Origin of the sequence: Dietzia sp. Die43, from assembly GCF_024519835.1 — a bacterium.
Lineage (GTDB): Bacteria > Actinomycetota > Actinomycetes > Mycobacteriales > Mycobacteriaceae > Dietzia > Dietzia kunjamensis.
In genome coordinates this window covers 1-57222 of the sequence record NZ_JALJRF010000001.1, presented here as the reverse complement: position 1 = coordinate 57222, position 57222 = coordinate 1, and the positions used below count along the sequence as shown (strand labels likewise).

Here is a 57222-nt window from a genome sequence, read left to right as displayed (position 1 = left end):
AGAGCCGCGAGCAGTCGCGAGCGGTCCTCCCGGCGCAGCGCGCCGAGCACGTCGCGAACCGCCAGACCCGGGGCCGCGCTCTCGCACTCCCCGGGTCGGCGGTCACCGGGCGCCCCGCGCTCGGTGCCCACGGCGTCTCCTGGTCCCTCGGTCACCGGTGCCGGGCGTCCGTCAGTACTCTGCGATGGCCCGGACCTCGACCCGGCCACCATGCACTCCCGGGCATCGCCGCGCCCACGCGAGCGCCGCGTCGATGTCGGGCACGTCGATCATGATCGTGCCCCCGACGAACTCGCGGCTCTCCGCGAACGGACCCGAAGTGATGACGGGGTCGCCGCCACCGGCGGGGGCCGCGAGACTGACCGCGGTCTCCGGGTCGTGCAGGACGAAACCGCCGGCGAGGACCCCCGCGGCCTCGAGTTCGGCATCGAACGCCATGAACGCCTCCGGTCCGGGCCCCTCGACGGCCCCCTCCGGCCCGGCCTCCCCGCACCGGACGTCGTCGATGTTGCCGAAGAGTAGAAGCACGTACTTCATGTCGATCTCCTGACTCTGACTGGTGGATGCCGGCCACGGTGAAGTGCGCCGACACCTTCATGACGAACGGGCGCCCGAAGATCGACAGCTCCGCGGAAGGAATCTCCGCGCTCGCGGATTCCGCTCCCGGGGCATCCGCGCAGGAGATGTCGCCCGCGGCTGTCTCAGAGGCCGCGCGACTACACTCTCGCGGGCACACGAGGCTCACAGCCGTCAGGGTCGGATGCACACGCCGGCATGCTCACCCACACGCGACAGCTCGTCTGTGAACGACGCGGACGCGAATGGAGTCAGACAGGAGGCGACGGGGGAGACGACAGATGCCGGCTCCGAGCCCGCCGACGCTCCGGTTCAGTACCGTTCGTCCGGCACCCGACGGCTCCGCGAGCGCATCGCGAACAGCAGACCGATCACGAAGAGCACCACACCGGCCACCATCAGGATCACCGCGAGGGTGTTCGAGTCGATACCCGGAATGCTGATCTCGACCGCGTACATGAGTACCGCGCCGAGCACCACGAGGACCACTCCGCCGCCGATGTAACCCATAGCTGTTCTCCTTCGTCGTGAGCGTGCGCGTGTCCGCGCTTGTGCGCTCACCCTACGAGAACACGGCGTCGAATTCAGGCGTGCGGGGAGAGCAGCTTTCGTGCCGGTTCCTCGATGAACCGGTGGCTCGCTGCGCCCGCGGCCAGCGAGCCGGCCACGGTGACGGGCCAGATGACCCCCATTCGCTGGTCCCATAGCCGCGTGCGGGTGAGGGGGAACGCGGCGTGCAGGACGAGCTGATGCCACAGGAAGATTCCGTACGACCACGTGCCGACCTTCTGCAACGGCGCGGACTCCAGGACCGGGAACCGCGTGCCCTCCGGGGCGAGGACCACCGGGGCCAGGACGAGGAACGCCATCGTGCCCGCCAGACCGGTCCGGGCCGCGAACTCGACGGGGCCCGGGTGGACGAATCCCTCGGAGAACCATCCGGGAACGGTGGTGGCGACCAGGGCAGCGCCGCCGGCGAGCCACCACCCCCACCTCGCGAGTCGATCGCGACACATCCGGGCGAGCGTGCCGGGGGGCGCGGTGACGACCTCGGCCAGCAGCATCCCCGCGGCGAACCAGGCGGCGAACGACGGCGGGAGGATCTGGACGTTGACGTCGGCCGGCAGGATGCCGAGGGCGTGCCACGGGAGCATCGGGAACACGAGACCCGAGGCACCGAACGCGGCGATCGCCGGGATACGCCACCGGGCGGAGTCGCCGCGCAGGTCCTTCATCGCGGTCCACAGCAGCGGGAAGGCGAGGTAGTACGCCATCTCCACGGCCAGCGACCACGCGTGCGTCAGCCCGGCGACGAGGAAGTTCGACGTGTAGATCTGCGTGAGGGTCAGGTTGGCGATCCAGGAATCCGGGCCGTTGACGTGGTTCTGCTCGAGCAGCAGCATCGCGGCGGCGACCAGCACCGCGTACGACGGCAGGATCCGCACGAGACGCGAGCGGAGGTACTCGCGGGTCGGCCGGGCGGTTCCCGGCTCGTCCCTGCGCGCGTGGGCGGCGTGGGCTCGCCACAGCAGGAACCCGGATTTGGCGAAGAAGACGGCGACCGCCAGGTCGAGTCGCCCGAACAGCCGTTTGACGGGTGACCCGGTGGACGCGCGGGTGACGAAGGCGACGTGGGTGGTCAGCACCCCGACGGCCGCGAGGCCACGGATCCCCTCGAGGGCGGGGACGAATCCCCGGGCCCCGGCGAGTCGGCGTGGCGCCGAGCCGGCCGAGGTCGAGTCCCTGCCCGCCGGGTATCCCGAACGGGTGGCCGTCGCGTGGCCCGCACCCTCGGAGGACGCCGCACCGGGGCCTGCCGCCGGTACGGTCACCTCGGCGCGTTGCCGGATCCGCCTACGCACGGTCTCCCGCGCGGTGGCCACGGCGTTCCGGACGGTGGCCACCGCAGGCTCGGCCTCGCCGGAGGCCACCGCTGCGCGACGTGCGGAGACCCCGGCGACGACCGCCCCGCCCGCGACGACGATCAGGGCGGTGGCGACAGACCTCATGGACTCTCCCGGGGCGGTGAGGTGGGATGACGGCGGTGTCCGGGAGGGCCCAGAGGCCGCCCGGAACATCCGGAGGAGCCTAACACCGGTTCTAGTTCCGTCCCTCGACCGCCCGCGCCTCCGGGTCCGATCACTCCGGGGGCGGGCCGGTGGTCGGTCGGCACCGGTTTTCGTAGGGTGGCATCACCCGTTTCCCGATCGGAGAGCCATGACCGACGCCCCCACCGACCCCGGGTCCGACGCCGTGGACGACCACCCGCCGGAGGCCGTGGACGTCCTGGTGATCGGCGGGGGCCCGGCGGGCCTGTCGGCCGCCACCTGGGTCGGCCGGTATCAGCGCTCCACCCTGCTCGTCGACGCCGGGTGCCAGCGCAATCTCGCGGCGCAGCGGATCCACGGCATGCTCGGCACCGGCCCCACCACACCCGCCGAGTTCTACGCCGACGTCGACGAGGGTCTTCGCGAGTACCCGACCGTTCGACGACTCGGTGGAGTCGTCACCGACCTGGTCAGGGAATCCGACGACCGGTTCGTCGCCCGAATCGCACCCGGCGCCACAACGGATGGTGGTGACGAGAACCCCGTCACGGTCACCGCCAGGCGGATCATCCTCGCCACCGGCGTGCGCGACCGGCTACCCGACCTCGCGGGGATCGACGACCACTACGGGGTCGACGTGCACCACTGTCCCGCCTGCGACGGCCTCACTGCCGCCGGCCGGCGGATCATCGTGCTCGGCGTGGGCGCGCATGTGCCCGCCTACGCGTCCGAATTGCTGGACTGGGCGTCGGAGGTGGTCATCGTCACCGAGAGCGACTCCGACCCGGCTTTCGACGACGACCAGCGGGCCGCCTGCGCCGAGCACGACATCGGGGTGGTCGACGGGGTCGCCCGGGAGCTCGTCGGCGACCCCGGTCAGCTGGAGGGGGTGCGGCTCGCGGACGGGAGGGTGATCGCGGGGTCGAAGGTGTTCTTCTCCTACGCGCACCACCCGACAAACGAGCTCGCGACGTCCCTGGGCTGCGAGCTGGACGACGACGGCGGTCTCACCGTCAACGCGATGCAGCTGACCAGCGTCGACGGGGTGTACGCCGCCGGCGACATCGTGACCGGCCTGCAGCTCGTGCCGATCGCCGTGGGCACCGGCGCCGCGGCCGGCGTGGCGTGCGCGACCTCGCTGCGCGGGCACGCCACCGCCGAGTGCGTTCCCGACCCGGCACCGCCGACCCGGAACTTCACGCGGCCGGACAACTAGTCGGGCAGGCCCGCCAGCGAGACGATCGCCGCGCAGATCTCGTCCAGGACCGCGTCCGGCCCACCCGGCACCAGCACGTCGGTCGCGATGCGGGCGTTGTCCACCCGGCGCCGGTGCCCGCGGACGTCCGCCACCGTCATGCCGCGAGTGTGCTCGCCCGAGCACTCGACCCGTACGTTCGCCGGCGCGGCCACCACCGCCTCCGGGTGCAGGGCCATCCACGCGACGAACGGGTCGTGGACCTGCGCCAGGTATCCCTCCCCGACGGAGTCGTGGAACTCGAAGTAGAACCGCAGGGCCTCGGTCAGCCGCCGCGCCAGCGGGGAATCCGTGGCCTCGAGCAGCCACTCCGACCGCTCTGGGGTCCATACCGCGCGTTCGGTGAGGTTCAACCCGCACCACAGCGGGGTCGGCACCGCGGGATCGGCGGTGCGCGCGTCCTCCCACGCCCGGCACACGCGGTCGGCGGCCTCGGGGTCCACGTCGACGTTCCATTCGCTGACCGGCGTGGTGTTGCCCGGATGCCCACGGAACGTCCCGCCCATCACCACCAGCCCGCCCAGCAACCGGGGGAGTGCGGGATCGAGTGCCAGGGCATGGGCCAGCGTGGACGAGGGACCGGTCACGATCCCCACCAGCTCACCGGGGTGGGCGCGCGCCGCGTCCACCCAGAGTCGCGCACCGTCGCGGGAATCGACCGGCCTCGTCGTCGCCCTCGTCGTCGTCAATTCCGCGTACCCGGCCCCGCGGGGGCCGTGCGTCTCGGGGGTGAGCACGTGGGGCACGGCGATCGGGCCGGGCGCGCCGGCGGCCACCGGGAGCCCCGGCGCGCCCGCGAGGTCGAGCCACGCACACGCGTTGGCGACCGTGTCCTCCAACCCGACGTTGCCGGCCGTGCACACCACGCCGGTCAGGTCGGTCCGCCCGGCGCGGTGCTCGGCCACCAGGTAGGCGATCGCCAGGGCGTCGTCGATGCCCGGGTCGCAGTCGAGCAGCACCGGGGTGCGGCTCACCGCGAGCGGCCCCGGGAGAGCAGGACGTCGCGGGTCACCTGCAGCTGGCCGGTGTGGGCGGCGACCTCGTGCAGGATGTGGCCCACAACCCACTCCGGGGTGAAGGTCCCCGCCCGGCGCGCGGCGTCGACATCGACCGTGGTCCCGGCGGGAGTGGCCAGATCGCCCCGTCCGACCGCCGCGGTGACCCACCCGGGAAGTCGGTCGATCAGGGCGCCAAGCCGGTCGAGCTCCGGCCCCACCGGTCCGGTGAAGGCGAACTCGGCGTCACGATCCCGGACGATGTCCTCACCACCCAGGCTGGCCGCACCCCAGGAGGCGAGCACCCCGCACAGGTGGTGGACGAGCGCGGCGGCGGAGTTGGTAGGCCACTCGGACCCCTCGTCGGTGGGCCGAAAGTGCACCAGCGTGTCGGGCCCGTCGCCGCCGAGATCGGCCACCGCGGCGCGGATCGTGGGCAGCAGCTCGTCGGCGAGGATCCGGCGGGCGGCGTCGACGTTCACGGCGGGGTCGACGTTCACGGCGGGGTCGACGTTCACCACGGGCTGGGCTCGAAGTCCTTGAGGAAGCAGCCGTAGAGGTCCTCGCCGGCCTCGCCGCGGACGATCGGGTCCACCACGCGGGCGGCGCCGTCGACGAGGTCGAGGGGCGCGTGGAAGCCCTCCTCGTGCAGCCGGACCTTGGTGGTGTGCGGGCGCTCGTCGGTGATCCAGCCGGTGTCCACGGCGGTCATGAGGATGCCGTGTTCGGTGAACATCTCCTCGGCGGAGGTGCGGGTGAGCATGTTGAGGCCCGCCTTGGCCATGTTGGTGTGCGGGTGGCCGGCGCCCTTGTAGCGGCGCGAGAACTGCCCCTCCATGGCGGAGACGTTGACGACGTACTTGCGCCGCGCCTTCGAGGCCGCCATGGCGGGGCGCAGGCGGGAGACGAGGATGAACGGCGCGACCGAGTTGGCGAGCTGCACCTCGAGCATTTCCATCGGCTCGACCTGCTCGACCGTGGCCACCCAGCTGTTGTGGTCCACCACGTCCGGCAGCAGCCCGCCGGCGTCGATGGCGGTCCCGGCGGCCATCCGCTCCAGCGAGGACGAGCCGGCCTGCAGCGCCAGGGTCGCGATGTGGTCGGCCTCGCGCTCGGCCTCCTCGGACCCGATCAGCGCGGATTCGCCGCCCATGAGCGCGGCCGGGTGCAGCTCGGAGGTGCGACCCATGGTGACCACGGGAATGTCGGCGGCGCGGCCGGTGAGGGCGGCGGACTCGCCCTCGACGAGCCCGGAGTACGACCCGGGGGAGCGGCGCACCGTCTGGGCGGCGTTGTTGATGAGGATATCCAGCGGGCCGCCGGCGGCGACCTCGTCGGCCAGCGCCACCACCTGGGCGGGGTCGCGCAGGTCCACGCCGATCACGTGCACGCGGTCGGCCCACTCGGAGTGGTCGTCCATCGAGGCGAACCGGCGGGCGGCATCGCGGGGGAAGCGGGTGGTGATGGTGACGTCGGCGCCGGCCCGCAGCAGCATCAGGGCGATGTACATGCCGATCTTCGCGCGGCCGCCGGTGAGCAGGGCCCGCCGGCCGGTCAGGTCCATCTCGGGATCCCGCCGGGCCCGGTTGAGCGCGGCGCACCTCGGGCACAGCTGGTGGTAGAAGGCGTCGACCTGGGTGAAGCGCTGCTTGCAGACGTAGCACGCCATCGCGCGCTGGAGGTGGCCGGCGACGGCGCCCGGGGTGGTGGAGACCAGTCGGATGCCGGCGGTCTCGTCGTCGATCCGGGTGGGTGAGCCGGTCGCGGTGGCCTCGATGACGGCCTTGTCCGCCTCCTGGCGGGCGCGACGCACCTCGGCGCGGCGCGTCTTCTTGAGGAGCTTGAACATGTGGCCGACCGACCGCTGCACCCGGATGGAGTCGGGGTGGTCCTCGCCGAGCGCGGCGGCCTGGTCGAGGACGCGCAGGCAGATCTCGAGGTCGCCCGGGTCGATACCGCTCGGGTCACTACCGCCTGGATCGAAACTGTCTGGGTCGATGCCGGTCACCCCGATACGGTACGACGACGAGGTGGTCAGCCCCTAAACCGTCCGCCCCCGCAGGGTGGACACGTCGCCGGCACGCAACCCGGTGAGCACGTGCTCCACCGCCCGCAGGTGATGGTCCCGCCCGGAGAGGACGGCGGTGGGGGCGAAGCCGTGGCCCGCGGCGTACGCCTCGGACACCAGCTGGGCGTGGGCCTCCACGGGCAGCACGCCCGGGCCCTGGCCGGCGGGGGCGTCGTGGACGACGCGGGCGAATGCCGCCCGCCAGTCGTAGGCGCGCCGGCCCAGGCGGATCTGCTCGCTCAACGCCCGCACCACGTAGCGCGGGCCGAGGTACCGGCCCTGCCAGATGTGGGTCAGTTCGTGCACCAGGGTCGGGGTGGCCCGTAGCCGCGTGGGGCCGGGGTCGGTCATGACCACGATCCCGGGGTCGGCGCCGAGATAGATCAGGCCCGGCAGCGCAAACGCACGCCGGTGTGGGACTCCCGGAACGTGGCCGCGGCGGATCACGACCGGCGTGGGGTCGATCGTGCCCGCGAAGAACCCGTCGAGATCGGCGCGGACCTCCGACGGCAGGTCCAGGGGCGGCGGAGCCAGCCCCAGGGCGTCCAGGCCCCGGTCTGCGGCGCGGGCGGCAGCTGCCAGGGCCCGTCCCGCCGCATCGCCCGGTCGGCCGGCGCTCGCCCTCACGGCGTCCCGCCGGTGACCGAACGGTTGTACTCCGGGGCCGGCGCGAGCCACCCGGCCAACTGATCGTCCGTCGCGATCGACGACGGCTCCACGGTGATCCACCCGGGCCCCATGTCCCGCCCGGCGCCCATCTCGGCCCGGATCGCGCCGGGCAGGGCCATGAGCTCATCGTGCCGGTCGGGGGAGACCCTCACGAGCAGTGACCCGTCCCGTCCGGCGCTGACCGCGATCTTCTCGGACACCATGACGCAGTGGCCGCCGAACATCGACACCTCGCGGGTCACCGGCTCATCGACGAGGAGTTCGCGCAGGCGGTCGATGAGCTGCTGCTGAGCGGGGGGCGGTGTGCGGGGTGTGCGGGCCATCGGGCGACCTCCCCAGCAAAACTCACCCAGAAACAAGTGGGCCCCGGATCCTCACGGATCCGGGGCCACTTCTACTGTCTCGACACAGTGTGCGCGAGGGGGGACTTGAACCCCCACGTCCGTTAATAGGACACTAGCACCTCAAGCTAGCGCGTCTGCCATTCCGCCACTCGCGCTCGCACACTGGTGACCTCCACCGGCTCGTGTCCGGCTTGGTCGTGCGAGGAATGACATTAGCCGATGCCCGAACCGTGGACCAAATCGGGGTCCCGCCGCGGCTCCCACCGCCGGGTCATCGCTGGTAGACAGGGCTGGTAGACAGGGACGTGACCGGATGGAGGACCACTCCACACCGCCACGATCGCAGGAGGATGACGATGACCGACTTCCGTGTGCCCGACCCCTACGCCGCACTCCCGGATCTACCGGCCCTCGAGGTGACGAGCGAGTCGTTCACCGAGGGTGCCACCCTGTCGGCCGCGCAGCTCGGCGGGAAGATGGGTGTCGAGGGCGGCGAGGACAGGTCGCCACAGGTGAGCTGGAGCGCGGGTCCGGAGGGTACGAGGACCTACGTGGTCACCGTCTTCGACCCGGACGCCCCCACCGCGTCGGGCTTCTGGCACTGGTCGGTGGCCAACATCCCGGCTGAGGTGACCTCACTGCCCGAGGGCGCGTGCACGGGCGACGACACCTCGGGCCTCCCCGAGGGCGCGGTCGTGGTCCGCAACGACGCCGGCTTCAAGGGCTTCGTGGGCGCGGCCCCGCCGGCGGGCCACGGGCCGCACCGCTACATCCTCGCCGTCCACGCGGTGGGCGACGAGATCGAGCTCGGTGACGACGCCTCGTGCGCGTTCGTCGGGTTCAACCTGTTCGGCCAGGGCCTGGCCCGCGGCACGGTGACGGGGATCTTCGAGCAGTAGCGCTCAATAACGCTCAGCGCACCGCCGAGCCGACGGCCTCCGCCAGGGACCCGAACCCGCCCTGGCGGAGGCGCTTGGCCACCAACCGGTTGGTGCCGCGCAGGAGCGTGGGTCCGGTGAAGATGAACCCGGTGTAGGTCTGGACGAGGTTCGCGCCGTGGGTGATGCGGTCCCAGACGTCCTCGGGCGTCTCGATGCCACCGACGGAGATGATGACGATGCGGCCGCCTGCGCGTCCGTGGATCCGCGAGAGGACCTCCCGCGACCGGGCGGCGACCGGCGCGCCGGAGATGCCCCCGGCGCCCAGTGCCTCGACCGCCGCGGCGGGGGTCCGCAGTCCGTCACGCGAGATGGTGGTGTTGGTGGCGACGATGCCCGCCAGCCCCAGTTCCAGCACGAGGTCCGTCACCGCGTCGATGTCCGCGTCGTCCAGGTCGGGCGCGATCTTCACCAGGACGGGGATCGTGGCCACGTCCCGCACCGCCGCGAGGATGGGCCGGAGCGACTCGACGGCCTGCAGATCCCGTAGACCGGGAGTGTTGGGGGAGCTGACGTTGACGACGAGGTAGTCGGCGAGACCCGTGAGCATCGTCGCCGAGGCCACGTAGTCGCGGACCGCGTCCTCCGCGGGGACCACCTTGGTCTTGCCGATGTTGATCCCCACCGGGTCACTGCTGCGGCGCCGACGGAGGTTGTTGGCCGCGTTACCGGCCCCGTGGTTGTTGAACCCCATCCGGTTGAGGATCGCCCGGTCCTCGACGAGCCGGAACAGGCGCGGGGTGGGATTGCCCGGTTGGGGAGAGGCGGTCACGGTGCCCACCTCGCTGAACCCGAAGCCGATCGCGCCCCACGAGTCCACGGCGGCGGCGTTCTTGTCGAACCCGGCCGCCAACCCGAGCGGGCCGGGGAAGGTACGACCGAGCACCTCCTGGGCGAGCACGGGGTCCCGCACACCCAGGATCCGGCGAGCCACGGCACCGAGCGGGGGCACCAGGGTCAGGAGCTTGAGCAGGCCGAACACCAGGTGGTGGATCCGCTCCGCGGGAAAGCGGAACAGCACCTTCTTGAGCAGTGCGTACACGGTCCTCCTCGGTGAACGTCCCCGGGCGGGACGTGGGTCTTCTGGGCGATCAGCTCGCCGGCTCGGTGAGGGTCGGTCGGATGAGGTGCAGTCCCGCCCCGTCCGCGGAACCGACCACCACCGTCCCCGAGTCGGTGACCGCCAGCGAGTCGGGCTGGCGCACCGTCGGGATGTCCGCGCGCTGGATACCGACGCCGTCGCCGAGATCGTACGCCTGGACGGTGTTCGTCCCCGTGGAGGTGACCCAGACGAGTCCTCTGGACGTGTCCTCCGCCACCGCCCACGGGGCCGCGGCGACGGGGAACTGCTGATGCAGCCGGACGGGCGAGGTCGAGTACACCAGCAGGGTCCCGCCGACCGTGTCGCTGGCCACCACGGAACGCTCGCCGAACTCGTCGAGCTGACCCGCCCCCTTGCCGGCACGCAGGAGCGGCCCGGCGTTGTCCGAGTCGAGGTCGATGCTGGCGATGACGGTGTCGGGGCGGCTCAGGGCCGTCACCGAGCCGTCCCGGGCGACGCTGATCCGGTCCACGGCGGTCAGCCCGCCGATGCGACGCTGCTCGGCACCGTCGGCGTCGCGCACGACGATCTCGCCCTCCGGGGTGCCGGTCAGTAGTCGACCGTCCGTGGTCAGCGCGGCCGCGGTGACCGGGCCCAGCCCGGTGATCTCACGGACCTGCCCGGTGGCCGACACCAGGACGACGCCGTCGGAGTGGGGGACCAGCACCGTGCCGTCGTGCGCGGCCGAGACATCGCCGGCACCCGGGGGCAGCGGCACGGAGTCCTCCTCCACCCAGCGGGTGCCGTCGATTCGACCGATCTCCAGCGACGGCGGGTCGTCGACCCGGGCGATGACCCGGTCACCCACCGCGACGAGGGAGCGGACCGAGCCGGGAACCGGGATCACGTCACCCCCGGCGGGGTCGGAGACCTGCGGCGACTCCGCGGGGGAGGCGTTGCCCTGGGCGATTCTGTTCTGCTCCTCGAGCTCCGCGGTGGGCGAGGAGCAGGCGGTCAGTGCGATCGCCAGGGCGAGGAGGGCGGCGGGCATGCCGGAACGGTGGAGGACACGTCGGTGCACGGTGTTCCTTTCGACTGCCCGCCATTGTCCACCACGCGGGTGCTCGGGCACCGTCCAGGTCCGGGCGACTACTCTCGCTGGGTGCGGTGACGCGATCCGCGTCCGATCCGCCGGAACCCGAGAGGAAACAGCGCACGTGAACACATCGGTCCTCGCCGCGCCCACCGCGGAAGGGATGTCCTGGCTCCAGGTCGTCGTGCTCTCGGTGCTCCAGGGCCTCACCGAGTTCCTGCCGGTGTCGTCGTCCGGCCACCTACGGATCTTCTCCACCTGGTTCTTCGGCGAGGACGCGGGCGCGTCCTTCACCGCCGTGGTCCAGCTGGGCACCGAGGCCGCGGTGCTGGTGTTCTTCTTCAAGGACATCGTGCGCATCCTCGTCGCCTGGTTCCGGGGCGTGTTCGACTCCGAGCACCGCGCCGACCCGGATTACCGCCTGGGGTGGTTCGTCATCGTCGGGTCGGTCCCGATCGCGCTCATCGGTTTCGTCGGCAAGGACTTCATCCGTGACGCCGCGCGGAATCTCTGGATCACCGCCATCGTGCTCATCGTCTTCTCCTTCGTGTTCCTGCTCGCCGAGAGGTTCGGCCGGCAGGACCGCCCCGTCGACGCCAAATCGCTCGAGGGTCTGACGATGAAGGACGCGATCGTCATGGGGCTGGCCCAGTGTCTGGCGCTCATCCCGGGCGTGAGCCGCTCCGGGGGCACGATCTCCGCCGGCCTGTTCCTCAACATGTCGCGTGAGGCCGCGGCGCGGTTCTCGTTCCTGCTGGCCATCCCCGCCGTCCTCGCCTCGGGCCTGTTCAGCCTCCCCGACGCGTTCGAACCGTCGGTGGGGCAGTCGGCGAGCGGATTCCAGCTCCTCGTGGGGTCGGCGATCGCGTTCGTCATCGGGTACGCCGCCATCGCCTGGCTCCTGAGGTTCGTGCAGAACCACTCGCTCGCCTGGTTCGCCGGGTACCGCATCCTCCTCGGCGCCCTGGTGATGATCCTGCTCGGCACCGGCACGATCCCCGCGACCTGACCGGGGCCGCCGCCCGGCCGGTGACCGACCCGGCGGGCCGTCGGTAATCTTCCCGTATGACCGTCATCCTGCTCCGGCACGGCCGATCCACCGCCAACACCGCCCTCACGTTGGCAGGCCGTACACCGGGGGTCGGCCTCGACGACACCGGCCACGCCCAGGCCGCGGAACTCGGCCGTCGGCTCGGGGAACTGCCCGTCGAGGCGGTCGTCCGGTCGCCCCTCATGCGGTGCCGTCAGACCGTCGAACCCCTGGCGCGGTCGCTGGGCGTGGAGCCGCTGGTCGACGAGGGGCTGGTCGAGGTCGACTACGGCTCCTGGACGGGCCGACCACTCAAGGACCTCGCCTCCGAGCACCTGTGGTCGGTGGTCCAGCAGCACCCCTCGTCGGCGGTCTTCCCGGACGGGGAGTCCCTGGCCGGGATGGCCGGTCGGGCGGTGACCGCCATCCGTCGCCACGACCAGCGCCTGGCGGAGGAGGCGGATCGCGACGTGCTGTGGGTGGCGTGTAGCCACGGCGACGTCATCAAGGCGGTGATCGCGGACGCCTACGGGATGCACCTGGACCAGTTCCAGCGGATCGTGGTGGAACCCGCGTCGGTGTCCGTGGTCCGGTACACGCCACACCGCCCGTTCGTGCTCCGGGTCAACGACACCGGCGGCGACCTGGCGGGTCTCCGCGGGGACCCGGCCGGCCGGGTCGGCGACGCCACGGCGGGGCACGCCAGCTCGGACGCCGTCCCCGGCGGGAACGTAGCCTGATGATCCGCACCACCATCCACCCCACGAGGAGACCACCCGCATGAGCAGGGCAGTGCACGAGTTCCGCGACCCGACCCGGTTCGTGGTGGGCACGGTCGGCCAGCCGGGCGAGCGCGTCTTCTTCGTCCAGGCCACCGAGTCGGGCCGGACCATCTCGGTGCGGTGCGAGAAGCAGCAGGCCCAGATCCTGTCCGAGAGGATGGGCGACCTGCTCGACGAGATCGCCGCCAAGTCCGACGTCCCGATCCCGCCGGCCGGCGGCGTCGTGGATGATCTCGACCCGCTCGAGATGCCGGTCGACGCCGAGTTCCAGGTGGGCACCATGGGGCTCGGCTGGGACGGGGAGCACTCCAAGATCGTGGTGGAGTTGTTGGCGATGGACCCGTCCGCCACAGACGAGTCGGTGGTGCTGTCGGACGCCGAGGACGCGCCGGACGCGCTGCGCGTCTTCCTCACCCCCCAGCGCGCCCGGCAGTTCGTGCTCCGCAGCGAGAAGGTCGTCTCCGCCGGCCGTGCCCCGTGCCCGCTGTGCGGCGAACCGATCGACACCACCGGCCACCTGTGCGTCCGCCTCAACGGTTACCTCCCGCGGTCCGATGAGGCGCTCACCGACCTCATCGACCCGTGACCGACCGCCCGGTCAGCCCCGAACTCACCGTGCTGTACCGGATCCCGTCCGGCAGCAACGCGGTCTACCACTGCGTGGACGCCCACGGGGACAGCTGGGTCTACAAGCCGTCGGCGGGGGAGCGGCCGCTGATGGACTTCCCCGACGGCAGTCTGGCCGCGCGGGAGATCGCCGCACACGCGGTCTCCGAGGCGTTGGGCTGGGACCTCGTGCCACAGACCGTGGCCGCGCACGGCCCGGGCGGGCCGGGGATGGCCCAGCGCTGGATCGAGGAGATCGATCGCGAGCAACGCTCCGGGCACGACCCGATCGACGTCCACCCCGCCGACGCCGTCCCGGGCGGCCGGGCGGTCGTGCTGCGGGGGGAGGGCGCGCGGGGAGAGGACGTGGTGGTGGCACACGGCACCGACGACCGGCTGCGCCGTATCGCGGTGTTCGACCACGTGGTCAACAACGCCGACCGGAAGGGCGGACACGTCCTCGTCGACGCCGCGGGGGTCGTCTGGGCGATCGACCACGGCCTGTCCTTCCACACCGAGCCCAAGGTGCGCACCGTCCTGTGGGGGTGGGCGGGTCAACCCCTCACCGCCGACGACGTGGCGGGGTTGGAGCGTCTCCGGCGCGACCTGGCAGAGGGCGGCGCACTCGGCGCGGCCCTGTCCGACCTGCTCTCCTCCGCCGAGGTCGAGGCTCTCACCGAGCGCGTCGACACCCTCCTCGCGACCCGGGTGTTCCCCGTTCCCGGCCCCGGCTACCCCTTACCCTGGCCGCTCTTCTGACCGCGTGGTCTCTAGACTCGGCCGCATGCACTCGTGGTCCACGCCTGTCGTCCCCTCGGTCCCCGGCGACGGCGTCCCCCTGAGGTTGTTCGACACGGCCGGCGGGGAGTCCCGCGAGGTGGCGCCGGGGCCCGTCGCACGCATGTACGTCTGCGGGATCACCCCGTACGACACCACCCATCTCGGTCACGCGGCCACCTATCTCACGTTCGACCTCGTCTACCGTCAGCTGCTCGACGCCGGGCACGAGGTCCACTACGTCCAGAACACCACCGATGTCGACGACCCGCTGTTCGAGCGGGCCGAGCGTGACGGCGTCGACTGGCAGGAGCTGGGGGACCGCGAGACCGACCGGTTCCGCGAGGACATGGAGGCGCTCCGGGTCCTCCCGCCGCGTGACTACGTCGCGGCCACCGAGACCATCGACGAGGTTGTGGAGATGGTGGCCGAGCTCCTTGAGCGTGGTCACGCCTACTGCATCGACCCCGCCGTCGACGGCTACTCCGACGTCTACTACCGCCACGGCGCGACCGAGGAGTTCGGGTACGAGTCGGGCTACGACGACGACGAGATGGCCGCCGCCTTCGCCGAGCGCGGTGGCGACCCCGACCGAACCGGCAAGGAACACCCGCTGGATGCGTTGCTGTGGCGCGTCAATCGTCCCGGCGAGCCGGCGTGGCCCTCCCCCTGGGGGGCGGGCCGACCCGGGTGGCACATCGAGTGCTCGGCGATCGCCCGCAACCGACTGGGGATGGAGTTCGACATCCAGGGTGGCGGCAGCGACCTGGCCTTCCCCCACCACGAGTTCTCCGCCGCCCACGCCGAGGCGGCCACGGGGGAGGCGCCCTTCGCCCGTTTCTACGTCCACGCCGCGATGATCGGGCTCGACGGCGTGAAGATGAGCAAGTCGCTCGGCAACCTGGTGCGCGTGCAGGCGCTGCGGGAGGAGGGCGTCGACCCGGCGCTCATCAGGCTCGGCCTGTTCGCCGGGCACTACCGCGTGGACCGGTCCTGGTCCGGGGAGCTCCTCGAGGCCGCCCGTCTCCGATACGACACGTGGAACCGGGCCGTCGCCCGCGGCGCCGGTGCGGACTCGGCGGCCGCGATCACGGCTCTGCGCGAGCGCCTCGCGGACGACCTGGACACGCCCGGGGCGTTGGCCGTGATCGACGCGTGGGCGGAGGCGACGCTGGGCGGTGACGAGGCGGACCCGGCCGCCGGTGTCGCGGTCGCGACCGCCCTGGACGCTCTTCTCGGCATCCCGTCGACCGCCGCCTGACCGGCCGGGCCGGCTGACCTGCGGGACGCGCGTGCCGCGACCCGGCCGGCCGCGGGTCACCCGGCGTCGGGCTCGTCCCGCTCGCCCCGTAGGAAGCGCTCGAACTCGGCCGCGATCGCGTCGCCGTCGACCAGCGGCATGGCCTCCCCACCCGACGCGCGGCCGCGGTCGGGCTCCGGGTCGACCCCCGGGGTCACTCCGGAGTCCTCGTCCATCCGGTCCTCGAGGGACTGGATGTAATCGCGGAGGTCCTCGTCCTCGCCTGCGGCTGCGTCGACACGGTCGGCCCACGTCCGCGCCTGCACGCGCAGCGCGTCCATCGGTACCGCCATGCCCAGGTTCTCCGCGATCCAGGACAACATCGCCTCGGTGCCCCGAGGGTTCGGCGGCGAGGCCACGTAGTGGGGGACCCCCGCGAACACACTCAGCGTGGGCACCCCCGCCTCGGTGAGCAGTTGCTGGAGCACCCCGGACATCCCGGTGGGCCCCTCGTAGTCCGACGGTTCGACACCCATCGTCGCCATCCGCTGCCGGCTGAACGCCGCGCCGGTGAGCGGGACCGGACGGGTGTGCGGCACGTCGGCGAGGTAGGCCCCCAGCAGGATCACCTGGGACACCCCGAGGGTGTCGACCAGGTCGACGAACTCCGAGGCGAACCGGCGCCACTTCAGGGCCGGCTCGGGCCCCCGCACCAGCAACACGTCCGCGGCGAACCCGTCCGGTCGACACGCCGACACCACCACCCGGGGCCACTCCACCGAGCGGGACACCCCACCCGAGATCCGGACGACGGGCCGCTGGTCCAGGTAGTCGAAGAACTCGTCACCGCCGACCTCGGCGATCTGGCGGGCCTCCCAGTTCAGGGCGAGGTGTTCGATGGTGCCGGTCGCTACGTCCGCGGCGTCGTTCCAGCCCTCGAAGGCCACGATCATCACCGGGCTCTCCAGATCGAGATGCCCGTCGGGACTCCATTGGACAGTCATTAGTACAGCCTACGTTCGTCCGGTTGTTCCCCACCCATACACTGGGGCCATGTCTGTCGATTTCGATTCGCCCTTATTGGATGCCGCCCGTCGGCGAGTACTGATCGGTGACGGGGCGATGGGCACGATGTTGCAGGCCGTCGACCTCGACGTGGACGCGGACTTCCTGGGCCTGGAGGGCTGCAACGAGATCCTCAACGCCACACGTCCGGACGTCGTGGAGGACATCCACCGGGCGTTCTTCACCGCTGGCGCCGATCTGGTGGAGACCAACACCTTCGGCTGCAACCTGTCCAACCTGGGCGACTACGACATCGTCGACCGGATCGGTGAGCTCGCGGAGAAGGGCGCGGCGATCGCCCGCAAGGTCGCCGACGAGATGGGTCCGTCCGAGGACGGGACCCCCCGGATGGTGCTGGGTTCCCTCGGGCCGGGCACCAAGCTGCCCTCCCTGGGGCAGACCACCTTCGAGGAGATGCGGGACGCGTACGCCCAGGCCGCCGAGGGGCTGGCACGAGGTGGCGCGGACGCCTACCTCATCGAGACGAGCCAGGACCTGCTCCAGGTCAAGGCCGCGGTGCTCGGGTGCCAGGACGGGATGGCCGCCGCCGGCCGGCGGCTGCCGATCATCTCCCACGTCACCATCGAGACCACGGGCACCATGCTGCTCGGCTCGGACATCGGCGCGGCCCTCACCGCGTTGGAGCCGCTGGGCATCGACATGATCGGCCTCAACTGCGCCACGGGTCCGGCCGAGATGATCGAGCACCTGCGGTTCCTGTCCCGGCACGCCGGGATCCCCGTGTCGGTCATGCCCAACGCGGGACTGCCGGAGCTCGGCGAGCACGGCGCCGTCTACCCCCTGGGCGCCGACGCGTTCGCGCCGCAGGTGGCCGATTTCGTCTCCGAGTTCGGCCTGTCGATGGTGGGCGGGTGCTGCGGCACCACCCCCGAGCACATCACCCGCCTGCGCGACGAGGTCCTGGGCCGCGAGAAGGCCGAGCGTCGGGTGGAGCCCGTCAACGCGGTCGCCTCGCTGTACAGCTCGACCCCCCTGCGCGCCGACGCCGGGATCCTCATGATCGGTGAGCGCACCAACGCCAACGGTTCCAAGCGGTTCCGCGAGGCCATGCTCGCCGGCGACTGGGACACCTGCATGGACATCGCCAAGGAGCAGATGCGCGACGGTGCGCAGATGGTCGACCTCTGCGTGGACTACGTCGGCCGGGACGGCTCCGACGACATGAAGGAGTTGGCCGGCCGGCTCGCGACCTCCTCGACGCTGCCGATCATGCTCGACTCGACCGAGCCCGGTGTCATCGAGGCCGGTCTGGCGAAGCTGGGTGGCCGCTGCGCGGTCAACTCGGTCAACTACGAGGACGGCGACGGGCCGGAGTCCCGTTTCCAGCGGATCATGCAGCTGGTCTCCCGCCACGGCGCGGCTGTGGTCGGGCTGACCATCGACGAGGAGGGCCAGGCCCGGACCGCGGATCGCAAGGTCGAGATCGCCGAGCGGCTCATCGCCGACCTCACCGGTAACTGGGGGGTGGCGGAGGAGGACATCATCATCGACTGTCTGACCTTCCCCATCTCGACCGGCCAGGAGGAGGTCCGCCGCGACGGCATCGAGACAATCGAGGCCATCCGCCGGCTCACCGGGTCACACCCGAAGATCCACACCACGCTCGGCTTGTCGAACATCTCGTTCGGCCTCAACCCGGCCGCCCGCCAGGTGCTCAACTCGGTGTTCCTGCACGAGTGCATCCAGGCGGGTCTGGACACCGCGATCGCGCACAGTTCCAAGATCCTGCCCATGAGCAAGATCGACGAGCGCCAGCGGGAGGTCGCCCTCGACCTGGTCTACGACCGTCGCGGTGAGGGATATGACCCCCTCCAGGTGTTCATGGAGCTGTTCGAGGGCGTGTCCGCGGCCGGCGCCAAGGACGCGCGCGCGGCCGAGCTCGCCGCGATGCCGCTCATGGAGCGGCTGTCGGCCAGGATCGTCGACGGCGAGCGCAAGGGACTCGAGGCGGACCTCGACGCCGCGATGGCGGAGATCCCCCCTCTGGAGATCATCAACACCCACCTGCTCGGTGGGATGAAGACCGTGGGTGAGCTCTTCGGGTCCGGTCAGATGCAGCTGCCGTTCGTCCTGCAGTCGGCGGAGACCATGAAGGCCGCGGTCGCCCACCTCGAGCCCCACATGGAGGCCAGCGACGAGGACGGCAAGGGCCGCATCGTCCTGGCCACGGTCAAGGGCGATGTGCACGACATCGGCAAGAACCTCGTGGACATCATCCTGTCCAACAACGGCTACGACGTGGTCAACATCGGCATCAAGCAGCCGATCTCGGAGATCATCTCCGCGGCCCGCGAGCACAAGGCCGACGTGATCGGCATGTCCGGCCTGCTGGTGAAGTCGACCGTCGTGATGAAGGACAACCTCGCCGAGCTCAACTCGGAGGGGATCGCCGGGGAGTTCCCGGTCCTACTCGGCGGTGCCGCGCTGACCCGGTCCTACGTCGAGGTCGATCTCGCCGGGATGTACCAGGGTGAGGTGTTCTACGCGCGGGACGCGTTCGAGGGCCTGCGGCTCATGGACGAGGTGATGACGTCCAAACGGACCGGGGTCCCGATGTCGCAGTCGTCGGAGTCCGCGGCCAAGGCCGAAGAACGCCGCGAGCGCCGCGCTCGCAGTGAGCGGATCGCCGCCAAGCGCGCCGCCGAGGCCGAGCCCGTCGTGGTCCCCGAGCGGTCGGACATCGCGGCCGACCAGCCGATCGCGACCCCTCCGTTCTGGGGGACCCGGATCGCCAAGGGGATCCCGGTGGCGGACTACGCCGGTCACCTGGACGAGCGTGCCCTGTTCTTCGGCCAGTGGGGCCTGCGGGGCACCCGCAGCGGCGACGGGCCGGACTACGAGGAGCTCGTGGCCACCGAGGGCAGGCCCCGCCTGCGTTCGTGGATCGACCGGTTGACCACCGAGAACATCCTGTCCCACTCGGCCGTGGTGTACGGCTACTTCCCGGCCTACTCGGTGGGCGAGGAGATCTGGGTGCTCGCCGAGCCGCGCCCCGACGCCGAGGTGCTCCACAAGATCGCGTTCCCGCGCCAGCAGCGACCGCGCTTCCTGGCCATCCCCGACTTCCTGGCCTCCAAGGAGCGCTGCGAGGCCGAGGGAGTGGTGGACGTGCTGCCGTTCCAGCTGGTCACCATGGGCACGCCCATCGCGGACTTCGCCAACGAGCTGTTCGCCGCGGACAACTATCGGGACTACCTCGAGGTACACGGCCTGTCCGTGCAGCTCACCGAGGCCCTCGCCGAGTTCTGGCACCGACGGGTCCGCGACGAACTCCGCCTGCCCGAGGGCACGGTCTCCGACGAGGACCCGGACAGCATCGAGGAGTACTTCAACCTCAAGTACCGGGGTGCCCGGTACAGCTTCGGCTACGGCGCCTGCCCCGACCTGGAGTCCCGCAAGGTGGTCGTCGATCTGCTCGAGCCCGAGCGCATCGGCGTCGAACTCTCCGAGGAACTGCAGTTGCATCCCGAGCAGTCGACCGACGCGTTCGTGCTGTACCACCCGGAGGCCAAGTACTTCAACGTCTGAGGCGGGCACGCAGGACAGCCTGTCCTTGCTGGTAGAGGCCATATCCGACGGCGGATGATGAAGTCATGCACACCATCGGGCACCGATCTGGCGGTGAATCCACCAGCCCCGCGTCGGCATCGACGCGGGGCCGGGCGGACGGGCCACTCCGCGCCTTCGTCGGCTCTCGCCAGGGGGTACTCGCGATGGCCACCGTCCTGGCCATCGCGATCCACCTCGTGTCGCGCGCGGTCACCGGTCCCGGCGTCTCCACGACGGTCGAGTGGTCGATCCGGGCGCCCCTGGTCGCGGTGGTCGTGGTCGGCGGGGTCCCACTCATCCTCGAGGTACTGCGCTCGGCGGTGAGGAGCGCGGGTGGGGCGGACATGCTCGCCGCCATCTCGATCATCACGGCGGTCGCTCTCGACGAGTGGCTGGTCGCCGCGATCGTCGTCCTCATGCTGTCCGGGGGCGAGGCGCTCGAGGCCGCGGCGTCGCGGAGGGCATCGGCCACCCTCGACGCCCTCGCGCGGCGCAGTCCCACGATCGCGCATCGACTCCGCGGGGACTCTACGGCCGCGGGCGTGGACGACATCCGCGCGGAGGAGGTCCGCGTGGATGACCTCCTCCTCGTCCTGCCTCATGAACTGTGCCCCGTCGACGGCGAGGTCGTGGGTGGCGACGGCGCCATGGACGAGTCGTTCCTGACCGGCGAACCGTACGTCGTGCCGAAGTCACCCGGCTCCCAGGTGCTCTCCGGGTCCGTCAACGGCGAGGTGGCGTTGACCGTCCGGGCCGAACGCCGGGCGGCAGACTCCCGGTACGCGCAGATCGTCGGCGTCCTGCGGGAGGCGGAGGAACACCGGCCCCCGATGCGTCGCCTGGCCGACCGTCTCGGCGCCTGGTACACGCTGGTTGCACTTGCCCTCGGCGTCCTCGGCTGGGCCATCTCGGGCGACCCGACCCGCTTCCTCGCCGTGGTGGTCGTCGCGACCCCGTGTCCACTGCTCATCGGCGTACCGGTCGCCATCATCGGCGCCATCTCGCTGTCCGCCAAGCGTGGGATCATCATCCGGAACCCGGCAATGCTCGAGAACGTCAGCCGGATCGAGACGATGATGTTCGACAAGACGGGCACACTGACCTACGGTCGCCCCGTCCTGACCGAGATCATTCCTCGACCGGGCACCGATCCGGATGGCGTGCTGGCGACCGCAGCAGCGGTCGAGGTTTACTCCCGTCATCCTCTTGCCCGAGCTGTCGTCGACGCCGCCACCGAACGAGGTCTCGCCATACCACCACTCAGCTCGGTCGCCGAGAAACCCGGCGCCGGACTGGTCGGTGAGGTGGGCGTCCACAGCCTTCGCCTGACCAACCGTCGTGGACTCGCCGCGGTCGACCCCGACGCCGTCGACCTCCTCCCGGGGACGGAGGCCGGTCTGGAATCGATCGTCCTCCTGGACGAACGGTACGCCGCCACCTTCCGGTTCCGGGACGAACCGCGGGCGACCGCAGGCGACTTCATCGCACATCTGCCGCGCTCGCACGGCGTCAAGCACATGATGATCATCTCGGGTGACCGCGAGACCGAGGTCCGCCGGTTGGCGGACCGGGTGGGCATCAGTGAGGTGTACGGCGGGGTCGGCCCCGAGGGCAAACTCGCGATCGTCCGCGAACGCACTGCCACGGGGCCGACGCTGTTCCTCGGGGACGGCATCAACGACGCCCCGGCGATGACGGCCGCGACCGCAGGAGTCGCGTTCGGTGCCACCTCCGACGTGACGTCCGAGGCCGCCGACGCCGTGGTGCTGGATTCCTCACTGGAGCGCCTCGACGACCTGCTCCATATCGGAGCGCGTATGCGTCGGATCGCCCTGCAGTCAGCGGTCGGCGGGATGGCCGCCTCCGTGATCGGGATGCTCCTCGCCGTCTTCGGGTTGCTGAGCCCTCTCGCGGGGGCGATCGCGCAGGAGGTCATCGATGTGCTGGCGATCCTCAACTCGGCGCGCGTCGTGATGGTGCCACGGAAGCTCAGTGACTTCGATGCGATCCCGTCGCAATCGGCGCCTCGGGTCACCCCCGGTTCACTTGACTCGGGTAGACAGTAGGCCGTGACCAGCAATTCCTCTGACAGTGTTCCGGCCGCCGTCTGTCTCGACATGGACGGCACCCTCGTCGACACCGAGCGACTGTGGGACATCGCCGTGTACGAGCTCGCCGAGCACCTGGGGCGCCCCCTCGACGAGACGACGCGCGAGAGGACGCTGGGCAACTCCCTCCACGGGTTCTTCGAGATCCTCGGCGAGTACACGGGTCGCCGGATCGTGGGCGAGGAGTTCGACCGCCTCGCCCACCGCTTGAACTCCCGGGTCACCGAGCTGATGCGAACTGATATGAGGTGGCGGCCGGGCGCCGAGGATCTCCTCGCCGATATCGCGTCGACGGGGACTCCGGTCGCGTTGGTCACCAACACCACCGCCGATGTCGCGGTGGTGCCCCTCGAGTTCATCGACCGCTCCCGCTTCGACGTGGTGGTCACCGGGTGCATGGTCACCGAGGCCAAGCCCGCCCCGGACCCGTATCTCCTCGCGTGTGCCCGGCTCGGGGTGGAGCCCGGCTCGGCGGTGGCGGTGGAGGATTCCGTCACCGGCGCGACCGCGGCGGTCGCCGCCGGATGCCGGGTGCTGTACATCCCGTCGACCGACGGCCAGCCCGGCGTCGTCGGGGCCCACACCCACGACACCCTGGAGGGCGTCGACACCGCGGCGCTCCACGGGCTCACCTCCGGCACACCCGTGGGTGCGGCTATGGGACAATCGAGCGTGTGAAGACCTTCGACTCGCTGTTCACCGAGCTGTCCGAGCGCATCACCGCGCGCCCCGAGGGGTCCGGCACCGTCGCCGCGTTCGACAAGGGTGTGCATCATCTGGGCAAGAAGGTCATCGAAGAAGCCGGAGAGGTGTGGATCGCCGCCGAGTACCAGTCCGACGAGGAACTGGCGGAGGAGATCTCGCAGCTCCTGTACTGGACCCAGGTCATGATGCTCAGGCGCGGACTCGGCCTCGAGGACGTCTACCGACATCTCTAGACCCCGCCCCGCGTCCACCCTCACGCTCACAGATCCCGGAGCCCCCGTCATGCTGCGCGTCGCACTGCCCAACAAGGGCGCCCTGTCCGAGTCCGCCTCCGAGATGCTCGCCGAGGCGGGGTACCGCCGTCGGCACGAGGGGAGCAAAGACCTCACGCTGATCGACCCGGACAACGACGTCGAGTTCTTCTTCCTCCGTCCCAAGGACATCGCCGTCTATGTGGGCTCCGGCCGCCTCGAGATGGGCATCACCGGCCGGGATCTGGCCGCGGATTCCATGGCCGAGGTCGATGAGCTCCTCGATCTGGGCTTCGGCCACTCCACCTTCCGCTACGCCGGTCCCGCCGGGGCGGGATGGTCCACCGACCGGCTCGCCGGCGCGCGGATCGCGACCTCGTACCCCAATATCGTGCGTCGGGACCTCCAGCAGCGGGGGGTCGAGGCGGAGGTCATCCGCCTCGACGGCGCCGTGGAGATCTCGATCCAGCTGGGGGTGGCCGACTGCATCGCCGACGTCGTGGGGTCCGGGCGGACGCTCAAGGTCCACGGCCTGGAGGCGTTCGGCGACATCCTGTGCGACTCCTCGGGCGTGCTGATCTCCCGGGCGGACGCCGAGGTATCCGCGGCGATGGCACAGCTCAGGGCGCGCCTGCAGGGTGTGGTGTTCGCCCAGCAGTACATGATGCTCGACTACAACTGCCCCAAGGATCTGCTCGACGAGGTCTCGGCGATCACGCCGGGGATCGAGTCGCCCACGGTCTCGCCGATGGCGGACCCGGCGTGGATCGCCGTCCGGTCGATGGTGCCGCGCAAGCGGGTCAACTCGATCATGGACGAGCTCGCCGCGTCCGGTGCGAAGTCGGTCATCGCGACCGACATCCGTTCCTGCCGAATGGGCTGACAACCACAAGATCCGCTACCCTCCCTTCGAATCCGCTACCCGCACAGGGGTAGCGGATCCGAAGTCGGAGTAGCGGATCCCTGGGCAGGGACCGCGCCCGATCAGACCCGCTCGACCAGCAAGGCCTGCAGGGTGTGTCCGATCGCACCGACCTCGTCGAAGAGCGTTCCGGTGGTCGCGCCCACCCCGTCGGGACCGATCGAGGCCCGCGCTGTCACCCCGATCCACTGCCCGACGGGCCGGCGGTGCAGGTGCGTGACCACGTCGGTGTTGAGGAATCGCCACTCGTGGGGCTCGAGGACCGCTCCGACACCGTTGGCGATGTCCGCCACGCACATCACGTGTTCGGCGGGGGTCGTCTCCTCACCTGCCACCAGCGGCAGGGTGGGCCGCGCCCACACCGTGCCGTCCTCGGCACCCCGGATCTCGAGAGAGTCGATGTAACCGCTGGTCCAGCGGTTGAAGAACTCACTGTTGTGATCAGCTCCCGGCAACTCGCGGGGCTGATCCAGCGTCTGCTCGACCTCCGCGGTGTCGCTGACGAGCATCCGCCACGCACTCGCCCGGGCGACGATCCGTCCCCGCGCCTCGAGCTCGGACTCGACCAGCTGGATCCGCCGGCCAGGTCGGGTCACGCGCGCCCGCGTCCGCAACTCGCCCAGGGGCACCGGACCCAGCAGGTCGACCGCCACCCGCGCGATCCGCGTCTCCTCGGACGGGTCCAGCCGATCCATGGCCCGGGTGAGGAGGGCAGAGGGCGGGGCCCCGTGTTGCAGGTCGGGGCCCCAGGCGCTCACGGTGTGCGGCGTCGCTCGGAAGACCTCCCAGCCGTCGTCGGTACCCAGCGGCTCGAAGTAGGCCTCCGTCATCATGTTCTCCTCGGTTCTCCCTGACCTGACAGCAGACTGTCCGTCCCGGCTGGTACCACCCGCGTCCCGGGCCACCCCGGGTACTCCGGCGGGGTACCGCCGTACGCCGGACACAGCGCCTGATGATTGCACCAGTCGCACAGGCGGGACGTACGGGGGCGGAAGTCCCCCGTCTCCCCGGCCCGCTCGATCTCCGACCAGAGCGAGTCGAGGGACGCCTCGGTCTCACCGAGGGACGCATGATCCGGGGTGAGGGTGAGCCAGCTGCCGTTCTTGAGGTAGATGAGTTTGAGCTGCGCGGGGAGCACCCCGTGGACGCGGTGGTACATCAGGGCGTAGAAGCGCATCTGGAACATCGCCTGGTGCTGGTACCGCGGGTTCGGGGGTTTGCCGGTCTTGTAGTCGACGACCCTGACCTCGCCGGTCGGCGCCACGTCGACCCGGTCGAGGTAGCCGTGGAGCGGGGTCCCCGACTGAGTGGCCGTGAGCAGGTACTGCTCGCACGAGGCGGGGGAGAAGCGCTGCGGGTCCTCGACGCCGTAGAGGGCCGAGACCAGGCCCGCGACCTCGGCCTCGAACCCGGGGCGTTCGGCAACAGGTACCACGTCGGCGCCGTCCTCCGCCGCGTAGAAGTTCTCGACGGCGGCGGGGACGAGGTCCGCGGCGCGCTGCGGTGCCCGGTCGGACTGCTCGAGGCCGTAGAGCTCCTCGAGCACCGAGTGGACGACGGTGCCCGTCACCTGGGCGCGCGTCTTGGGTTCCGGGATCCGGTCGATGGTGCGCAGGCGGTACAGCAGCGGGCACTGCCGGAAGTCCGCCGCGCGCGAGGCGGACAGGGCGAGGGGCTTGCGTTCCGGCAGGGGTACGTCGCCCGCTGCCGGGATGCCGCCGATTTCCAGGGGATCCGTCACACCTGGCAGGGTAGACAACCGGTCGGACAACCGGCCCGTATGTCCCCCCTGGAGGTCCTGTGCAGCGATCCGGTCCGTTCGTCGTGGGCGACCGCGTCCAACTCACCGACACCAAGGGGCGCAAGTACACGGTCGTCCTCGTCGAGGGCGCCGAGTTCTTCACCCACCACGGGGCCGTCCGCCACGACGACCTGATCGGTGCGCCGGAGGGGTCGATCGTCACCTCGACCAAGGACTCCCACTACCTCGCGCTCCGGCCGCTCCTCACCGACTACGTGCTGTCCATGCCGCGCGGCGCCCAGGTGATCTACCCCAAGGACGCCGCGCAGATCGTGCACGAGGGTGACGTGTTCCCCGGCGCCCGGGTGTTGGAGGCCGGTGCCGGTTCCGGTGCGCTGACCTGCTCACTGCTCCGGGCCGTGGGCCCCGAGGGTCGGGTGTTCTCCTACGAGATCCGTGAGGACCACGCCGAGCACGCCGAGCGCAACGTCCGCACGTTCTACGGCGAGCACCCCGAGAACTGGGACCTGCGCGTCGCGGACCTGGCCGAGACCTCCGTGGAGGCGCTGGGGGGCCAGGTCGACCGCGTGGTGCTGGACATGCTCGCGCCCTGGGAGTGCCTGCCCACGGTGAGCGACGTGTTGGTGCCCGGCGGGGTGCTGGTCGCCTACGTGGCCACCACGACCCAGCTGTCGGACGTCGTGGAGGCCCTGCGGCGTCAGCAGTGCTGGACCGAGCCCCGGGCGTGGGAGTCGATCAACCGCGGCTGGCACGTGGTCGGCCTGGCCGTGCGTCCGGAGCACCGCATGCAGGGCCACACGGCGTTCCTCGTGACCGCCCGCCGGCTCGCCGAGGGCGTGACCACCCTCAAGCCCAAGCGGCGCAGCGGAAAGGGCTGACCGGCGGACTCGCAGGGACCTGCGCCCGCGTCCGCCGATAGGGTGGAGGGGACGACGACGAGGTGACTCGTCGACGACCAGGAGGGCAGGTGATCGCGTGACCGAGGGACGTTCCCCGGCCGGCGACGGGCAGGACCGGGTCGCCATCGACCGGGCCGAGCTCGCACGGCTGCGGAAGGCCGTGGACGAGGGGGCCCGCTCGGACCGCGAGAAGGCGATCAAGATCGACGCCCTCGGCGCCCGCAACGTCCGGCTCGCGGACCTGCTCAGGGACTCGCGCGACCAGCTCGAGGCGCTCAAGGGTGAGGTCGAACGACTCGGCACCCCGCCCAGCACCTACGGCGTCGTACTGGCCCGACCCTCCGGCCCGGACTCCGTGGAGGTCATGGCCGCGGGTAGGCGGATGCGCCTCGCGATCGCCCCGGGGGTGGACGCCGCCGAGCTGACCGCCGGTACGACGGTGCGTCTCAACGAGGCCATGACCGTGCTCGAGGTCTCCGGGGAGCTGCCCGTCACGGGCGTCACCGCCGTGTTCCGCGACGTACTCGCCGACGGCGTCCGCGCCCGCGTCGTGATGGGCAACGACGAGGAGCACATCGTCGTGCTGGCCACCGCCCTGCGGGGCGGTCGGACCGCCGAGCACCCCGCCCCGGTCCGTCCGGGCGACGCGGTGCTGGTCGACCCCAAGGCGGGCGTGGCGTACGAGGTCGTGCCCAAGGCCGAGGTCGACGAGCTCCTGCTCGAGGAGATCCCGATGGTGGAGTACTCCGACATCGGTGGACTCGGACCGCAGATCGAGCAGATCCGCGACGCCATCGAGCTGCCCTTCATCCACCACGACCTCTACCGCGAGTTCCACCTGGCCCCACCCAAGGGCGTCCTGCTCTACGGGCCCCCCGGCTGCGGCAAGACCCTCATCGCCAAGGCCGTCGCGCACTCGTTGGCCCGCGCGTCGGCGGTCTCCCGTGGCGACGACGTCTCCGACGGTCGCTATCCCAACTCGTACTTCCTGTCCATCAAGGGCCCGGAACTGCTCAACAAGTACGTCGGCGAGACCGAGCGGCACATCCGCTCCATCTTCGAGCGGGCGCGTGAGAAGGCGACCGAGGGCAACCCGGTCATCGTGTTCTTCGACGAGATGGACTCGATCTTCCGCACCCGCGGTTCCGGTGTCTCCTCGGACATGGAGACCACGATCGTGCCCCAGCTGCTCGCGGAGATCGACGGCGTGGAGGACCTGCGCAACGTCATCGTGATCGGCGCCTCCAACCGCGAGGACATGATCGACCCGGCCATCCTGCGCCCCGGCCGGCTCGACCTGAAGATCCGCATCGACCGGCCCGACCGCGACGCCGCGACCGATATCCTGGCGAAATACATCACCCCCGACCTGCGCTTCGACCCGGAGGAGGTCGGGGACGCGGACGAGCAGACGCACGTGGCGGACCTCATCGACCGGATCGTCGACAGGCTCTACACGCGCGACGCGTCCACCACGTACGTGCACCTGGTGTACGCCTCGGGCCGCCGATCCTCCCTGTACCTGGCCGACCTCACCTCCGGGGCGATGCTGCGCAACATCGTGGACCGGGCCAAGAAGCTGGCGATCAAGGACATCGTCCACGGCACCGGGCAGGGCCTGACCACAGACGACTTCCTCGACGCTGTCGACGCCGAGTTCGCCGAGAGCGCGGACCTGCCCAACACCTCCAACCCGCAGGAATGGGCGCGGCTGACCGGTGTCCGCGGTGAGCGCGTCGTCGACGTCTCCATCCCCAACAAGGGCGTGGACCAGTGACCCCTCCCGTTCGGAACGCGTCGGGTGAGGTCGGGCGAGGCCGGATCATCGGCACCGAGATCGAGTTCGGCATCGTCGCGGTCGGGCAGCCCCTGCTCAGCTCGGTGGTCACCTCCACCCAGGTGATCAAGGCCTACACCGACCCCGGGGAGTCCGCCGGCGGCGCCGACGAGACCCGCTGGGACTACGAGTCGGAATCGCCCCTGCGCGACGCCCGCGGTTTCGACCTGGGAGCCGTGCGCGCCTACGACCCCGGCGAGTTCGGGGTGACCAATCGGGTGCTGACCAACGGCGCGCGCTTCTACGTCGACCACGCGCACCCCGAGTACTCCGCGCCGGAGGTCGACTCCCCGCGCGACGCGGTGATCTGGGACAAGGCCGGCGAGCTCGTCATGCACCGCGCCGGGGTCGAGTCCTCGGCGACCGAGGGCAGCGCCGAACTCAAGCTGTACAAGAACAACGTCGACGGCAAGGGCGCCTCGTACGGCGCGCACGAAAACTACCTCGTCCGCCGCGACGTCGACTTCGACGCCCTGACCCTGAGCCTGGCACCGCACCTGCTGTCCCGGCAGGTGTTCTGCGGCGCCGGACGCGTGGGGATCGGGCAGTCCGGCGAGACGGCCGGCTTCCAGCTCTCCCAGCGCGCCGACTACATCGAGGTGCTCACCGGGCTCGAGACGACCCTGCGTCGCGGGATCATCAACACCCGCGACGAGCCGCACGCGTCCGACGAGACGTGGCGCCGACTGCACGTGATCATCGGCGACGCGAACATGTCCGAACTGGCGACGTACCTCAAGATCGGCACCACGTGCCTGGTCCTGGACGCCATCGAGGAGGGCGTGGACTTCTCCGATCTCCTGCCCGTCGACCCAGTGGAGGCGGTGCACGTCATCAGTCACGACACGTCGCTGACCGCCACGGTGCCGCTGCCCGACGGCCGCGCACTGACCGGGATCGGTCTCCAACGCGAGATCCTGGACCGGGTCGCCGACCTCATCGGCGACGGCGCCGGCCGACCGGACTGGGCCACCGAGGTCCTCGCCGAATGGCGGGAGATCCTCGACGCCCTCGAGCAGAACCCCATGTCGTGCGCCGACCGCCTGGACTGGCCCGCCAAGCTGCGCCTGCTCGAGGGATTCCGCGCCCGCGACGCACTGGACTGGGACCACGCACGGCTCGCGCTCATCGACTTCCAGTACCACGACATCGATCCGGAACGCGGCCTCTACAACCGTCTGGTGGCGAAGGGCGCGATGCGCCGACTGACCACCCCAGACGAGGTCGAGGCCGCCGTCACGACCCCGCCCGCCCGGACGCGGGCCTGGGCCAGGGGGCGCTTCCTCGCGGAACTCGGAGACAGCATCCACTCCGCCGGATGGGACCTCGTCGTCGTCGTCGACTCACGCGGCCAGCAGCGCCACGTCGACCTCACCGACCCGTACACCGGGACCCGGGAGTACTGCGAGGCGCACCCGGACTTCCTCACCACCGACGGACCGTCACCGTGGTGACCGCACCGACCCACACCTCCACCTCCGACCACCGAACCTCCCACCGCTAAGGAGCAGTCCATGTCCCGGATCCAGAAGAACGCCGGCGGCCCCGCCGACGGTGACGACGAGGCCGGCCAGGTCGCCAAGGCCGCCGACACCACCTCCGCCGACTCGCTGCTCGACGAGATCGACGACATCCTCGAGACCAACGCCGAGGAGTTCGTGAAGTCCTACGTCCAGAAGGGCGGGCAGTAGACCGCCATGATCCGTCGCATCGTCGGGATCGAGACGGAGTTCGGGATCACCAGCGTCGGCGGTGACGGCGCGCGGTCCCTCGGCGCCGACGAGATCGCCCGCTACTTCTTCCGGCCCGTCGTGCAGCGGTGGCGCAGCTCCAACGTCTTCCTGGAGAACGGCTCCCGCCTCTACCTCGACGTGGGCTCCCACCCCGAGTACGCGACCGCCGAATGCGACGGCCTGCGCCAGCTCGTCGCGCACGACAGGGCGGGGGAGCGGATCGTCGACGACCTCGCCCTTCAGGCCGAGCAGGCACTCGCCGCCGAGGGGATCGACGTCAACGTCTATCTGTTCAAGAACAACACCGACTCGGTGGGCAACTCCTACGGGTGCCACGAGAACTACCTGCTCGACCGTGCCACCCAGGTCCGCAGCATCGCCACCACACTGTTGCCGTTCCTCGTGAGCCGGCAGCTCCTCTGCGGCGCCGGCAAGATCCTGCCCGGCACCCCGGCGGGCGTGGGGCTCGGCGAGACGGAGGAACCGACGTTCTGCTTCTCCCAGCGCGCCGAACACATGTGGGACGGCGTCTCGTCCGCCACCACCCGGTCGCGACCGCTCATCAACACCCGAGACGAGCCGCACGCCGACTCGACCCGGTTCCGGCGCATGCACGTGATCGTGGGCGACTCCAACATGATCGAGACCACCACGCTGCTCAAGATCGCCAGCACCCGGCTCGTGCTGGAGATGCTCGAGGCGGGCGTCGAGCTGCGCCCGATGGCGGTGGCGCACCCGGTGCGGGCCATCCGGGAGATCAGCCGCGACCTCACCGGCACGCGGCCCGTCGCGATGACCGACGGCACCACCATGACGGCGCTGGAGATCCAGCGGGAGTTCCTCGCCGCGGTCCAGCGCTACCTCGGGAGCGGCGGCTGGGAGCGCGACGACCGCCCCGACATCGAGCGGTGCGTGGCCCTGTGGGAGCGGGTGCTCGACGCCGTCGAGTCCGGGGACCACGAGTCGATCGCCGCCGACATCGACTGGGCCGCCAAACTGCGGCTCATCCGGCAGGTCCAGGCGAAGACCGGCGTCGACCTCGACCACCCGAGGCTGTCCCAGATCGACCTGACCTACCACGACGTGCGGCCCGGACGCGGGCTCCACTCGGTCCTCGAACGCCGCGGGCTCGTCTCCCGCGTCGTGGACGACGCCGAGGTGGAGCGGGCCCGCACCGTCGCCCCCGAGACCACCCGCGCCGCGCTGCGTGGCAGGTTCATCACGGCCGCCCGGGACGCCGAGCGCGATTTCACCGTGGACTGGGTCCACCTCAAGGTCTCCGACGGCACCCTGCCCACCGTCGCGCTGACGGACCCGTTCGCCCACGAGGACCCGCGTGTCGACGAACTCGTCGCCGCGCTCGGACGATAGCGTCTCCAGGCGTGCCCACCTCGAAGTCCCAACGTCTGGTCAACCTCGTGATCTGTCTGAGGTCGACCAACGCGTTCCTGTCGGCGGGGGAGATCCGCAGGATGGTCCAGGGCTACGACGACGCCGAGAACGACGCCGCCTACCTGCGGATGTTCGAGCGGGACAAGCGGGAGCTACGCGACGCCGGGGTCCCGCTCGAACAGGGCGCCTCGCTGGCCCCCGGATCGCCGGCCGGGTACCGCATCCCCGCCCACGGGTACGAGCTGCCCGACATCACCCTCACGCCCCAGCAGGCCGGCGTGCTCGCCGTCGCGGCCGAGGTGTGGCGCGAGGGGGAGCGGGCCGCGCGTGCCGACGGGGCGCTGGCCAAACTCACCGCCGCGGGGATCGAGCCCGCGCACGACGCCGGCGCGACCGTGTCCGTGACCGACCCGGCCGAGCTGGCGACCGCCGCCCTGGTCGCCGAGGCGATCGCCGAGGGATCCACGGTCACGTTCTCGCACACCCCCGCGGGCGCCGCCGAACCCACCTCCCGGCGGGTCGAGCCCTGGTGGACCGGATCCCGCCACGGCCACTGGTACCTCGTCGGTCACGATCTCGACCGTGGCGAACCCCGGACGTTCCGGCTCGTCCGCATCTCCGACGTCCGGCTCGGGCGCGCCGCACGGACCGTCCCCGTCCCGCCGACCGAGCAGGTCCTCGCGTTGCTGGACGGCGCCGTCTCCCGGCTCAACCCCCTGGTGGAGGCCACGGTCTGGGCCGCCGACGGCAGAGCCGCCGAACTGCGCGCCATGGCCCGGTCCCAGAGCCCCGCCCGGCGATTCGGCAGGGACGGGGTCGACCTCGAGGTCGCCGCGCCGCTCGGTGAACTGTCCGCGCTCGTGGCCGCCCAGGGTGCCGACGCCGTAGCCCTGCGCCCGGCCGAGCTCCGCGTCCGGGTCGTGACGATCCTCACCGCCGCCGAGGAGACCGCCCGATGAGCGCCCGCGCCGTCCCGCTGGCCACGTTGCTCAGCGTGGTCCCGTACTTCCACACCCGGGGCGCCGTCCCCGTGGCCGACGCGGCCCGCGACCTCGGGTTGACCGAGAAGCAACTCCGGGCCGCCCTGTGGCAACTGTGGTCCTGCGGTCTGCCCGGGTACGGCCCCGGTGACCTGATCGACCTCGCCTTCTCCTCCGAGGACCTCGACGACGCCGATCTCGTGGAGGTGACCTTCACCGCCGGGATCGACCGCCCGGTCCGCCTGACCGCCGCGGAGGCGGTCACGCTCGAGACTGGCCTGGCGGTGTTCCTCGACCAGCCGGAGGTGATCGACCAGGGCGCGCTGCGCGACCTGCTGTCGACGCTCCGGACCGCCACCGGTGCCGACGTGCACGCCGGGGGGATCGACGCCCGACGCGAGACGGCCGACTCGGACGCGGACGTCGTGCGCACGGCCGTCCACGACGGTCGGGCGCTGCGCTTCGTCTACCACTCGGCCAGCTCCGACACCTCCACCACCCGGGTCGTGGACCCCGCACGCCTGTCCGTCGCCGACGGCCATTCCTACGTCCACGGGGTGGACCGTGAGTCCGGGCAGTGGCGGACGTTCCGCACCGACCGGATGAGCGGGGTCGAGGAGGTGGGGCCGCGCCGCGCGCTGGGGCCCCGACCCCAGGACGACGGCGAGGGCGACGTCCGCCTGGAGTCCGCCCGTGTCCCCGCCGCCGCGGCCTGGTTCCTCGACGAGTTCCGATTCCACAGCGTGGTCCGCCGCCCGGACGGCGACCTGGACGTGGAGATCGCCTACCACGACCGGGCGTGGCTCCTGCGCTTCCTGCTCGGTCACGCGGACGTCGTGCGGGCCGCCGATCCCGAACTGTCCGCCGAGGTGGCGCGCCGCGCCGGCGAGGGGCTGGAGGCCTACTCGGCGGAGCCGGGGGAGACCTCCGTGACGGAATCGTGAATTCTCGGTAAATAACCAGGTAGCAGCCGGTTTCGGGGAGCGCTCGGGTGACGCCGCCCGGTGTGGGTGCGCTAGCATGGGCACGTTGTCAGACAAACGGAGGTTGACATGGGTGCGTTGAGCATCTGGCACTGGCTCATCGTCCTCGCGGTGGTGCTCCTGCTGTTCGGTTCGAAGAAGCTCCCGGACGCCGCCCGCGGCCTCGGACGGTCGATGCGCATCTTCAAGTCCGAGATCAAGGAGATGCAGAACGACGACAAACCGGTCGAGGACCCCGCGCCGCAGGCTCTCACCCAGGCGCAGCCGAACGCCGCCCAGTACGCGCAGCCGCAGGCACAGCAGTCCGCCCAGCCCCAGCCGCAGCAGTACCAGCCGCAGGCACCCCAGCAGTACCAGCCGCAGGGGCAGCCGAATGCCCAGGGGCAGGGTTACCCGCAGGCACCCCAGCAGCCGTACCAGCCACAGGGGCAGCAGCAGTACACCGACCCCACCGCCCCATACCACGGCGGTCAGGGTCAGCAGGGGCAGTAGGCCGACCCCTCCATGACGCAGACCGACACCGCGGACACCGGCGCCACCCGCAAGGGTGGCGCCGGTCGCCTGCTGACCAGACGCCGCCGCAGGCCCCGCAACCCGGACGGCACCATGCCGTTGATCGAGCACATCTACGAGCTCCGCAACCGCGTGCTCATCGCGATGGCGGCGATCATCGTGACGTTGGGCTTCGGATTCTGGTGGTACGGCAGCGGCTTCTTCGGCATCCCGTCGTTGGGCGGGATCCTCACCGGCCCCTACTGCGACATCCCCCCGGGGGCGCGCCTACAGCTCGGTGACGACGGCGACGAGTGTCGCCTGCTCGCCACCGGACCGTTCGAGCAGTTCATGCTCCGGCTCAAGGTGTCCGCCACCGCCGGCATCGTGTTGGCCAGCCCGGTCTGGCTGTACCAGCTGTGGGCGTTCATCACGCCCGGCCTGCACAAGAACGAGAAGCGCTACGGGGTCGTGTTCACCATCCTGGCCGCGGTGCTGTTCATCGGCGGCGCGGTGCTCGCCTACGTCGTGATCGTCCACGCGTTGGAGTTCCTGCTCTCGATCGGCGACAACGTCCAGACCACCGCGTTGTCCGGCACGCAGTACTTCACGTTCCTCATCCAGCTCATCCTCATCTTCGGCGTGAGCTTCGAGATCCCGCTCCTGATCGCGATGCTCAACGTCGCCGGGGTCGTGAGCTACGAGGTTCTCGCCAAGTCGCGCCGCGGGATCATCATGGGCATCTTCGTCTTCGCGGCCGTGGCCTCGCCCGGTCAGGACCCGTTCTCGATGCTCGCCCTCGCGCTGGCGGTGACCATCCTCGTCGAGGGCGCGATCCAGTTCGCCCGCCTGCATGACAAGCGCAAGAACAAGTCCCGCGCCGACTGGCTCGAGGTCGACGACGAATCCGCCTCGCCCCTCGGCCCCGCCGACGACCTCGGCGGATCCGGCCCCCTCGAGCGGCCCGCCCCTCTGACCACCCCGACCCCGGACGCCGGCACCCGAACGCCCGGCGACACCCGACCGCTCCAGGCCCCGGCCGGTGGCGGCTCACTCTATGACGACATCATCTGACCGTCCCCAGGCCGATCACCTGCTCGAGGACTTCCTCACCGGGGAGGGGTTCTCGCCTGACCCCTTCCAACTGGAGGCGTTCTCCGCCCTCGACGCGGGACGCAACCTGCTCGTCTCGGCGCCCACCGGGTCCGGCAAGACCCTCGTCGGCGAATACGCGGCCCACCGGGCGCTCGCCGGGGGAGGGCGCTGCTTCTACACCACCCCGATCAAGGCGCTGAGCAACCAGAAGTTCCGGCAGTTCCGCACGCGCTTCGGCCCCGAGAACGTGGGGCTGCTCACCGGCGACCACTCGATCGACGCGGACGCACCCATCGTGGTGATGACCACCGAGGTCCTGCGGAACATGATCTACAGCGGCTCGTCGGCGCTCCACGACCTGGACTGCGTGGTGATGGACGAGATCCACTACCTCGGGGACCGCTCGAGGGGCGTCGTGTGGGAGGAGATCATCCTCACCCTCGATCCGGCCGTCCGCCTGGTCGGGCTGTCCGCCACCCTGAGCAACACCGACGAGCTGGGCGACTGGATCACCGAGATCCGTGGCGACACAGCGGTGGTGCTGTCCGAGCACCGTCCCGTGCCGCTGGCCCACATGCTCTACACCGATGGGGACCTGATCCCCATCCGGGCCGCTGCCGACCAGCGCAGACGGTCCCGGAGCGGCTACCACGAGGAGCGGGTCACGGCCCGGCCCCGAGCGCAGTGGGCCAGACGCCAGGACGTCATCGAGAAGCTCGACGACGAGCGACTCCTGCCGGCCATCTACTTCGTGTTCTCCCGGGCGGGGTGCGACGGCGCGGTCGCTCAGATGCGTCGCGCCCGCCTCCGGCTCACCACCGGGGAGGAGGCCCGGCGTATCGCCTCACACGTGGACGCCGCCTGCGCCGAGGTCCCACAACACGACCTCGACGCCCTCGATTTCACCTCGTTCCGCGCCGGGCTGGTCAACGGGCTCGCCGCCCATCACGCCGGGATGCTCCCGCTCTTCCGCACCATCGTGGAGGAGCTGTTCTCCGCAGGGCTGATCAAGGTCGTGTTCGCGACCGAGACCCTGGCGCTGGGCATCCACATGCCGGCTCGCGCGGTGGTGCTGGAGAAGACGACCAAGTTCAACGGCGACACCCACGCGATGCTCACCTCCGCGGAGTACTCACAGATCACGGGCCGGGCCGGCAGACGGGGCATCGACACCAAGGGCACGGCAGTCGTGCTCGACCAGCCGGACCTCGACCTGGACGCCCTGTCCGCGCTCGTCGACACCCCGCGGTTCCCATTGCACAGTGCCTTCGCTCCCGACTATTCGATGGCGGTCAACCTCGTCGAGCAGCTCGGCGTCGAGGAGGCCACCATCCTGATCGGCCGGTCGTTCGCCCAGTTCCAGACCGACCGCACCCTGGTGTCCCGGTCCCGCGCCATCGAGCGCCGGTCCGATGAGCGCGACCGCATGCGGGCGTCGCTCGAGGAGGCCGGGGGAGACGAGGACCTTGACGAGTACATGGGGTTGCGCGCCGAGCTCAGCCGTCTCGAACGCAAGGCCGAGAAGTCGAACCGGGACGACCGGCTGGCGTCCGTGCGCGCGGCCATGCTCAAGCAGACCGCCGGCTCCGTGATCACCGTGGGCCGCAAACGATTCGGCATGGTGGCGACCGTGCTGCAGGTCCGGACCGACATCCAGTCCGACCCCGCGCTGCTCTGTCTCACCGACACCGGGTGGACCGGCTGGTTACGCCAGAACGACTTCGCCTCGCCCCCGATCCCCGTGGGTCGGGTCGACCTGCCCAAGGGCCGCCGCAAGCTCGACGGTCGCGCCAAGCGGGCTCTGGTCCAGCGGATGGAGCACCTGCGGGGCAAGGCGAAGGGTCGGATGAAGAACGCCGGCGGTAAGCCGGTCCGCAAGGACCCGCGGATCGCCGCGGCGCGCCGGGCACTCCGGCAGCACCCGCTGCACGAGGACCCCCGGATGGACAAGCTCGCCCGCCTCCACGAGCGCTGGGCCCACGCCGACGCCGACGTGGCCGCGCTCACCGCCGAGGTCGACGCCGACGCCGATTCGCTGGCCCGCCGCTTCCGCCGCATCGTCGACCTGCTCCGGCACCTCGGTTATCTCGAGAAGGTGGACGGCGTACTCCGTGCCACCGACGCCGGGCGGCTCCTGGCCGGGGTACACACCGAGCAGGACCTGTTCGTCGCCGAATGTCTGCGGCGGGGAGTGTGGCGCGGGCTCGATGCCGCCGGCCTCGCGGCGGTCGTCACCACGGTCGTGGCCCACCCGCGGACGGACTCCGCGGTCCGCGAACCCTCCGACGACACCCTGCGCGCCGCCCTCGCCGAGACGGAGCGGGTGGCCGGTGACGTCGCCGAGATCGAACGCGCGCACCGCCTGCCCACCACCCCGGACCTGGACGCCGGCCTCGCGCCCGTGATGCACCACTGGGTCTCCGGCGGGGCGCTGGCCTCGATCCTCGCCGCCTCGTGGCAGGAGGGCGTCGAACTCACCGCCGGCGACTTCGTCCGCTCCGCCCGCCTCGTGGTGGACGTCCTCGCCCAGGTCGGTCAGGTCGCCGAACCGGAGCTCGCCCGCACCGCCCGGTCCGCCGTGGGGTCACTGCGCCGCGGTGTGGTGCTCGACCACATGGCCTGAGCCGACGCGGGCGAGCGGCGACGGGAACGGGGCGACGGGCGCCTGCCCGGCTCAGACCGCGTCGAGCCCCTCGGTCGCCTCGACGAGCCGGCCGATCGCGCGGGCCTGCCCGGTCGATTCGCCCAGCGCCTCGAGGCGGTCGGAATCCACGGCGCCACGGCGTCCGTCGACGTCGCCCTCGAACTGTACGTCGAACGCGCGGCCGCCCAGGCGGACGACCCCGCGCGCGGCGGAGAGGTAGTCGGCCCCCTCGGTGATCGCCGTGCGCTGGCGGGCGGTGAGCGCCGACCCCGGATCGCCGGCGGCGGCGACGATGCCGTCGAGGTCGCCGTATTCGCGCAGCAGGGCCGCGGCGGTCTTCGCACCGACCCCCGCCACGCCGGGCAACCCGTCCGACGCGTCGCCGACCAGCACCGCGTAGTCCGCGTACATGTGGGCGTCGTCACCAGCGGGCAGATCGAAGCGCTCCGCCACGACCTCCGGGGTGTACGCCAGACGTTTCTTCATCCCCGCTCCCACGTACACCACGGTGGTGCTCGCCGATGCCAGCTGGAACAGGTCGCGGTCGCCCGTCACGACCAGCACCTCGCGATCCCGGGCGGCCAGCGCGGCCAGCACGTCGTCGGCCTCCGCGTCCTCCGCCCACGCCTGGGCGATGCCCGCCGCCCCGAGGATTCCGCGGATCGACTCGACCTGCGGGCCCAGTGACGCGGGGGCGTCCTCCTCGCCGTCGTCACCCACGCGGTGCGCCTTGTACGAGGGCAACAACTCCACCCGCCAGTCCGGACGCCACGCGCGGTCGAGGCCGGCCACCAGGCCGGTCGGGGAGTACTCGTCCACGAGCACGGCCACCATGTCGCAGAAGCCGCGCACGGCGTTGGCGGGGGAGCCGTCCGGGCCGGTGATCTTCTCGGGCACGGAGTGGAACGCGCGGAACCACAAGCCGGCGCTGTCGAGAACCATGAGCGGGCCCTGGGACACCGCGCCTCCTTGATGTCGTCGGGTCGGGAGCGAGTACCTGCCGTCAGGCTAGTCGGCTCCGGCCCTCTGCGGCCCCGGCCTACTCTGGAGGACATGAACAGCCCCACCACGCAGATCCACTCGCACCGTCTGGCAGCCGTCCGCGATCGCGCGCGGGACCTCGGGATCGACCACGTGGTGGTGTATTCCGGCGAGGACATGTCCTACCTCACCGGTGAGCGAATGGACTCGCACGAGCGGCTCACCGCGCTGGTCGTGCCCGTGGACGGGGCAGAGCCACTGCTGGTGCTGCCGTCGCTCGAACTCACCGACGTCACCCGGCGAGCCGCCGACCGCGTGGGCGCGAGGATCCACCCGTGGGCGGACGGGACCGACGCCATCGCGCTCGTCACCGGGTCGGTCGCCGGGCGGGTGGCGGTGTCCACCGCCCTGCCGGCGTTGCACCTGGTGCCGCTCCAGGACGGGGTCGACGGCGAGGTGGTCCTCGCCTCGGAGGTGATCGACCACGTGCGGGCCGTGAAGACCGCGCACGAGGTGGGCGAGCTCGCCGAGGCCGCCCGTCGCATCGATGCAGTGCATGCCCGGATGGGGGAGTTCCTGCAGGTGGGCCGGACCGAGGCGGAGGTGGGCGAGCTCATCACCGCCGCCATCGAGGCCGAGGGGCTCACGCGCGCCGAGTTCGTGATCGTCGGCTCGGGCCCGAACGGCGCCGACCCGCACCACGGGGTGTCCGACCGGGTGGTCGAGACCGGGGACATCGTGGTGGTGGACATCGGCGGGCCGCTGCCCAGCGGCTATCACTCCGACTGCACCCGGACCTACTCGATGGGCCAGCCCTCCGCCGAGGTCGCCACGACGTACGCGGTGCTGGAGGAGGCGCAGCGCCTGGCACGCGAGTCCGTCCGACCGGGGATCGCGATCGGCGAGGTCGATGCCGCCGCACGCGAGCACCTCGCCGCGGCCGGGCTCGGGGAGTTGTTCATCCACCGCACCGGGCACGGGATCGGCCTGGGCCTGCACGAGCCGCCGTTCGTCGCACCCGGAGCCGATACCGTGCTGGAGGAAGGGATGACCTTCTCGGTCGAGCCCGGCGTCTACACGACCGGGTCGTGGGGCGCGCGGCTCGAGGACATCGTGGCCGTCACCGCCGATGGCCGCCGCGACCTCAACGACGGCGAGCGCGGCCTGCGCGTCCTCTAGAGTCGGCGGACGCCAGCCTGCCCGCATCCGCTCCCGCCCCTGGCGTCTCGCCCCCGCCCCTGCACGCGTCCGCCACAGCCGCCCCCGGGCATTTCGTCCGGCCTGCGCCTCGGCTCACGCGAGACGCCATGGCGGCGGGCGGCTATGACCGAGCAGGCGAACCCGGGAGATTCCTCTGATTCCGTCCGGCAGGCCGCGGCCCGGCGCGCACCCGGCGCGCACCCGCCGAGCGCCCGGCCGCGGTGTCAGTCGCCGGTGAACATCTGCTTGGAGCCCAGGACGCGATCCACCTCTATCGCCAACACCACCCGCTCGGGGTTCGGACTCGGCTCGCGGTACCGCAGCGCGTAGCGGCGCTCGCCCTCGCGGACCGAGTCGGGATCCTCGAGGAGGCGGATGGTGCCCTCGAAGGTGAGCCACCGTCCGCGGTCGACGTGCGAGACCGCCGCGCGGCCGCCACGCCGGGCGTTGGCCGCCTTCTGCGATCCCCGCCGGGTGATGACGCGCGCCAGCCCGCCCTCCACGTCGATCGTGAAGCCCACGGCGACCACGTGGGGCGAACCGTCGCGCCGGAGTGTGGTCAGGCTGCCGAGGTGGTATTCGGACAGGAACCGGTGTGCCTCGTCAGAGAGTTCTGCCATCGAGTGGGCCATGACGCCGAGCCTGCCACAGTGAGCCGACTGCAGTGAGCCGGCCGCAGTGAGCGGACCGCAGTAAGCCGACGCAGAGCGCGACGCGGTACGTGGGACACTGGGCCCATGCCCACATCCGCAACCCCGTCGTCCCGGTCCGAATCCGGCGGTGAGGTCGTGGTGGTCTTCGGTGGCCGCAGCGAGATCGGTCTGGCCGTCGCCCACCGCCTCGCACCCGGCCGCACCGTCGTGCTCGCGAGCCGCCCCGGTGGCGACGTCTCCGCGCTCGCGGCCCCACTCCGGACAGCGGGCGCCGTAGCGGTGGAGCTCGTGGACTTCGACGCCGACGACCTCGACTCGCACGCCGCGATCGTGGCGGACATCGAGACCCGGGTCGGGGAGATCGACATCGCCGTCCTGGCGTTCGGCATCCTGGGCGACCAGGAGGTGGCCGAGCGCGATTCCCGGGCCGCGGCCCGCATCCTGCACACCGACTTCGTGGCGCAGGCCGCGCTTCTCACGGTCCTCGCCGAACGGATGAAGCCCCGTCGCCGCGGGGTTCTCGTGGCGTTCTCCTCGGTCGCCGGTCAGCGGGTCAGGCGCGCCAACTACGTGTACGGCTCGGCCAAGGCGGGACTCGACGGGTTCGCCTCCGGCATGGCCGACGCCCTGCACGGCACGGGCGTCACGCTGGTGATCCCGCGTCCGGGTTTCGTGATCGGCCGGATGACCGAGGGCATGGACCCCGCCCCGTTCTCGTCCACGCCGGACCAGGTGGCGGACGCGGTGGTCGACCGGGTGGAGTCGCGCACGGCGGGTGTGGTGTGGATCCCGTGGCAGCTGCGCGTGATGTTCGCCGTCGCACGGCTCGTCCCGCAGCCGATCTGGAGGCGGATGCCGCGGTGAGCGCTCCACCCCGGTCGGGCGCCGACCCGGCCGCCGTACACCTTGTCGGCACCGGTCCCGGCCCCGTCGATCTGCTCACCGTCCGCGCCTCCCGACTCATCGCCATGAGCGGCACCGTCCTGGCCGAGCCGGGTCCGATCGGCCCTGGGGCGCTGGGACTGTGCCCGTCGACGGCCCTGGTCATCGACGCCTCCGAGCTGTCGCCGACGGACGCCGCCGCGAGGATGCGTGAGGCCGTCGACCGCGGCGACCGGGTCGTCCGGCTCTATCCGGGCGATCCCACGGACCACCCCGAGCTGCCGGCCCACACCGGCGCCCTCGACGCCGAGGGGATCAGCTGGGAACTCGTGCCCGGCATTCGTTCCGGCGCCCCTGTCGAGGCCCACCGGGACGCGCGGCCCGCGCCCGCCCCGGAGGCCCCGCGGTCTCAGCCCGTCGCCCCGCCCGCGACCGCGATGCCGGGAGGCTCGCCCGGCCTGATCCTGGTCCTGGGGGGCACGGGCGAGGCCCGTCGACTCGCCGACCTCATGGTCACCGCCGGGCTGGACGTCGTCACCTCGCTGGCGGGCAAGGTCACGCGGCCGAGACTCCCCCGTGGGGAGGTGCGGATCGGTGGCTTCGGAGGTGCGGAGGGATTAACGCACTGGATGCGCGAGAACGGCGTCAGCGCCGTCATCGACGCGACCGACCCGTTCGCCGACCAGATCTCGGAGTCCGCGGTCCACGCCGCGCGCGAGACGGCCACGCCGCTGCTCCGCCTGCACCGCCCACCGTGGACCGAGCAGGCGGGCGACGAGTGGATCCGCGTCCCGGACATGCAGACCGCGGCCCACGTGGTGCGGGAGCGTTTCCGCCGGCCGATGCTCACGGTCGGCAAGCAGGGCGCGTCCGCGTTCGCCGGGGACACCCGGGGGTCGTATCTCATCCGGTGCTCCGAGCCGCCCCCCGGGGCGCTGCCGCACCGCTACCTGCTGGTGTTGGACCGGGGCCCCTTCGGGGTGGAGTCCGAGCGGACGCTGATGTCCCGCCACCGGATCGACGTGCTGGTCACCCGCAACAGCGGCGGAGCCACCTCCGAGGCCAAGCTCGTCGCCGCCCGCGACCTGCGCATACCGGTGGTGATGGTGGACCGGCCCGAGACCCCGCAGGCCCCTCGGGTCCCTGAGACCGTGCACTCCGTCGAGGACGCCGCCCGCTGGCTGGTCGAGCGGTTCGGCGCGCGCTGAGCCTGCCCAACTGCTGAGCCGACCTCACCACAGAACCGACCTCACGGGAGAGCCGTCACCCAGGGCGACTCGGCGTCGAAGATCATCCCCATCGGTGCCAGCACCCGCACCACCTGCTCCGCCATCGGTTCGGTGAGTTCGTGCAGGCCGATGACCCGGTCGGCCGAGACGGTGGTCGGACGCTCCACCGCGCCGAGAAATTCGGCGAGTCGGGCGGGAACGACGCCGTCGGGCACCACGGCGAGCAGGCTCACCAGCCCGTCGGCGGTGTCGATCCAGCCCACCCTCGGCACGTCTACATCGGTAGCAGGAGGGGACGTCGGGTCGACGGGAGCGGGGATGGTCCGGGGGTGGGATCCCAGGGCGTCGACGACGAGCTCGTGCAGCCCACCGGACCCGGGCACCCGCGTCGGTCCCGCCGAACCGGTGAGCTCCACGGCCGCGTCGACCAGCACGGTCGCGGCGTCGGCCACCGCGACCCGAAGAGGGACGGGGCGACCGGCGACGTGGACCCGCGCGCCGCCGTCGGACCCGTCCACCACCACCGCCAGGTCGGGGGAGTGCGCCAGGACGTCGCCCGACCCGTCGTCGATCCCGAACAGCACCTGCCCGTGCAGGGCGTCGGCCGCGTCGCGGGCGAGCAGCGCGGCCCCGAGCCCCGTCGGCAGATCACCGACGTCGTGATGCCCGCCGAGCCGGCCGGCCAGGGGAGAGGCGATGATGTCGCGTCCTCTGGGGTGGGCGAGTGCCTCGGGCAGGCCCGCAGCCGCGAGGTCCCGCACCGCGAGCTCGACCGGATCGCGGTCCGCGCCCACGATCCGGGCCCCGCCCCTGGCCGTGAGCTGGATGCCGCCGCGGTGTCCGGCGGCGAGCTCCGCCAGGGCGGTCCAGTGCTCGGGGCGCAGCCGGCCGCCGGGGAAGCGCAGGGTGTCCCCGGGGCGCAGCCGGCCGCCGGGGACACCGGGTCGGGACGACCCGGCCGCGTGGTGGGAGTCGTTCATGAGCACCCAGCGTAGGCGCGGGGGGTGGGCGGCCGGTCCGCCGGTCGTGCTCGGGGATAATCGCCCGCATGACCGCTTTCCTGGCTACCGGGGGCCGCGTGCTCACGCCCGCCTCACGAGACGCAACCGCCCTGGCCCACGAGAACGGGCTCATCGTGTGGGCCGGTTCCGACGCCGCGGGGCCCGCCCTGTTCCCGGGTGCCGAGCAGGTCGACCTGGAGGGGGACTGGGTGGCCCCGGCGTTCGTCGAGTGCCTCCCCGAGGGCCTGGACCCGGCGGTCGCGGCCGCCGGCGGCGTGGTGCCCGCCGGCCTGCCGCGCGCGCACGGGCTCGACGAGGTCGAGGAGCGGGTGCGCGCGGGGGAGCGGGTGGTGCTCGACGACACCGTCGACCCGGCGCGCCTCGCCACCGAACTCACCCGCCTCGCCACCGAACTCGGCGGGCCGGCGGTCGCCCGGTGCATCCCGGTCCTCGTCGGCGGGACCGGGGCCGGGAACGCGGACGGCGACACGCTCGCCGCCCTGGCCGCCGTGGGCACGGTGCTCCTGTTGCGCCCGCTCGTCGATGACCTGACGGGCACCGACCTCGTGCGCATCGCCGCCTCCGGGGTGGCGCTGGCCGCGTCCACCCGGGCCGGTGACGAGGTCCGGCCGTGGGACGCCCTGCGGGCCCTGACCTCCGTCGAGGGCGGCCGTGGCCTGTCCCCGCGGGCGGCGTTCACCGCGGCCACCCGGGGCGCACACCGGGCGGCCGGCGCGCGCGACGGCACGGCGGGCACCCTCACCCCGGGCACGGCGGCCACCTTCGCGAGGTGGCGGACCGGGGAGCTGGCCGTGATCGCCGCGGACGACGCCGTCCAGCGGTGGTCCACGGACCCGCGCTCCGGAGTTCCTCCGATGCCGGATCTCACCGGACCCGACCCCGTTCTGCGCGCGCTCGTCGTGGACGGCCTGCCCGCCGGCCCCGCGACCTGATGCCCCTGCTCACCAGGCTGGCCTTCGCGGCTGCCGCCGGGGCGCTGCTGGCGGCCTCGTTCCCCCCGGTGGGTCTGTGGTGGACGGCGCTTCTCGCGATTGCCCTCCTCGTCGTCGTCCTGTCCCCGTCCGGCGCATCCACGGTCCGGCCGCGCACCGGCGCGCTCCTCGGGTTCACCTCCGGCCTGGTCTTCTTCCTCCTCCTGGTGCCGTGGGTGGGCCTGTACGTGGGCGCCTACGCCTCGTGGGGCCTGTCGCTGGTCGAGGCGCTGTACCTCGCCGCGTTCGGCGCCGGCGCCGCGGTCATCCTCCGGGCCGGCCTGGACCCCGGCAACCGGCGCGGCCCGCGTGCGGTCGGCGCCGTGCTCGGGGTGGCCGGCTGGTGGTCGCTGTGGGAGTGGGTCCGCTCGTCCTGGCCCTGGGGCGGCTTCCCGTGGGGACGGCTGGCGTTCGGCCAGGCCGACGGGCCGCTGCTGCCGCTGGCGTCACTGGGCGGCACCCCACTGGTCGGGTTCGCGGTGGCGTCGGTGGGGGCGGCGATCGGCGTCGCCGTCCTGCTCCTCGCGCGCCGTGACCGACCCGTCCGCGCCGCCGCCGGCCTGCTCACGGTGCCCCTGGTGACCGCGGGCCTGGTCGCCGTCGCGGCCCTCGCCCCGACCGGCGGCGAGCCCACCGACACCGTCGAGGTCGCCGTGATCCAGGGCAACGTCCCGCGCCTCGGCCTGGACTTCAACGCCCAACGCCGCGCGGTGCTCGAGAACCACCTGCGCGTCACCGCCGACTACGCCGACGACGTCGAGGCCGGCACCGAGGCCCCGCCGGATTTCGTGCTGTGGCCGGAGAACGCCTCCGACATCTCGCCGCTGGCCGACCAGCTCGCCGCCGCCCAGATCACCGCCCTGTCCCGCCGTCTGGAGGCACCGATCCTCGTGGGCACCGTCCTACCCACCGGCGAGGGCCGCGAAGCGCACAACTCTTATCTCGTGTGGGACGGCCGTTCCTCTGGCCCCGCCGAGGGCCCGGTGGTCGACCGCCACGACAAGAAGTACATCCAGCCGTTCGGGGAGTGGCTCCCGCTGCGCGAGCCGCTCGAGGCGCTGTTCCCGATCGCCCGGACCGCCGGGCACTTCATCCCCGGCGACGGCGACCACGTCGTCACCGCGGGCGGGGTGGACCTGGGCGTGGCCATCTGCTTCGAGGTCGCCTTCGACGCCGCCGCCCGCGAGCCCGTCTCCCGCGGCGCGCAGATCCTCACCGTCCCCACCAACAACGCCACCTTCGGCCGCTCACCCATGACGTACCAACAACTCGCGATGTCCCGGGTGCGGGCCGTGGAGCACGACGTGCCCGTCCTGATCGCCGCGACCAGCGGGGTCAGCGCCGTCATCGGCCCCGACGGCGACGTCCGCGCCGAGAGCGGCATCTTCGAGCCCGCGGTGCTGGCGGCGCAGGTCGAGGTGGGCGGGGCCGGTACGATGGCAACCCGACTGGGTGGCATCCCGCAGGCGGTGAGCTGCCTCATCGGGCTCGTCGCACTGGCATGGGCGCTGGTCCGCACCCGGCAACGACCCGCGACCCGAACCGAGGAGAAGTAAGTGACCGATCCGACGACGCCGGGCGAACACGCGCCGTCCGCGCGCACCCTGGTGATCATCCCGACCTACGACGAGCGGGACAACCTGCCCGGCGTGGTGGAGCGGTTGCTGGCCGCGGCCCCCGAGGTGTCGGTCCTCATCGCCGACGACAACAGCCCCGACGGCACCGGCGAGGTCGCCGACCGGCTCGCCACCGAGGACCCGCGCGGGCGCATCACCGTGATGCACCGCGAGGGCAAGCAGGGGCTCGGGGCCGCGTACATCGCCGGGTTCCGCTGGGGTCTCGAGCGCGGGTACACCGTGCTCGTGGAAATGGACGCCGACGGCAGCCACCCGCCCGAGCGGCTCCCCGCGATGCTCGCCGCCGTCGACGGGGGCGCCGACCTGGCGATCGGCTCCCGCTACGTCCCCGGCGGCTCGGTGGTCAACTGGCCGTGGCAGCGCCACGTCATCTCCCGCGGCGGCAACGTCTACTCCCGGGTCATGCTGGGCGTGGGCATCAAGGACATCACCGCCGGCTACCGCGCCTACCGGGCCGACGCCCTGGCCGAGCTGGACCTCGACGCCATCGAGTCCAAGGGCTACTGCTTCCAGATCGACATGACGTGGCGCCTGCTGAACAACGGGCGCCGGGTCACGGAGGTGCCCATCACCTTCACCGAGCGCACCGTCGGTCAGTCCAAGATGAGCGAGTCGATCTTCCGCGAGGCCGCGGTCAACGTGGCCCGCTGGGGCTGGGAGAAGCGTCGACACCAGCTCAAGGGCCTCGTCGGCCGCTGACCCGGTGCGCGCCGGCTCCGGCCGCACACCGACCCCGGATACAGGAGAACGCCCCGGCCCTGCGGGGCCGGGGCGTTCCGGTGCCACCGGGTGATATCCGGTGACCGCTCGGTACTACTTACCGCGCACCGGCGCGGCGCCGCTTCTTGAGCAGGTCCATCCGCTCCTTGAGCAGCTCCTCGAGCTCCTCCAGGGAGCGACGCTCGAGCAGCATGTCCCAGTGGGTACGCGGCGGCTTGCCCTTCTTGACCTCGACCGCGGGGCCGTCGATGAGCTGGCCCTCCTGGCCGTTCTTGCACATCCAGGCGCCGGGGATCTCGGCGTCATCGGCGAACGGGACCTCGTAGACCTCGCCGTTGGGGGTCTGGTACCGCGCCATGCGGCGCGGCGCGAGGTCGGTGTCCCGGTCGGTCTCGTAGCTCACCGCACCGAGGCGGCTGCCCCTGAGGACTCGATCTGCCATGCGAACTCCTTCTGCCGTGTTCGTCTGCGTCAATTCATGCGGATCGACACGACGCTGCGTGGTTCCTGCTTGTGTCAACGCCAGGGGAACCCCCAAATGTTCCCACGTCCCGACACCACGGGCCACCTCGGGGGCGCCGCTGGGTAACCTCACACCCGTGGAACCCGACGCCCGACCCGAGCCGACCGCGCCCCGGAGGGGCGAGGCCTCGTGTGCGTGGTGCGGTCGCCCCGTGGACGAGGGCGGGACCGGGCGCCGGCGCCGCTACTGCCGGCGGTCCTGCCGGCAGCGGGCCTATGAGCAGCGCCGGTCGCTCCGGATGCAGGACCTGCCCGAGGGCACGGTCGTGCTCACCGAGGCCGAATCGACCGACCTGATGGACCGCATGTTCCAGCTGCGCTGCGCCTGCGAGGATCTGCGGACCGCCATCGCCGAGGGCGAGGACCCCGCGGAGCTGGCCCGCATGTCCGAGGACCTGGTGGCGGCGGCGAGACGGGCAGAGCGCCTGCGGTGAGCACGGACGGCGGGACCGGCCGAGCGACAGCGGGGACCACGCCCGTCGCCGCGCTCCGGACGTGGTGGGAACGGTGGCGCCCCTCGGTCACCGGCCTCATCGTGGCCGCGCTGGCGGCGTGGGTCTCGCTCATGCCGTCCCTGCTGCCGCGGGCCTGGTACTACCAGGGGGTGGTCACCGGCGTGTCGATGCTGGTGGGTTACGGGGTCGGCGTCGCACTGAGGACCCTCTGGCGGCGGGTCGTGGCGCCCCGCGTCACCCTCCACCCCGACCTCCTCGCGGTCGGTGACCGTCTCCTGACCTTCGCCCGTCTGGCCGCCCCGTACATCCTGGTGGTCTACCTCATCACGGCCACGGCCACGGCGATCCGCTGGCAGGACCAGGTCTCCGATCTGGTGCGCTCACCCCGCCCGCCCTGGGCGGACTACATGAAGATCCCGTGGGTCGCCCTGGCGATCTTCCTGGGGCTCCTCATCGCAGCCCGCGGCATCCGGGCGGGGTACCGGTGGTCGGCCCGCGCGGTGGGCCGCAGGTTCGGCGTGGGGGAGTACCCCGCCCGGCTCACGGGCGTCGTGATGGTGGCCGTCCTCGCATTCGGCGTGGTGCAAGGTGTGGTGCCGCGCCTGTTCTTCGGCGGCGCCAACCGTATCTTCAGCGGGCAGAACAACGAGGACCTCCCCGGCGCGCGACCGCCGACGGCGCCCGAGCGATCCGGGTCCCCGGACTCCGTCGTGGACTTCGGGGACCTGGGCCTGCAGGGCCGACGGTTCGTGAGCGGCGGCCTCGACGGAGGACGCCTGGGGGATCTGTTGGGCGAGGACGCACCCGAGCCGATCCGGGCGTACGCCGGTCTGGAGTCCGCACCGACCGACGACGAGCGTTCCGCCCTGGTGGTGGAGGAGCTGGAGCGGACCCGGGCCTGGGAACGTGAGTCGGTGGTGATCGCCCCGACCACCGGCACCGGGTGGATCAACCCCCACGCGGCTCAGGCCATCGAACTGCTCTCCGGTGGCGACGTGGCGATCGTGGGCACCCAGTACTCGTACCTGCCCAGCTGGATCTCGTTCCTCGCCGACCGCGAGAAGGCGGAGGTGGCGGGCCGGTCACTGATCGAGGCGGTGGTGACCTGGCGCGACTCCCTCCCACCGGGTCGGCCGCAGCCGAAGCTGTACGTCTACGGCGAGAGTTTGGGCACCCAGGCCGGCGAGGCGGCGTTCTCGGGGATCCGCGATATCCGGGCGACGGTGGACGGGGTGCTCTGGGTCGGCCCGCCCAATTCCAACCACATCTGGCACGCGCTCGTACAGCGGCGCGACCCCGGTACCCCGGTCACCGAGCCGGTGTACGCGGACGGCCTGCTGGTGAGGTTCTCGGAGGATCCCGCGGAGTTCCGCGACGACGACACCCCGTGGATCCCGCCGCACGTCCTGTACGTCCAGCACGCGACCGACCCGGTGGTGTGGTGGACCCCGGATCTGCTGTTCGACCGCCCCGCGTGGCTGGCCGAACCGCCCGGCAAGGGCCGGCATCCGGGCATGTTCTACATGCCCGTGTTGACCCTCTTCCAAGTGACCGCCGATCTCGGCAACGCGATCGGCGGATCGCAGGGCTACGGCCACCTGTACGACCATCAGATCCTCGACGGATGGGCGGCCGCGACGGGACGCGAGGGATGGGACGACGACGAGTTCCAGCGGTTCGCCCGACTGCACGCCACCGCGATGAAGCAGCAGGACCGCGGCTGACGCCCTTTCCCGCCACGGGTCCGCGGTCTAACGTTGCCGCTGAGCGGACAGGGTGAGGAGACCCGGGATGAGCGCCCACACGGCAGACACGCACGACACCATCCGCGTCCTCGGCGCGCGGGAGAACAACCTCCGGTCGATCGACGTGGATCTGCCCAAGCGGCGGCTCACGGTGTTCACCGGAGTCTCCGGATCCGGTAAGAGCTCCCTGGTGTTCTCGACCATCGCGGCGGAGTCGCAGCGGATGATCAACGAGACCTACAGCGCGTTCCTCCAGGGATTCATGCCCACCCTGGCGAGGCCGGACGTGGACGTACTGGAGGGGTTGACCACGGCGATCGTCGTGGACCAGGAGCGGATGGGGTCCGACCCCCGCTCCACGGTCGGCACCGCCACCGACACCGGGGCGATGCTGCGGATCCTGTTCAGCCGTCTCGCGCAGCCGAGGATCGGCGGCCCCAAGGCGTACTCCTTCAACGTCGCGTCCGCCTCCGGGGTCGGCACACTGAAGAAGGCCGACGGCACCCGGCAGAAGGCCGAGTTCTCCATCACCGGCGGGATGTGCGTCCGCTGCGAGGGTCGCGGATCAGTCTCCGATTTCGACGTCGACGCGCTGGTGGACCGCTCCAAGTCCCTGTCCGAGGGCGCGATCACCGTCCCCGGATACTCGATGGACGGCTGGTACGGCCGCATCTACTCCGGCTCCGGGTTCTTCGACATGGACAAACCGGTGGGGGAGTTCACCGATCGGGAGATGCACGACCTGCTGCGTCAGGAGCCGGTCAAGGTCAAGGCCGACGGCATCAACGTCACCTTCGAGGGCCTGATCCCCAAGATCCAGAAGTCGATGCTGTCCAAGGACGTCGAGGCGATGCAGCCCCACATCCGCGCGTTCGTCGAGCGGGCCGTGGTCTTCACCCCCTGCCCCGAGTGCGACGGCACCCGGCTCAACGAGGGGGCCCGGTCCTCCCGGATCGGGGAGAGAAACATCGCCGACGTCTCGGCGATGCAGATCACCGATCTGGCCGAGTGGCTGCGCGGTCTCGACGAACCGTCGGTCACGCCGCTACTGGATGCGCTGCAGCACACGCTCGACTCATTCGTGGAGATCGGCCTGGGGTACCTGTCGCTCGACCGCCCCGCGGGCACTTTGTCGGGCGGCGAGGCACAGCGGGTCAAGATGATCCGCCACCTCGATTCCGCCCTGACCGACGTCACCTACGTGTTCGACGAGCCGTCGATCGGCCTGCACCCCCACGACATCCAACGCATGAACGGGCTGCTCCTGCGGCTGCGCGACAAGGGCAACACGGTCCTGGTGGTGGAGCACAAGCCGGAGACCATCGCGATCGCCGACCACGTCGTCGACCTCGGACCCGGCGCCGGCTCCGAAGGCGGTCGGATCTGCTTCGAGGGATCGGTCAGCGGGCTCCGCGGGAGCGACACCGTCACCGGCCGGCATCTCGACGACCGCGCCGCACTGAAGGACAGCGTGCGGGCGGCCACCGGCCGGATCGAGGTGCGTGGCGCGACAGCCCACAACGTGCGAGGCGTGGATGTGGACATCCCCCTCGGGGTGCTGTGCGTGGTGACCGGCGTGGCCGGATCGGGCAAGAGTTCGCTCATCCACGGCTCGGTGTCGCCTCGCGACGGGGTGGTGGCGATCGACCAGGCCGCCATCCGCGGGTCGCGGCGCAGTAATCCGGCGACCTACACGGGACTCCTCGAACCCATCAGGAAGGCGTTCGCCAAGGCCAACGGCGTCAAGCCGGCGCTGTTCAGCCCGAACTCCGAGGGCGCGTGTCCCACCTGCAAGGGCGCGGGCGTGATCTACAGCGACCTGGCCATGATGGCCGGCGTCGCGACGACGTGCGACGACTGCGAGGGCAGGCGCTTTCAGGCCGAGGTGCTCGAGTACCGGTTCGGTGGCCGGAACATCGGCGAGGTGCTGGCGATGTCCGTCGCCACGGCCGAGGAGTTCTTCGCCGGGGGAGAGGCGCGGATCCCCGCCGCGCACAAGATCCTCGTCCGGCTCCGCGACGTCGGCCTGGGCTACATCCGTCTCGGCCAACCCCTGACCACGCTGTCCGGTGGCGAGCGGCAACGACTCAAGCTCGCGGCGCAGATGGCCGACAAGGCCGAGGTCTACGTGCTGGACGAACCGACCACCGGCCTGCACCTGGCCGACGTCGCGACCCTGCTGGCGATGCTCGACCGGCTGGTCGACGCCGGGAAGTCGGTGATCGTGATCGAGCACCACCAGGCGGTGATGGCCCACGCGGACTGGATCATCGACCTCGGCCCCGGGGCCGGGCACGACGGGGGTCGGGTCGTGTTCGAAGGCACCCCGGCAGATCTCGTCGCCGCAGCCTCCACTCTCACCGGGGAGCATCTGGCGGAGTACGTGGCTGCGGCGACCTAGCCGGTGCCGGTAGCGGGTAGAAAGACCCCATGATCGATTCCGGCGGGTTCCCCGATGCCAGTTCCTCCGACGCTAGCGCCTTCGTCCGCGCCTCCGGGCTCGTCGTCGACGGGGTGACGACCACCTCGCTGCGCGGCCACGCGGAACTGGGGGAGGAGCACCTCACCGCGTGGGGAACGGTCCACGGCGGCGTCTACGCGAGCATCGTGGAGTCCGCCGGCGGCGCGGGAGCCGGATTCGCGGTCGCTGACCGGGGGCAGATCGCGGTCGGCGTGCACAACGGCACCGATTTCCTCCGTCCGTCCACCGGCGGGCGGGTCGAGGTGACCGCCCACGCGCTGTTCCAGGGCCGCAGCCAGCAGCTGTGGGATGTCGTGATCAGCCAGGCCGAGGGTGGAGCCGTGCTCGCGCGGGGCCAACTCCGGCTGCAGAACGTGCCCAGGCCGGACACCGCCGCCACTCCCGGACGCTGAGCACTTAGCCGAGCTGCGCTCCGATGCGTCGGCACTGTTCACGGATACGCACGTCGACGGGTTGGTCGACGTCGTGCGCGGTCAGGCCGTCCTTCCGAATCGCTTGTGCAGCGCCTGTTTGCTGACGCCGAGCACCATGCCGATCTCCGCCCAGCTCATGCCCTGCAGCCGGGCGTGCCGCACCGCAACCTATATTGACGACCATGGCAGCCAACCACTACCCGGGAATCGCGTACGGACCGGCGGTGAGGGCCCGGCAGAACGCCGTGGGGGTCACCCTCCCCGTCGCCACCGGTGACTTCGCCCTCGAGGGCACCGATGTCGCACTGATCCGGAGCGCCGACCACTTCTCCCTCTCGACCGTCACCGAGTCGGGCTGGCCGTACACGCAGCACCGCGGCGGCCCGGCGGGATTCGTGCACGTGGTCGACGACACGACCCTCGCCTGGGCCGAGTTCCCGGGCAACCACCAGTACGTCTCCACGGGCAACGTGGATCACGACGGACGCGTCTGCCTGCTCTTCGTCGACTATCCGACCCGACGGCGGTTGAAGGTCTTCGGTCACGCGCGCACGGTCGAGCCGGACAGCGACCCCGACCTGATCGACCGGCTCCGGGCCATGGGGGAGAAGCGGTACTCCGGCCGCGTGGAGCGCGCGATCGTGGTGGACGTCGTGGCCGCTGACGCCAACTGCAGCAAGCACATCACCCCACGGTGGAATCGCCGGTACATCGACGAGTTGACCGCGGTGTACAAACGCCGGATCGCCGAACTCCAGGCCGGATCGGCGTAGCCTGCTGCCATGGTCGGTGACCCGCCCAACTTCGACATCAAACGCGAGCGCAGGGACCTCTACAGCGGCAAGGCCGGCAGAGTCGACCTGGTCGAGGTGCCCCCGATGGACTTCCTCATGGTCGACGGGCAGGGGGATCCCGATACCGCGCCGGAGTACAGGGCCGCCGTCGAGGCGCTGTACGCCACGTCCTACGCCGTGCGCGCCGCCGCCCGGGCCGCCCTGGGACGGGTCCACACGGTGGGCCCGCTCGAGGGCCTCTGGTACGCCGACGACCCGCGGGTGTTCACGGCCCGCGACAAGGACGCCTGGAGTTGGACGATGATGATCTGGCAGCCGGACTGGGTCACCCCGGACATCCTGTCCGCCGCCATGGAGAAAGTGACGACGACGACGGTGCCGGACGCGCACGAGCGGGTGCGGTTCGACGGGTACGCCGAGGGGTCGGCGGTGCAGACGCTGCACGTGGGCCCCTACGACGACGAGGGCCCGATCATCGCGCGGATGCACGAGGAGATCATCCCCTCACACGGGGCGACCCCGTCGGGCCACCACCACGAGATCTACCTCTCGGACCCCCGTAGGTCCGATCCCGCCAGACTCAGGACGATCCTGCGTCAGCCGATCACCATCGGCTGACGCTACTGATCGCCGCGATCGACTCCTTCGAGCGAGGTCACGAGACGCTGGGCCAGGGTCCGCAGCTGGACGAGGTCCTCCTGCGGCATGTCCACCCTGTCCAGCAGGGAACACTGGATCGTCTCGGCTTCGGCGCGCAGCCGCCCGCCGGCCTCGGTGAGGTGCACGTGGACACTCCTCCCGTCGCCGACGGAGCGGGACCGCTCGACCAGTCCGGCATGCTCCAGCCGTGCGAGCAGAGGGGAGAGGGTGCCCGAGTCGAGGAGTAGTCGGTCGCCCAACTGGCGGACCGTCAGCCCGTCCTCCTCCCACAACACGAGCAGGGCGAGGTACTGCGGATAGGTGAGGCCGACCGACGCCAGGGCGTGGCGGTAGGCCGACGTCGAGGCGCGGGAGGCGGCGTAGAGGGCGAAGCAGACTTGCTCATCCAGTCGGAGATCGGGATCCATCACCCGAGTATCGCCCATTTTTAGGTTGCGCTCAATTAAGTTGTGCGCAACACTACCCCCATGGACAAACTGGACCGGCCCCTGAAGAACTCGCGATCCCGCACACCGGTGCGCCGCCGCAGTGCGGGGGAGGTGGTCCGACATCTCGGACGATGGGCCCTCGGCGCCGCCCTTCTCGGGGCGGGGACCGGGCACCTGACCACCATGCGCGAGGAGTTCCAGGCACAGGTCCCGACGTGGGTCCCACTCGACCCGGACTTCGTGGTCGTCGCCTCCGGCGTGGTGGAACTCGGACTCGGCGCGGCGCTCATCCTCGCACCGGCGCGATACCGGCCGGCGGTGGGCGGCGTGACGGCGGCGTTCTTCGTCGCGATCTTCCCCGGCAACATCTCTCAGTACGTGACGGGCACGGACGCGTTCGGACTCGACAGCGACCGCGCACGCCTCGTGCGGTTGTTCTTCCAGCCCGTCCTCGTCGCGTGGGCCCTGTGGTCCACGGGCGCCTGGCGCGCCTGGCGGAACCGGAACAATCGCTGATCGCGCTGCGTAGACTCCGGCCCCATGCGCTTTGACGAGTTCCGAAGTCACGATGCCCTCGGTCTCGCCGCCCTCGTGCGGCAGGGCGAGGTCACCCCGGGCGACCTGCTCGACGCGTCGATCCAGCGCGCCGACGGTGTCAATCCGCGACTCAACGCGATCGTGCGCCGGCTGGACGGGCCGGCTCGCGCCCGGGCGACCGAGGAACTGTCGGGCCCGTTCGCCGGGGTGCCGTTCCTCCTCAAAGATCTCGGTCAGGACTACCGGGGAACACCCACCAGTGGCGGGTCGCGTCCACTGGCCGACGTACCGGCGACCGAGCACGCGACCGTGGTCCGGCGGTGGTTGGACGCGGGCCTGGTGGTCTTCGGCAAGACCAACACCCCGGAGTTCGGGGCCAAGGGAATCACGGAGCCCGAACTGTTCGGCCCCGCCAGGAACCCATGGGACACCAGCCGCAGCCCCGGGGGCTCCTCGGGCGGGTCCGCCGCCGCGGTCGCGGCCGGCATCGTCCCGGTCGCCGGGGCGAGCGACGGCGGCGGTTCGATCCGCATCCCGGCCGCGTGCTGCGGGCTCGTCGGCCTCAAACCCGGCCGCGGACTGGTCCCGATGGGGCCCGCGCGCGGCGAGGCGATGCACGGCGCGGCCACCAATGGCGTCATCTCGCGGTCGGTTCGCGACTCGGCTGCGATGCTGGACGTCCTGATGGGAGGGGAGCCGGGCGGGCCGTACGTCCCGGCCACCCCGTCGGAGTCGTTCCGGTCCCAGGTGGGGGCGGACCCCGGACGTCTGCGGATCGGCGTGTGCACCGCGTCCTCGATCAATTCCTCACCCCACCCTCAGGCTCTCGCCGCTGTGGAGACCGCTGCCAGAGCGCTCGAGGATCTCGGCCACCACGTCGACATCCACGAGTTACAACCCGTGGACGACCTGGCTCTGGCCCGCGATTTCCTCACCAGCTGGTTCGCCTACCTCGCGTGGTCGGTCGAGGACACCAAGCGCCGGACGGGGTGCGCCGACCGGGACTTCGAGACGGACACGCGGATCGTGGCGGCACTCGGCCGGGCGCAGAGCAGCGTGGACTATCTCGATGCCGTGATGCGGCGGGATCAGTACGTCGGCGAACTCACCAGCTTCTTCGAGGGCTACGACTTGCTCATGACGCCGACGCTCGCAGATCTCCCGCCCCACATCGGCGCGCTGGACACCCCGCCGCTCGCGCGTCGCGCGGCGACCGCTTTGCTCGCGACGCGCACAGCTCCGCTGCTGCGGTACTCGGGATTCGTGGAGTCGCTCATCGACGCCAACCTGAGCTGGGTGCCGTACACCCAGCTGGCCAACCTGACCGGTCGGCCGGCGCTGTCGCTTCCGCTGCACTGGACGCCCGAGGGCGTCCCCATGGGGGTGCACTTCACCGCCGGACTCGGGGGCGAGTCGATGCTGCTGCGTCTGGCCGGCCAGCTGGAGCAGGCACTGCCGTGGACTGACAGACAGCCGGCAGCTCCGGGCGGATGACCCCGCGGGCATACCGCGTCGGAGAACCCACCCCCGGAACGTCACTGTGTCGAATCGGGGCCGACTGGGCGGACCCCACGGAGGCGGTAGCGGTTAGTTGCCGCGAGACCCCGGGGTGACTTCGGACGGTAAACCGACGATGTCCACGACCCGGGGCCTCGCAACGAAGAGCGGCGACGGATCGCCGCCGGAGAACTCAGGCCATGTCCGCCGCGAGGACACAGAGGAGCCACTGGTAGAGATCCACCAGAGGGTTGTGGATGAGCATGAAAGCGTTCTCGACTGATCCGCGCATGATGTCGCACCTTTCTCTACCAAGCGATAGGGTGCCGCCTCATTGACCATTCGTAGCGGTGCGCACGGCGGATGGTGGCGGACTCCGACGAGTTCTCGCCGGACCAGCCACTCCCGAAGTGCCGATAATCTACATTATGTAAAGTCAAAATCTGCGTATTGCATCAGATGAATCGCCCCTCGCATTTCCAGCTCCTCCTTC

Annotated in this window: 55 protein-coding genes and 1 tRNA gene (1 of these 56 only partly in view); 36 read left to right on the top strand and 20 right to left on the bottom strand. The window is 71.3% G+C overall.

The window, feature by feature from the left end; translation table 11 throughout:
• The 4 genes from NR111_RS00280 to NR111_RS00265 all read right to left on the bottom strand — a co-directional run.
• On the bottom strand, positions 1 to 65 hold the beginning of the coding sequence (locus NR111_RS00280; RefSeq protein ID WP_256819573.1) for an RNA polymerase sigma factor. Its footprint begins 1174 nt before the window's first position; the window shows 65 of its 1239 coding nt (coding positions 1–65); the start codon lies at positions 63 to 65; the stop codon falls past the left edge of the window.
• 106 nt (positions 66 to 171) lie between these two features.
• Positions 172 to 537, bottom strand: coding sequence for a YciI family protein (locus NR111_RS00275; RefSeq protein ID WP_256819307.1), 366 nt, complete (start codon positions 535 to 537; stop codon positions 172 to 174).
• Between the two features lie 351 nt (positions 538 to 888).
• Positions 889 to 1086 carry a hypothetical protein gene (locus NR111_RS00270; RefSeq protein WP_256819306.1) on the bottom strand — a complete coding sequence of 66 codons (198 nt, stop codon included), beginning with the start codon at positions 1084 to 1086 and terminating at the stop codon, positions 889 to 891.
• Between the two features lie 74 nt (positions 1087 to 1160).
• Positions 1161 to 2585: an acyltransferase gene (locus NR111_RS00265; protein WP_256819305.1), complete on the bottom strand. Its 1425-nt coding sequence runs from the start codon at positions 2583 to 2585 to the stop codon at positions 1161 to 1163.
• Between the two features lie 208 nt (positions 2586 to 2793).
• Here NR111_RS00265 and NR111_RS00260 point away from each other — a divergent pair, with 208 nt between their 5' ends.
• A complete protein-coding gene (locus NR111_RS00260) occupies positions 2794 to 3840 on the top strand; it encodes an NAD(P)/FAD-dependent oxidoreductase (RefSeq protein WP_256819303.1) in 1047 nt (348 codons plus the stop codon).
• On the opposite strand, the gene NR111_RS00255 is transcribed toward NR111_RS00260, so the two are convergent.
• The 6 genes from NR111_RS00255 to NR111_RS00230 all read right to left on the bottom strand — a co-directional run bounded on the left by NR111_RS00255 (position 3837) and on the right by NR111_RS00230 (position 8110).
• Complete coding sequence (locus NR111_RS00255) at positions 3837 to 4853, bottom strand: nucleoside hydrolase (RefSeq protein ID WP_256819301.1); 1017 nt, start codon at positions 4851 to 4853, stop codon at positions 3837 to 3839. The two genes, NR111_RS00260 and NR111_RS00255, sit on opposite strands and share 4 nt — an antisense overlap.
• On the bottom strand, positions 4850 to 5395 hold the full coding sequence (locus tag NR111_RS00250) for a DUF664 domain-containing protein (RefSeq protein ID WP_256819299.1): 546 nt from the start codon (positions 5393 to 5395) through the stop codon (positions 4850 to 4852). Before NR111_RS00250 ends, NR111_RS00255 begins: the two co-directional genes overlap by 4 nt.
• Positions 5389 to 6882: an SDR family NAD(P)-dependent oxidoreductase gene (locus NR111_RS00245; protein WP_371606824.1), complete on the bottom strand. Its 1494-nt coding sequence runs from the start codon at positions 6880 to 6882 to the stop codon at positions 5389 to 5391. Before NR111_RS00245 ends, NR111_RS00250 begins: the two co-directional genes overlap by 7 nt.
• A 33-nt stretch (positions 6883 to 6915) precedes the next feature.
• Positions 6916 to 7569, bottom strand: coding sequence for a hypothetical protein (locus NR111_RS00240; protein ID WP_256819297.1), 654 nt, complete (start codon positions 7567 to 7569; stop codon positions 6916 to 6918).
• Positions 7566 to 7934 carry a TfoX/Sxy family protein gene (locus tag NR111_RS00235; RefSeq protein WP_256819295.1) on the bottom strand — a complete coding sequence of 123 codons (369 nt, stop codon included), beginning with the start codon at positions 7932 to 7934 and terminating at the stop codon, positions 7566 to 7568. Before NR111_RS00235 ends, NR111_RS00240 begins: the two co-directional genes overlap by 4 nt.
• A 90-nt stretch (positions 7935 to 8024) precedes the next feature.
• A tRNA-Leu gene (locus NR111_RS00230) sits at positions 8025 to 8110 on the bottom strand.
• Between the two features lie 201 nt (positions 8111 to 8311).
• Here NR111_RS00230 and NR111_RS00225 point away from each other — a divergent pair.
• A complete protein-coding gene (locus NR111_RS00225) occupies positions 8312 to 8854 on the top strand; it encodes a YbhB/YbcL family Raf kinase inhibitor-like protein (RefSeq protein WP_067714407.1) in 543 nt (180 codons plus the stop codon).
• A 13-nt stretch (positions 8855 to 8867) separates the two neighbouring features.
• Here NR111_RS00225 and NR111_RS00220 read toward each other — a convergent pair whose 3' ends face one another.
• Complete coding sequence (locus NR111_RS00220; RefSeq protein ID WP_096905474.1) at positions 8868 to 9935, bottom strand: quinone-dependent dihydroorotate dehydrogenase; 1068 nt, start codon at positions 9933 to 9935, stop codon at positions 8868 to 8870.
• A gap of 49 nt (positions 9936 to 9984) precedes the next feature.
• Positions 9985 to 10986 carry a hypothetical protein gene (locus NR111_RS00215; protein ID WP_173674756.1) on the bottom strand — a complete coding sequence of 334 codons (1002 nt, stop codon included), beginning with the start codon at positions 10984 to 10986 and terminating at the stop codon, positions 9985 to 9987.
• A 205-nt stretch (positions 10987 to 11191) separates the two neighbouring features.
• Here NR111_RS00215 and NR111_RS00210 point away from each other — a divergent pair, with 205 nt between their 5' ends.
• Genes NR111_RS00210 through mshC form a run of 5 tightly spaced genes read left to right on the top strand, consistent with a single transcriptional unit; the run spans position 11192 to position 15484 of the window.
• Positions 11192 to 12037, top strand: a complete 846-nt coding sequence (locus NR111_RS00210) for an undecaprenyl-diphosphate phosphatase (protein WP_194307203.1) — start codon at positions 11192 to 11194, stop codon at positions 12035 to 12037.
• A gap of 56 nt (positions 12038 to 12093) precedes the next feature.
• Positions 12094 to 12798: a histidine phosphatase family protein gene (locus NR111_RS00205; RefSeq protein ID WP_096905476.1), complete on the top strand. Its 705-nt coding sequence runs from the start codon at positions 12094 to 12096 to the stop codon at positions 12796 to 12798.
• Positions 12799 to 12838: 40 nt separating this feature from the next.
• Entirely contained in the window at positions 12839 to 13426 is a 588-nt protein-coding gene (locus NR111_RS00200) for a DUF3090 domain-containing protein (RefSeq protein WP_096905477.1), read from the top strand.
• A complete protein-coding gene (locus NR111_RS00195) occupies positions 13423 to 14205 on the top strand; it encodes an SCO1664 family protein (RefSeq protein WP_096905478.1) in 783 nt (260 codons plus the stop codon). Before NR111_RS00200 ends, NR111_RS00195 begins: the two co-directional genes overlap by 4 nt.
• Positions 14206 to 14230: 25 nt before the next feature.
• Positions 14231 to 15484: a cysteine--1-D-myo-inosityl 2-amino-2-deoxy-alpha-D-glucopyranoside ligase gene (mshC, locus tag NR111_RS00190; protein WP_256819288.1), complete on the top strand. Its 1254-nt coding sequence runs from the start codon at positions 14231 to 14233 to the stop codon at positions 15482 to 15484.
• 56 nt (positions 15485 to 15540) lie between these two features.
• On the opposite strand, the gene NR111_RS00185 is transcribed toward mshC, so the two are convergent.
• Complete coding sequence (locus NR111_RS00185; protein ID WP_067714429.1) at positions 15541 to 16467, bottom strand: PAC2 family protein; 927 nt, start codon at positions 16465 to 16467, stop codon at positions 15541 to 15543.
• A 49-nt stretch (positions 16468 to 16516) separates the two neighbouring features.
• Between NR111_RS00185 and metH the strand changes: the two genes are divergently transcribed.
• The 5 genes from metH (at position 16517) to hisG (ending at position 24045) form a co-directional block, all read left to right on the top strand.
• Positions 16517 to 20077: a methionine synthase gene (gene metH / locus NR111_RS00180; RefSeq protein ID WP_256819285.1), complete on the top strand. Its 3561-nt coding sequence runs from the start codon at positions 16517 to 16519 to the stop codon at positions 20075 to 20077.
• Between the two features lie 185 nt (positions 20078 to 20262).
• Positions 20263 to 22164, top strand: coding sequence for a heavy metal translocating P-type ATPase (locus NR111_RS00175; RefSeq protein WP_256819283.1), 1902 nt, complete (start codon positions 20263 to 20265; stop codon positions 22162 to 22164).
• A gap of 3 nt (positions 22165 to 22167) precedes the next feature.
• A complete protein-coding gene (locus NR111_RS00170) occupies positions 22168 to 22884 on the top strand; it encodes an HAD family phosphatase (protein WP_096905482.1) in 717 nt (238 codons plus the stop codon).
• Complete coding sequence (locus NR111_RS00165; RefSeq protein WP_120283215.1) at positions 22881 to 23144, top strand: phosphoribosyl-ATP diphosphatase; 264 nt, start codon at positions 22881 to 22883, stop codon at positions 23142 to 23144. Before NR111_RS00170 ends, NR111_RS00165 begins: the two co-directional genes overlap by 4 nt.
• Positions 23145 to 23193: 49 nt before the next feature.
• A complete protein-coding gene (hisG, locus tag NR111_RS00160) occupies positions 23194 to 24045 on the top strand; it encodes an ATP phosphoribosyltransferase (protein WP_067714440.1) in 852 nt (283 codons plus the stop codon).
• Positions 24046 to 24146: 101 nt separating this feature from the next.
• Here the strand turns inward: hisG and NR111_RS00155 are convergent, their stop codons facing one another.
• Together NR111_RS00155 and NR111_RS00150 are read right to left on the bottom strand one after the other, a co-directional pair.
• On the bottom strand, positions 24147 to 24914 hold the full coding sequence (locus NR111_RS00155) for a thioesterase family protein (RefSeq protein ID WP_096905484.1): 768 nt from the start codon (positions 24912 to 24914) through the stop codon (positions 24147 to 24149).
• Positions 24914 to 25825 (bottom strand): RecB family exonuclease, encoded by a 912-nt coding sequence (locus NR111_RS00150; protein ID WP_067714445.1) that lies wholly within the window; start codon positions 25823 to 25825, stop codon positions 24914 to 24916. The genes NR111_RS00155 and NR111_RS00150 overlap by 1 nt, the downstream gene beginning before the upstream one ends.
• Positions 25826 to 25884: 59 nt before the next feature.
• Here NR111_RS00150 and NR111_RS00145 point away from each other — a divergent pair, with 59 nt between their 5' ends.
• The 10 genes from NR111_RS00145 to NR111_RS00100 all read left to right on the top strand — a co-directional run bounded on the left by NR111_RS00145 (position 25885) and on the right by NR111_RS00100 (position 37880).
• Positions 25885 to 26724, top strand: coding sequence for a tRNA (adenine-N1)-methyltransferase (locus tag NR111_RS00145; RefSeq protein WP_069390069.1), 840 nt, complete (start codon positions 25885 to 25887; stop codon positions 26722 to 26724).
• Between the two features lie 97 nt (positions 26725 to 26821).
• The gene (gene arc / locus NR111_RS00140; protein ID WP_096905486.1) at positions 26822 to 28522 is read left to right on the top strand and encodes a proteasome ATPase; all 1701 of its coding nucleotides are present in this window, start codon (positions 26822 to 26824) and stop codon (positions 28520 to 28522) included.
• A complete protein-coding gene (gene dop, locus NR111_RS00135; protein WP_256819277.1) occupies positions 28519 to 30036 on the top strand; it encodes a depupylase/deamidase Dop in 1518 nt (505 codons plus the stop codon). The genes arc and dop overlap by 4 nt, the downstream gene beginning before the upstream one ends.
• Positions 30037 to 30096: 60 nt before the next feature.
• Positions 30097 to 30273, top strand: a complete 177-nt coding sequence (locus NR111_RS00130) for a ubiquitin-like protein Pup (protein WP_096905488.1) — start codon at positions 30097 to 30099, stop codon at positions 30271 to 30273.
• Between the two features lie 6 nt (positions 30274 to 30279).
• The gene (gene pafA / locus NR111_RS00125) at positions 30280 to 31686 is read left to right on the top strand and encodes a Pup--protein ligase (protein WP_256819275.1); all 1407 of its coding nucleotides are present in this window, start codon (positions 30280 to 30282) and stop codon (positions 31684 to 31686) included.
• An 11-nt stretch (positions 31687 to 31697) separates the two neighbouring features.
• Positions 31698 to 32666, top strand: coding sequence for a YafY family protein (locus NR111_RS00120; RefSeq protein ID WP_256819274.1), 969 nt, complete (start codon positions 31698 to 31700; stop codon positions 32664 to 32666).
• Positions 32663 to 33631, top strand: a complete 969-nt coding sequence (locus NR111_RS00115; RefSeq protein ID WP_185950538.1) for a YafY family protein — start codon at positions 32663 to 32665, stop codon at positions 33629 to 33631. Before NR111_RS00120 ends, NR111_RS00115 begins: the two co-directional genes overlap by 4 nt.
• A 108-nt stretch (positions 33632 to 33739) precedes the next feature.
• The gene (gene tatA / locus NR111_RS00110; protein ID WP_067714472.1) at positions 33740 to 34162 is read left to right on the top strand and encodes a Sec-independent protein translocase subunit TatA; all 423 of its coding nucleotides are present in this window, start codon (positions 33740 to 33742) and stop codon (positions 34160 to 34162) included.
• A gap of 12 nt (positions 34163 to 34174) precedes the next feature.
• A complete protein-coding gene (gene tatC / locus NR111_RS00105; RefSeq protein ID WP_374210669.1) occupies positions 34175 to 35236 on the top strand; it encodes a twin-arginine translocase subunit TatC in 1062 nt (353 codons plus the stop codon).
• A complete protein-coding gene (locus tag NR111_RS00100; protein ID WP_256819269.1) occupies positions 35220 to 37880 on the top strand; it encodes an RNA helicase in 2661 nt (886 codons plus the stop codon). The genes tatC and NR111_RS00100 overlap by 17 nt, the downstream gene beginning before the upstream one ends.
• 51 nt (positions 37881 to 37931) lie before the next feature.
• On the opposite strand, the gene NR111_RS00095 is transcribed toward NR111_RS00100, so the two are convergent.
• Entirely contained in the window at positions 37932 to 38861 is a 930-nt protein-coding gene (locus tag NR111_RS00095) for a 5'-3' exonuclease H3TH domain-containing protein (RefSeq protein WP_256819268.1), read from the bottom strand.
• Positions 38862 to 38954: 93 nt separating this feature from the next.
• On the opposite strand from NR111_RS00095, the gene NR111_RS00090 reads away from it, so the two are divergent.
• Positions 38955 to 40061 carry a Xaa-Pro peptidase family protein gene (locus tag NR111_RS00090; protein ID WP_256819267.1) on the top strand — a complete coding sequence of 369 codons (1107 nt, stop codon included), beginning with the start codon at positions 38955 to 38957 and terminating at the stop codon, positions 40059 to 40061.
• Between the two features lie 245 nt (positions 40062 to 40306).
• Here NR111_RS00090 and NR111_RS00085 read toward each other — a convergent pair whose 3' ends face one another.
• Positions 40307 to 40714, bottom strand: coding sequence for a pyridoxamine 5'-phosphate oxidase family protein (locus NR111_RS00085; RefSeq protein ID WP_069389236.1), 408 nt, complete (start codon positions 40712 to 40714; stop codon positions 40307 to 40309).
• 105 nt (positions 40715 to 40819) lie between these two features.
• Here NR111_RS00085 and NR111_RS00080 point away from each other — a divergent pair, with 105 nt between their 5' ends.
• Together NR111_RS00080 and NR111_RS00075 are read left to right on the top strand one after the other, a co-directional pair.
• Positions 40820 to 41599, top strand: coding sequence for an SDR family NAD(P)-dependent oxidoreductase (locus NR111_RS00080; protein WP_256819263.1), 780 nt, complete (start codon positions 40820 to 40822; stop codon positions 41597 to 41599).
• Positions 41596 to 42825, top strand: a complete 1230-nt coding sequence (locus NR111_RS00075) for a cobalt-precorrin-6A reductase (RefSeq protein ID WP_256819262.1) — start codon at positions 41596 to 41598, stop codon at positions 42823 to 42825. The genes NR111_RS00080 and NR111_RS00075 overlap by 4 nt, the downstream gene beginning before the upstream one ends.
• 41 nt (positions 42826 to 42866) lie before the next feature.
• Here NR111_RS00075 and NR111_RS00070 read toward each other — a convergent pair whose 3' ends face one another.
• On the bottom strand, positions 42867 to 43826 hold the full coding sequence (locus NR111_RS00070) for a precorrin-3B synthase (RefSeq protein ID WP_256819261.1): 960 nt from the start codon (positions 43824 to 43826) through the stop codon (positions 42867 to 42869).
• Positions 43827 to 43894: 68 nt separating this feature from the next.
• On the opposite strand from NR111_RS00070, the gene NR111_RS00065 reads away from it, so the two are divergent.
• Genes NR111_RS00065 through NR111_RS00055 form a run of 3 tightly spaced genes read left to right on the top strand, consistent with a single transcriptional unit; the run spans position 43895 to position 47175 of the window.
• The gene (locus NR111_RS00065; RefSeq protein WP_256819260.1) at positions 43895 to 44800 is read left to right on the top strand and encodes an amidohydrolase; all 906 of its coding nucleotides are present in this window, start codon (positions 43895 to 43897) and stop codon (positions 44798 to 44800) included.
• The gene (lnt, locus tag NR111_RS00060) at positions 44800 to 46395 is read left to right on the top strand and encodes an apolipoprotein N-acyltransferase (RefSeq protein ID WP_256819259.1); all 1596 of its coding nucleotides are present in this window, start codon (positions 44800 to 44802) and stop codon (positions 46393 to 46395) included. Before NR111_RS00065 ends, lnt begins: the two co-directional genes overlap by 1 nt.
• Positions 46396 to 47175 (top strand): polyprenol monophosphomannose synthase, encoded by a 780-nt coding sequence (locus NR111_RS00055; protein WP_132063305.1) that lies wholly within the window; start codon positions 46396 to 46398, stop codon positions 47173 to 47175.
• Positions 47176 to 47293: 118 nt separating this feature from the next.
• On the opposite strand, the gene NR111_RS00050 is transcribed toward NR111_RS00055, so the two are convergent.
• Entirely contained in the window at positions 47294 to 47638 is a 345-nt protein-coding gene (locus tag NR111_RS00050; RefSeq protein ID WP_067714504.1) for an RNA polymerase-binding protein RbpA, read from the bottom strand.
• 157 nt (positions 47639 to 47795) lie between these two features.
• On the opposite strand from NR111_RS00050, the gene NR111_RS00045 reads away from it, so the two are divergent.
• The 6 genes from NR111_RS00045 (at position 47796) to NR111_RS00020 (ending at position 54225) form a co-directional block, all read left to right on the top strand.
• A complete protein-coding gene (locus NR111_RS00045; RefSeq protein ID WP_119191671.1) occupies positions 47796 to 48152 on the top strand; it encodes a hypothetical protein in 357 nt (118 codons plus the stop codon).
• The gene (locus NR111_RS00040) at positions 48149 to 49897 is read left to right on the top strand and encodes an alpha/beta hydrolase (RefSeq protein WP_256819251.1); all 1749 of its coding nucleotides are present in this window, start codon (positions 48149 to 48151) and stop codon (positions 49895 to 49897) included. The genes NR111_RS00045 and NR111_RS00040 overlap by 4 nt, the downstream gene beginning before the upstream one ends.
• Positions 49898 to 49964: 67 nt before the next feature.
• A complete protein-coding gene (locus NR111_RS00035; RefSeq protein WP_256819248.1) occupies positions 49965 to 52319 on the top strand; it encodes an excinuclease ABC subunit UvrA in 2355 nt (784 codons plus the stop codon).
• Positions 52320 to 52348: 29 nt separating this feature from the next.
• Positions 52349 to 52792, top strand: a complete 444-nt coding sequence (locus NR111_RS00030) for a PaaI family thioesterase (RefSeq protein ID WP_096905501.1) — start codon at positions 52349 to 52351, stop codon at positions 52790 to 52792.
• Positions 52793 to 52995: 203 nt separating this feature from the next.
• Positions 52996 to 53586, top strand: coding sequence for a pyridoxamine 5'-phosphate oxidase family protein (locus tag NR111_RS00025; protein ID WP_119191667.1), 591 nt, complete (start codon positions 52996 to 52998; stop codon positions 53584 to 53586).
• Between the two features lie 9 nt (positions 53587 to 53595).
• Positions 53596 to 54225: a GyrI-like domain-containing protein gene (locus tag NR111_RS00020; RefSeq protein ID WP_119191666.1), complete on the top strand. Its 630-nt coding sequence runs from the start codon at positions 53596 to 53598 to the stop codon at positions 54223 to 54225.
• Positions 54226 to 54227: 2 nt separating this feature from the next.
• Here the strand turns inward: NR111_RS00020 and NR111_RS00015 are convergent, their stop codons facing one another.
• Entirely contained in the window at positions 54228 to 54674 is a 447-nt protein-coding gene (locus tag NR111_RS00015; protein ID WP_120283171.1) for a MarR family winged helix-turn-helix transcriptional regulator, read from the bottom strand.
• A 60-nt stretch (positions 54675 to 54734) separates the two neighbouring features.
• Here NR111_RS00015 and NR111_RS00010 point away from each other — a divergent pair, with 60 nt between their 5' ends.
• Together NR111_RS00010 and NR111_RS00005 are read left to right on the top strand one after the other, a co-directional pair.
• Entirely contained in the window at positions 54735 to 55211 is a 477-nt protein-coding gene (locus NR111_RS00010; RefSeq protein WP_096905505.1) for a DoxX family membrane protein, read from the top strand.
• Between the two features lie 24 nt (positions 55212 to 55235).
• Positions 55236 to 56726, top strand: a complete 1491-nt coding sequence (locus tag NR111_RS00005) for an amidase (protein WP_256819232.1) — start codon at positions 55236 to 55238, stop codon at positions 56724 to 56726.
• Positions 56727 to 57222: the final 496 nt, after the last annotated feature.

Bases quoted from the DNA above. Each gene is read 5' to 3' on its own strand.
- NR111_RS00275 (WP_256819307.1), bottom strand. From the start codon at position 537: ATGAAGTACGTGCTTCTACTCTTCGGCAACATCGACGACGTCCGGTGC.
- NR111_RS00270 (WP_256819306.1), bottom strand. From the start codon at position 1,086: ATGGGTTACATCGGCGGCGGAGTGGTCCTCGTGGTGCTCGGCGCGGTA.
- NR111_RS00265 (WP_256819305.1), bottom strand. From the start codon at position 2,585: ATGAGGTCTGTCGCCACCGCCCTGATCGTCGTCGCGGGCGGGGCGGTC.
- NR111_RS00260 (WP_256819303.1), top strand. From the start codon at position 2,794: ATGACCGACGCCCCCACCGACCCCGGGTCCGACGCCGTGGACGACCAC.
- NR111_RS00235 (WP_256819295.1), bottom strand. From the start codon at position 7,934: ATGGCCCGCACACCCCGCACACCGCCCCCCGCTCAGCAGCAGCTCATC.
- NR111_RS00225 (WP_067714407.1), top strand. From the start codon at position 8,312: ATGACCGACTTCCGTGTGCCCGACCCCTACGCCGCACTCCCGGATCTA.
- NR111_RS00215 (WP_173674756.1), bottom strand. From the start codon at position 10,986: ATGCCCGCCGCCCTCCTCGCCCTGGCGATCGCACTGACCGCCTGCTCC.
- NR111_RS00210 (WP_194307203.1), top strand. From the start codon at position 11,192: ATGTCCTGGCTCCAGGTCGTCGTGCTCTCGGTGCTCCAGGGCCTCACC.
- NR111_RS00205 (WP_096905476.1), top strand. From the start codon at position 12,094: ATGACCGTCATCCTGCTCCGGCACGGCCGATCCACCGCCAACACCGCC.
- NR111_RS00200 (WP_096905477.1), top strand. From the start codon at position 12,839: ATGAGCAGGGCAGTGCACGAGTTCCGCGACCCGACCCGGTTCGTGGTG.
- mshC (WP_256819288.1), top strand. From the start codon at position 14,231: ATGCACTCGTGGTCCACGCCTGTCGTCCCCTCGGTCCCCGGCGACGGC.
- NR111_RS00185 (WP_067714429.1), bottom strand. From the start codon at position 16,467: ATGACTGTCCAATGGAGTCCCGACGGGCATCTCGATCTGGAGAGCCCG.
- metH (WP_256819285.1), top strand. From the start codon at position 16,517: ATGTCTGTCGATTTCGATTCGCCCTTATTGGATGCCGCCCGTCGGCGA.
- NR111_RS00175 (WP_256819283.1), top strand. From the start codon at position 20,263: ATGGCCACCGTCCTGGCCATCGCGATCCACCTCGTGTCGCGCGCGGTC.
- hisG (WP_067714440.1), top strand. From the start codon at position 23,194: ATGCTGCGCGTCGCACTGCCCAACAAGGGCGCCCTGTCCGAGTCCGCC.
- NR111_RS00155 (WP_096905484.1), bottom strand. From the start codon at position 24,914: ATGACGGAGGCCTACTTCGAGCCGCTGGGTACCGACGACGGCTGGGAG.
- NR111_RS00130 (WP_096905488.1), top strand. From the start codon at position 30,097: ATGTCCCGGATCCAGAAGAACGCCGGCGGCCCCGCCGACGGTGACGAC.
- pafA (WP_256819275.1), top strand. From the start codon at position 30,280: ATGATCCGTCGCATCGTCGGGATCGAGACGGAGTTCGGGATCACCAGC.
- NR111_RS00115 (WP_185950538.1), top strand. From the start codon at position 32,663: ATGAGCGCCCGCGCCGTCCCGCTGGCCACGTTGCTCAGCGTGGTCCCG.
- tatA (WP_067714472.1), top strand. From the start codon at position 33,740: ATGGGTGCGTTGAGCATCTGGCACTGGCTCATCGTCCTCGCGGTGGTG.
- tatC (WP_374210669.1), top strand. From the start codon at position 34,175: ATGACGCAGACCGACACCGCGGACACCGGCGCCACCCGCAAGGGTGGC.
- NR111_RS00100 (WP_256819269.1), top strand. From the start codon at position 35,220: ATGACGACATCATCTGACCGTCCCCAGGCCGATCACCTGCTCGAGGAC.
- NR111_RS00090 (WP_256819267.1), top strand. From the start codon at position 38,955: ATGAACAGCCCCACCACGCAGATCCACTCGCACCGTCTGGCAGCCGTC.
- NR111_RS00085 (WP_069389236.1), bottom strand. From the start codon at position 40,714: ATGGCCCACTCGATGGCAGAACTCTCTGACGAGGCACACCGGTTCCTG.
- NR111_RS00080 (WP_256819263.1), top strand. From the start codon at position 40,820: ATGCCCACATCCGCAACCCCGTCGTCCCGGTCCGAATCCGGCGGTGAG.
- NR111_RS00070 (WP_256819261.1), bottom strand. From the start codon at position 43,826: ATGAACGACTCCCACCACGCGGCCGGGTCGTCCCGACCCGGTGTCCCC.
- NR111_RS00065 (WP_256819260.1), top strand. From the start codon at position 43,895: ATGACCGCTTTCCTGGCTACCGGGGGCCGCGTGCTCACGCCCGCCTCA.
- lnt (WP_256819259.1), top strand. From the start codon at position 44,800: ATGCCCCTGCTCACCAGGCTGGCCTTCGCGGCTGCCGCCGGGGCGCTG.
- NR111_RS00050 (WP_067714504.1), bottom strand. From the start codon at position 47,638: ATGGCAGATCGAGTCCTCAGGGGCAGCCGCCTCGGTGCGGTGAGCTAC.
- NR111_RS00035 (WP_256819248.1), top strand. From the start codon at position 49,965: ATGAGCGCCCACACGGCAGACACGCACGACACCATCCGCGTCCTCGGC.
- NR111_RS00030 (WP_096905501.1), top strand. From the start codon at position 52,349: ATGATCGATTCCGGCGGGTTCCCCGATGCCAGTTCCTCCGACGCTAGC.
- NR111_RS00025 (WP_119191667.1), top strand. From the start codon at position 52,996: ATGGCAGCCAACCACTACCCGGGAATCGCGTACGGACCGGCGGTGAGG.
- NR111_RS00020 (WP_119191666.1), top strand. From the start codon at position 53,596: ATGGTCGGTGACCCGCCCAACTTCGACATCAAACGCGAGCGCAGGGAC.
- NR111_RS00015 (WP_120283171.1), bottom strand. From the start codon at position 54,674: ATGGATCCCGATCTCCGACTGGATGAGCAAGTCTGCTTCGCCCTCTAC.
- NR111_RS00010 (WP_096905505.1), top strand. From the start codon at position 54,735: ATGGACAAACTGGACCGGCCCCTGAAGAACTCGCGATCCCGCACACCG.
- NR111_RS00005 (WP_256819232.1), top strand. From the start codon at position 55,236: ATGCGCTTTGACGAGTTCCGAAGTCACGATGCCCTCGGTCTCGCCGCC.